Annotated in this window: 49 protein-coding genes; 35 read left to right on the top strand and 14 right to left on the bottom strand. The window is 53.9% G+C overall.

Translation table 11 applies throughout. The annotated features are described in order from the left end of the window. The 4 genes from ACOJWD_RS13795 to ACOJWD_RS13780 all read left to right on the top strand — a co-directional run. On the top strand, positions 1-1,087 hold a 1,087-nt coding region (locus tag ACOJWD_RS13795; protein WP_486993821.1), incomplete at its 5' end, for a metal-dependent hydrolase family protein. A gap of 352 nt (positions 1,088-1,439) precedes the next feature. Beyond that, positions 1,440-2,366 (top strand): phosphotransferase, encoded by a 927-nt coding sequence (locus tag ACOJWD_RS13790; RefSeq protein WP_486993820.1) that lies wholly within the window; start codon positions 1,440-1,442, stop codon positions 2,364-2,366. Positions 2,367-2,567: 201 nt separating this feature from the next. Then, positions 2,568-3,041 carry a GNAT family N-acetyltransferase gene (locus tag ACOJWD_RS13785; protein WP_486993819.1) on the top strand — a complete coding sequence of 158 codons (474 nt, stop codon included), beginning with the start codon at positions 2,568-2,570 and terminating at the stop codon, positions 3,039-3,041. Between the two features lie 82 nt (positions 3,042-3,123). Further along, positions 3,124-3,714: a hypothetical protein gene (locus tag ACOJWD_RS13780; protein ID WP_486993818.1), complete on the top strand. Its 591-nt coding sequence runs from the start codon at positions 3,124-3,126 to the stop codon at positions 3,712-3,714. On the opposite strand, the gene ACOJWD_RS13775 is transcribed toward ACOJWD_RS13780, so the two are convergent. From ACOJWD_RS13775 to ACOJWD_RS13745, 7 genes are all read right to left on the bottom strand, one after another. Beyond that, positions 3,711-4,046, bottom strand: a complete 336-nt coding sequence (locus ACOJWD_RS13775) for a hypothetical protein (RefSeq protein WP_486993817.1) — start codon at positions 4,044-4,046, stop codon at positions 3,711-3,713. The two genes, ACOJWD_RS13780 and ACOJWD_RS13775, sit on opposite strands and share 4 nt — an antisense overlap. A gap of 68 nt (positions 4,047-4,114) precedes the next feature. Further along, positions 4,115-4,987: a 1,4-dihydroxy-2-naphthoate octaprenyltransferase gene (gene menA, locus ACOJWD_RS13770; protein ID WP_486993816.1), complete on the bottom strand. Its 873-nt coding sequence runs from the start codon at positions 4,985-4,987 to the stop codon at positions 4,115-4,117. Beyond that, a complete protein-coding gene (menE, locus tag ACOJWD_RS13765; RefSeq protein WP_486993815.1) occupies positions 4,984-6,453 on the bottom strand; it encodes an o-succinylbenzoate--CoA ligase in 1,470 nt (489 codons plus the stop codon). Before menE ends, menA begins: the two co-directional genes overlap by 4 nt. A gap of 2 nt (positions 6,454-6,455) precedes the next feature. Continuing rightward, positions 6,456-7,274, bottom strand: coding sequence for a 1,4-dihydroxy-2-naphthoyl-CoA synthase (gene menB, locus ACOJWD_RS13760; protein WP_486993814.1), 819 nt, complete (start codon positions 7,272-7,274; stop codon positions 6,456-6,458). 68 nt (positions 7,275-7,342) lie between these two features. Continuing rightward, a complete protein-coding gene (menH, locus tag ACOJWD_RS13755) occupies positions 7,343-8,167 on the bottom strand; it encodes a 2-succinyl-6-hydroxy-2,4-cyclohexadiene-1-carboxylate synthase (protein WP_486993813.1) in 825 nt (274 codons plus the stop codon). A 1-nt stretch (position 8,168) separates the two neighbouring features. Continuing rightward, the gene (gene menD / locus ACOJWD_RS13750) at positions 8,169-9,830 is read right to left on the bottom strand and encodes a 2-succinyl-5-enolpyruvyl-6-hydroxy-3-cyclohexene-1-carboxylic-acid synthase (protein WP_486993812.1); all 1,662 of its coding nucleotides are present in this window, start codon (positions 9,828-9,830) and stop codon (positions 8,169-8,171) included. Next, a complete protein-coding gene (locus ACOJWD_RS13745; protein ID WP_486993811.1) occupies positions 9,827-11,203 on the bottom strand; it encodes an isochorismate synthase in 1,377 nt (458 codons plus the stop codon). Before ACOJWD_RS13745 ends, menD begins: the two co-directional genes overlap by 4 nt. Positions 11,204-11,228: 25 nt before the next feature. Here ACOJWD_RS13745 and ACOJWD_RS13740 point away from each other — a divergent pair, with 25 nt between their 5' ends. The 10 genes from ACOJWD_RS13740 (at position 11,229) to ACOJWD_RS13695 (ending at position 19,463) form a co-directional block, all read left to right on the top strand. After that, on the top strand, positions 11,229-12,071 hold the full coding sequence (locus ACOJWD_RS13740) for a phosphotransferase (RefSeq protein ID WP_486993810.1): 843 nt from the start codon (positions 11,229-11,231) through the stop codon (positions 12,069-12,071). Between the two features lie 3 nt (positions 12,072-12,074). Further along, positions 12,075-12,893 carry a prephenate dehydratase gene (locus tag ACOJWD_RS13735; RefSeq protein ID WP_486993809.1) on the top strand — a complete coding sequence of 273 codons (819 nt, stop codon included), beginning with the start codon at positions 12,075-12,077 and terminating at the stop codon, positions 12,891-12,893. A gap of 117 nt (positions 12,894-13,010) precedes the next feature. Then, a complete protein-coding gene (locus tag ACOJWD_RS13730) occupies positions 13,011-13,667 on the top strand; it encodes a hypothetical protein (RefSeq protein ID WP_486993808.1) in 657 nt (218 codons plus the stop codon). A gap of 82 nt (positions 13,668-13,749) precedes the next feature. After that, a complete protein-coding gene (locus tag ACOJWD_RS13725) occupies positions 13,750-14,172 on the top strand; it encodes a rubrerythrin family protein (protein ID WP_486993807.1) in 423 nt (140 codons plus the stop codon). Between the two features lie 53 nt (positions 14,173-14,225). Beyond that, complete coding sequence (locus ACOJWD_RS13720; RefSeq protein WP_486993806.1) at positions 14,226-15,494, top strand: heterodisulfide reductase-related iron-sulfur binding cluster; 1,269 nt, start codon at positions 14,226-14,228, stop codon at positions 15,492-15,494. Positions 15,495-15,497: 3 nt separating this feature from the next. Next, entirely contained in the window at positions 15,498-16,076 is a 579-nt protein-coding gene (locus ACOJWD_RS13715; protein ID WP_486993805.1) for a DUF3501 family protein, read from the top strand. Between the two features lie 21 nt (positions 16,077-16,097). Beyond that, a complete protein-coding gene (locus ACOJWD_RS13710; protein ID WP_486993804.1) occupies positions 16,098-16,526 on the top strand; it encodes a Fur family transcriptional regulator in 429 nt (142 codons plus the stop codon). Continuing rightward, positions 16,513-17,139, top strand: coding sequence for a uracil-DNA glycosylase (locus ACOJWD_RS13705; protein ID WP_486993803.1), 627 nt, complete (start codon positions 16,513-16,515; stop codon positions 17,137-17,139). Before ACOJWD_RS13710 ends, ACOJWD_RS13705 begins: the two co-directional genes overlap by 14 nt. Before the next feature lie 17 nt (positions 17,140-17,156). Then, complete coding sequence (locus tag ACOJWD_RS13700; protein ID WP_486993802.1) at positions 17,157-18,116, top strand: threonine ammonia-lyase; 960 nt, start codon at positions 17,157-17,159, stop codon at positions 18,114-18,116. Positions 18,117-18,497: 381 nt separating this feature from the next. Continuing rightward, a complete protein-coding gene (locus ACOJWD_RS13695) occupies positions 18,498-19,463 on the top strand; it encodes an RpnC/YadD family protein (protein WP_486993801.1) in 966 nt (321 codons plus the stop codon). Between the two features lie 241 nt (positions 19,464-19,704). Here ACOJWD_RS13695 and ACOJWD_RS13690 read toward each other — a convergent pair whose 3' ends face one another. After that, positions 19,705-20,454, bottom strand: a complete 750-nt coding sequence (locus ACOJWD_RS13690) for a class I SAM-dependent methyltransferase (RefSeq protein WP_486993800.1) — start codon at positions 20,452-20,454, stop codon at positions 19,705-19,707. A 106-nt stretch (positions 20,455-20,560) separates the two neighbouring features. Here ACOJWD_RS13690 and ACOJWD_RS13685 point away from each other — a divergent pair, with 106 nt between their 5' ends. Next, positions 20,561-21,460 carry a LysR family transcriptional regulator gene (locus ACOJWD_RS13685; RefSeq protein WP_486993799.1) on the top strand — a complete coding sequence of 300 codons (900 nt, stop codon included), beginning with the start codon at positions 20,561-20,563 and terminating at the stop codon, positions 21,458-21,460. Here ACOJWD_RS13685 and ACOJWD_RS13680 read toward each other — a convergent pair. Then, entirely contained in the window at positions 21,426-22,217 is a 792-nt protein-coding gene (locus ACOJWD_RS13680; protein WP_486993798.1) for an alpha/beta fold hydrolase, read from the bottom strand. The two genes, ACOJWD_RS13685 and ACOJWD_RS13680, sit on opposite strands and share 35 nt — an antisense overlap. Positions 22,218-22,253: 36 nt before the next feature. Further along, positions 22,254-22,460 carry a hypothetical protein gene (locus ACOJWD_RS13675; RefSeq protein ID WP_486993797.1) on the bottom strand — a complete coding sequence of 69 codons (207 nt, stop codon included), beginning with the start codon at positions 22,458-22,460 and terminating at the stop codon, positions 22,254-22,256. Between the two features lie 74 nt (positions 22,461-22,534). On the opposite strand from ACOJWD_RS13675, the gene thiL reads away from it, so the two are divergent. From thiL to rimI, 4 genes are read left to right on the top strand one after another with little or no spacing between them, the layout of a single operon-like run. Next, positions 22,535-23,536 (top strand): thiamine-phosphate kinase, encoded by a 1,002-nt coding sequence (gene thiL / locus ACOJWD_RS13670; RefSeq protein WP_486993796.1) that lies wholly within the window; start codon positions 22,535-22,537, stop codon positions 23,534-23,536. Beyond that, entirely contained in the window at positions 23,517-24,002 is a 486-nt protein-coding gene (gene tsaE / locus ACOJWD_RS13665) for a tRNA (adenosine(37)-N6)-threonylcarbamoyltransferase complex ATPase subunit type 1 TsaE (RefSeq protein ID WP_486993795.1), read from the top strand. Before thiL ends, tsaE begins: the two co-directional genes overlap by 20 nt. Next, a complete protein-coding gene (gene tsaB / locus ACOJWD_RS13660; protein ID WP_486993794.1) occupies positions 23,992-24,648 on the top strand; it encodes a tRNA (adenosine(37)-N6)-threonylcarbamoyltransferase complex dimerization subunit type 1 TsaB in 657 nt (218 codons plus the stop codon). The genes tsaE and tsaB overlap by 11 nt, the downstream gene beginning before the upstream one ends. A gap of 8 nt (positions 24,649-24,656) precedes the next feature. Further along, positions 24,657-25,130: a ribosomal protein S18-alanine N-acetyltransferase gene (gene rimI / locus ACOJWD_RS13655; protein WP_486993793.1), complete on the top strand. Its 474-nt coding sequence runs from the start codon at positions 24,657-24,659 to the stop codon at positions 25,128-25,130. Here rimI and ACOJWD_RS13650 read toward each other — a convergent pair. Continuing rightward, positions 25,127-25,606 (bottom strand): hypothetical protein, encoded by a 480-nt coding sequence (locus ACOJWD_RS13650; protein WP_486993792.1) that lies wholly within the window; start codon positions 25,604-25,606, stop codon positions 25,127-25,129. The two genes, rimI and ACOJWD_RS13650, sit on opposite strands and share 4 nt — an antisense overlap. Positions 25,607-25,653: 47 nt before the next feature. Between ACOJWD_RS13650 and tsaD the strand changes: the two genes are divergently transcribed. The 7 genes from tsaD to ACOJWD_RS13615 all read left to right on the top strand — a co-directional run bounded on the left by tsaD (position 25,654) and on the right by ACOJWD_RS13615 (position 33,524). Beyond that, on the top strand, positions 25,654-26,670 hold the full coding sequence (gene tsaD / locus ACOJWD_RS13645) for a tRNA (adenosine(37)-N6)-threonylcarbamoyltransferase complex transferase subunit TsaD (protein WP_486993791.1): 1,017 nt from the start codon (positions 25,654-25,656) through the stop codon (positions 26,668-26,670). Beyond that, positions 26,670-27,176, top strand: coding sequence for a gamma carbonic anhydrase family protein (locus tag ACOJWD_RS13640; RefSeq protein WP_486993822.1), 507 nt, complete (start codon positions 26,670-26,672; stop codon positions 27,174-27,176). Before tsaD ends, ACOJWD_RS13640 begins: the two co-directional genes overlap by 1 nt. Before the next feature lie 69 nt (positions 27,177-27,245). Further along, positions 27,246-28,604 carry a UDP-N-acetylmuramate--L-alanine ligase gene (gene murC / locus ACOJWD_RS13635; protein ID WP_486993790.1) on the top strand — a complete coding sequence of 453 codons (1,359 nt, stop codon included), beginning with the start codon at positions 27,246-27,248 and terminating at the stop codon, positions 28,602-28,604. A 109-nt stretch (positions 28,605-28,713) separates the two neighbouring features. Further along, positions 28,714-30,180, top strand: coding sequence for an IMP dehydrogenase (guaB, locus tag ACOJWD_RS13630; protein ID WP_486993789.1), 1,467 nt, complete (start codon positions 28,714-28,716; stop codon positions 30,178-30,180). 20 nt (positions 30,181-30,200) lie between these two features. Then, entirely contained in the window at positions 30,201-31,475 is a 1,275-nt protein-coding gene (gene murA, locus ACOJWD_RS13625) for a UDP-N-acetylglucosamine 1-carboxyvinyltransferase (RefSeq protein ID WP_486993788.1), read from the top strand. Positions 31,476-31,479: 4 nt separating this feature from the next. Beyond that, entirely contained in the window at positions 31,480-32,661 is a 1,182-nt protein-coding gene (locus tag ACOJWD_RS13620; RefSeq protein ID WP_486993787.1) for an acetyl-CoA C-acetyltransferase, read from the top strand. A 17-nt stretch (positions 32,662-32,678) separates the two neighbouring features. Then, positions 32,679-33,524, top strand: coding sequence for a 3-hydroxybutyryl-CoA dehydrogenase (locus ACOJWD_RS13615; RefSeq protein ID WP_486993786.1), 846 nt, complete (start codon positions 32,679-32,681; stop codon positions 33,522-33,524). 23 nt (positions 33,525-33,547) lie between these two features. Here ACOJWD_RS13615 and ACOJWD_RS13610 read toward each other — a convergent pair whose 3' ends face one another. Beyond that, positions 33,548-34,330 (bottom strand): polysaccharide deacetylase family protein, encoded by a 783-nt coding sequence (locus ACOJWD_RS13610; protein ID WP_486993785.1) that lies wholly within the window; start codon positions 34,328-34,330, stop codon positions 33,548-33,550. Positions 34,331-34,560: 230 nt separating this feature from the next. Here ACOJWD_RS13610 and moaC point away from each other — a divergent pair, with 230 nt between their 5' ends. The 8 genes from moaC (at position 34,561) to guaA (ending at position 40,923) form a co-directional block, all read left to right on the top strand. Then, the gene (gene moaC, locus ACOJWD_RS13605) at positions 34,561-35,055 is read left to right on the top strand and encodes a cyclic pyranopterin monophosphate synthase MoaC (protein ID WP_486993784.1); all 495 of its coding nucleotides are present in this window, start codon (positions 34,561-34,563) and stop codon (positions 35,053-35,055) included. Further along, on the top strand, positions 35,048-35,554 hold the full coding sequence (locus tag ACOJWD_RS13600; protein ID WP_486993783.1) for a MogA/MoaB family molybdenum cofactor biosynthesis protein: 507 nt from the start codon (positions 35,048-35,050) through the stop codon (positions 35,552-35,554). Before moaC ends, ACOJWD_RS13600 begins: the two co-directional genes overlap by 8 nt. A gap of 134 nt (positions 35,555-35,688) precedes the next feature. Next, positions 35,689-35,991 carry a co-chaperone GroES gene (locus tag ACOJWD_RS13595; protein ID WP_486993782.1) on the top strand — a complete coding sequence of 101 codons (303 nt, stop codon included), beginning with the start codon at positions 35,689-35,691 and terminating at the stop codon, positions 35,989-35,991. A 48-nt stretch (positions 35,992-36,039) separates the two neighbouring features. After that, complete coding sequence (gene groL, locus ACOJWD_RS13590) at positions 36,040-37,680, top strand: chaperonin GroEL (protein ID WP_486993781.1); 1,641 nt, start codon at positions 36,040-36,042, stop codon at positions 37,678-37,680. A gap of 139 nt (positions 37,681-37,819) precedes the next feature. Continuing rightward, entirely contained in the window at positions 37,820-38,308 is a 489-nt protein-coding gene (locus ACOJWD_RS13585; RefSeq protein WP_486993780.1) for a hypothetical protein, read from the top strand. 171 nt (positions 38,309-38,479) lie between these two features. Next, positions 38,480-38,866 (top strand): MerR family transcriptional regulator, encoded by a 387-nt coding sequence (locus ACOJWD_RS13580; protein WP_486993779.1) that lies wholly within the window; start codon positions 38,480-38,482, stop codon positions 38,864-38,866. Then, on the top strand, positions 38,867-39,403 hold the full coding sequence (gene hpt / locus ACOJWD_RS13575) for a hypoxanthine phosphoribosyltransferase (protein WP_486993778.1): 537 nt from the start codon (positions 38,867-38,869) through the stop codon (positions 39,401-39,403). Next, positions 39,403-40,923: a glutamine-hydrolyzing GMP synthase gene (guaA, locus tag ACOJWD_RS13570; RefSeq protein WP_486993777.1), complete on the top strand. Its 1,521-nt coding sequence runs from the start codon at positions 39,403-39,405 to the stop codon at positions 40,921-40,923. The genes hpt and guaA overlap by 1 nt, the downstream gene beginning before the upstream one ends. Before the next feature lie 283 nt (positions 40,924-41,206). Here guaA and ACOJWD_RS13565 read toward each other — a convergent pair whose 3' ends face one another. Beyond that, a complete protein-coding gene (locus ACOJWD_RS13565) occupies positions 41,207-41,896 on the bottom strand; it encodes a hypothetical protein (RefSeq protein WP_486993776.1) in 690 nt (229 codons plus the stop codon). A gap of 179 nt (positions 41,897-42,075) precedes the next feature. Between ACOJWD_RS13565 and ACOJWD_RS13560 the strand changes: the two genes are divergently transcribed. After that, positions 42,076-42,738, top strand: a complete 663-nt coding sequence (locus ACOJWD_RS13560) for a hypothetical protein (RefSeq protein ID WP_486993775.1) — start codon at positions 42,076-42,078, stop codon at positions 42,736-42,738. 72 nt (positions 42,739-42,810) lie between these two features. On the opposite strand, the gene ACOJWD_RS13555 is transcribed toward ACOJWD_RS13560, so the two are convergent. Next, positions 42,811-43,046: hypothetical protein (locus tag ACOJWD_RS13555; RefSeq protein ID WP_486993774.1), on the bottom strand; the 236-nt coding region annotated here is incomplete at its 5' end.

Below are 43,046 nucleotides of genomic sequence, written 5' to 3'. Positions count from 1 at the left end.
GTCTGGCACGGTTTCCTCTGCAATACCACTGAGAGATTTTGGTGACGAGACCACACTGCTACCCGGACTGATTGATCTCCACGTGCACCTGGTGTGGGATGGGTCAGCGCACCCGCGTGGCAAAGCCGAAACCGAATCTCCTCAACTCATGGCCATTCGTGCTGTCAATCACGCTCGACGCACCCTTCTAGACGGTGTGACTAGTGTTCGGGATGTTGGAGGCCCTTATGGGGTGCCTCAAGCATTGGCGCAGGCGCAAAGAATGGGTCTCATTCAATCGCCCTATATCGTTCCGGCAGGAAAGGCAATCATGATGACGGGAGGACATGGATGGAGTTTTGGCCGTGAAGCAGACGGTCTTGAGGGAATGCGACAGGCAGTGCGGCAAGCCATCAAGGACGGTGCCGAAGTGATAAAGGTGATGGCGACGGGAGGGGTCTATACGGAGGGCGAGAAACCCGGACAATCTCAATTGAGCATTGAGGAAATGGCGGTGGCTGTAGAGGAAGCCCATAAACGGGGCTTGCGGGTTGCAGCGCATGCGGAAGGCCAGGAGGGTATCCGGAATGCCGTAAAAGCAGGAGTGGACAGTATTGAACACGGATGTTTTCTTGATGAGGACACGGCTGCTCTCATGGCAGAACGCGGGACCTATTATGTGCCTACCGTATCGGTATTTACTAAAATGGCGCGCGCTGACAATCGCAGTGGGATTCCAACCTATGTCTTGGAAAAAAGTCGTGAGGTGGCTGACGCTACCTGGGAGGCCATTAGACGAGCCAAGAAATACGGAGTAAAAATTGCTGGTGGTACGGATGCCGGATCTCCGCTTCATCCCCATAGTCCGCTGTCAGAAGAGGTGCTCATGTTGGTCGAATGCGGGCTATCGCCCATAGAAGCGCTTACGGCGGCTACTGCAACGTCTGCTGAGGCGCTAAACGTTGAGGGCATCACTGGACGAATTGCCCCTGGAGCATACGCTGACATGATAGCTGTACAGGGCGATCCTCTAAACGATATCCGATCGTTAAAACAGGTGATAGCGGTAATTCAGCATGGGAACATCGTACACTCTGGAAGTGTTTGAGGTCATCCCCGGCATCCTCGAAAAACGTTCATGAAATGCTGAGCCCCTAGCGGTCATCGGAGAAGTATTGTCCCGATGACCGCTTAGTGCAGAGTGAGAACGGTACTATTGCATCAGTACGATTCCGTCTTGTCGTGGGCCGCGCGATCGGTGTGATATGATCACTTTGACAGAGCGAGGGTGCGAAGCGCACGGACGGGATGAGACGGTATGTCTCAGTGGTTTTTTCGCCTCCGATTGGAGAGAACCTTCGACGACATGTCTCAATCGTGGCGATTACGTTCTCATAGCTTCGGAGGTGTTTCCGGGGGCCGCAAGCGGTCTTGACATCAGTCACATGGAGGGATTGGGCGTGCATCCATGGCAAGCGGAGTGGGATTTAACTGAAGAGGGAGTACGGCGAGTCATATCGTCGCAATTTCCTCATCTCAGCATAGACCGAATCAGCCTCGTGGGTGAAGGATGGGATACCTGGGTCTACACTGTCGATGGTCTTTTCTTTCGCTTCCCTCGACGATCGATGGTCTGTCCTACGATGGTAGCTGAGGCGCGTATTCTCCCGCGCCTGGCTCCGCTTTTACCTTATCCGATTCCGGTACCCGAGTGGATAGGAGAACCCACTGCGGATTTTCCCCATCCCTTCTTTGGATATCGGACGATTGTTGGCCAGACGTTGCCTGACGCCGTCATCAATCCCATCGCGGTGGCCCGTGATCTCGCCGTGTTTCTTCGTGCATTGCACTCCATCGGATTGAGTGAGGGACAGCGGATGGGCATCGGTGGACCGGAGTTGCGGCGTTTTGATATTCCTCGATTGAAAGAACGGTTGCTGGAATGGATTGACCGTGCCCGTGCGGGCGGAATAGCGGTTGATACCCCGAACCTGCTCGAAGAATTCCACCTGATGGCGGACAAGTCGATAGTCTTAGACTCTCCGGTAGTCGTGCATGGGGACCTCAATTTTAAGAATCTCATTATGCGTCAGGGCCGTTTGGCTGGCATCATTGATTGGACGGATGTCCATTTGGGACATCCGGGTGAGGATTGGAGTATTGTGCACGGGCTCTTACCGTATGAAGCCCAAAGGGTGTTTTTTGAGCACTACGGGTCCGTCACCGAAGAGGCATGGAGCGCTTCTCGCTTTTTAGCGATCTATGTCAATCTCATCGTATTGGTATCCTCTCAGGAGAGCGGTCAGCCAGCGACGGCAACATACGCGCAACATCAGTTAAACCGTATTCTCAGCGCACCTCGGACACTGGTCGATGGGAATGGCTAGCATAAGGGCGCGAGACACTTTCGGCTTCGGCTTTCAGGCTATAATGACCGCACGTTTTCGCCTGTCGGGAAGATGTCGTTCACCGCTCCTGAAGAAAGGACCACTGTCGCCGTTTCAGCAACATCTCGGTGATTTGTTGTGACGAGCCATCTTCATATACCGCAATAGTGAGATGCAATTTTAGGATAGGGAGGTCAGTATGTGTCGGACTATATCATCGAACCTATGGACGAGAGCACGGCGCGGATCGTAGGTAATTGGCAGTATGAGCGCCCCTATGACTTCTATAATATGACCTGGTCCGACGAGACCTATCAGGAGTTAATGGGAGGAAGCTATTTTACGGTTCGCGACGAGCTTTTGGGCATCGTGGGTTTTTGTTGTTTTGGGGAGCCTGCGCGTGTTCCGTTCGAGGGCTATCGACAGGACGATCACACTCTCGACATTGGCTTAGGAATGCGGCCCGACCTGACGGGGAAGGGATTGGGAGGCCCATTTGTGTCAGCGATTATGGAGTTTGGACGGAAGGGCTGGGGCCCAAAGAGACTCCGCCTGACCGTGGCCACCTTTAACCGCCGGGCATTCGCTCTCTATGAGCGCCTTCGGTTTGAACCGGTGAGCCAGTTCTGCTTTAAATCGGTGGCCTTTACGGTCATGGAACGCGCCACCTCGTAGGCGTTACGCTGATTGGGACGGAAATTTATGTATACTGCATCCAGAACATAGTCACCCTAACGGATAAAAAGAGGGGTGACTCATGGCGCTTAAGCTCGGATGGGGTGGAAAAATCAGTCTGGTATCCCTGGGCCTCGTGACCGCGATGACCTTTTTCCCGATGATCACGTCGTTGGGTCAAGGAATTAGTGAAAATGTGGTAGAAGGATGGGAAGGACGCTACGACCAGTGGAGTCACCAGTATTATTGTCGTTTTGTGCTGGCGAATAATCATGTGGAGGATATCCGTATCGATGCATTCCCGTTGCGCTGGCTGACGCATCGCGGTCGTTCCGAATTTTGGGAGACGTCTCTCGACAAGCCGGCTATCCTTCTCGATGCCTATCGGCGTCATCCACTAATGGTGGAAGAGGATCTGGGAACTCGCAACAATGTTGTCCACCCACTATTCCCGTTTCCAGGGAGTCCTGTGTCCTATAGCCCGGGGTTTTTAAAGGACATGGCCCAGATGCACTTTAACCCCCAAGTGGTGAACGGACCCAATATTGTGCCGGGGTCCGTTCGCTTAGACCAACTCTCTGGGGGGATGCTGCAAATTGACACCAAGTCCAATGACAATACGCTCTTGCAGTTACAGCCAAAGCAAGTCCCGCGCCCGCTCCGCCCGCGCTAGGCGGTCGCACGGCGAGAACGAGCGACCCCCATTTCAGCCAGCCCAATGGCCACCAACATCACGAGTAAATGAAAGAGCCCGATTGCGAGCGTCATGGGGTGCAGCACGAGAGGGACCAGTCCACCTAAGAGAAGCAGGAGTGCTGCGAGCCCGACCACAGCACTTTTGACTTGCCAGGCCATCCACGCGACCGCAATCAGCACCATGAGACCCGCCACAATGTGAACATCTAATAGGACGGGGGTCATGGTATAAAAATGAAACAGATCTCCCAGTCCTATCAATAGCGCAATGACGACGGCCAAACGAAATACCATCAACGACCCTTTCATACCTCTGCACCATCCCTTCTTGATACTCATTGTGGAGCATTTTTTCGGCTTCCATACCTGATTGGACGTTAATGCAGCAAGATACCGATGGCGAGTAATACCCCCATGACAATGTGGAGTCGACCCATGAGCGGGACCGCCTTCTTGAGACCATCAGGGTGTTGGAATTGTTGCAAGGTTTTCATGGCGACCGGCAGTGCTAACAACACCAACAAGGCCGCCCATGGCAACTGGTGGGTTAGGGTGAAGACAACAATGGCGAGGAAAGCGGCGATAACCAAGCCGGCGAGGATCTTGAGGCCTTTTTGATGTCCGAAAACCACCGGAATGGTGCGCCGCCCATGCTCACCATCTTTCACACGGTCTCGTAAATTGTTGCCTAAAAGGATGCTCGCGACCAGGCAGCCGACGGGAATCGAAGCTAACCACGCCATCGGCGTAATGCGCGCGCCCGCAGCCAGTTCTGTCGCGGTAATCTCCAAGGGTCCCATAATCATAAAGACGAAGAATTCGCCAAATGGGGTAGCCGAAATGGGCGAGGGGCCGCCAGCATACAAGAACCCGGCACCAATCGCCAGAATTCCCATCAATAAGAGCCAGGGATCGCGGAAGATCACTAGGAGAAGTCCTAAAATGAGAGCTAAGACATAGAGCGCCACCGCCCAATACCATACCGTCTTGGCGGGAACCGCTCCCGACACAATAATGCCACCGATGCCGAGGCTGTCTTTAGTATCGAGACCTTTGACGTAATCAAAATATTCATTGAGCATGTTGGCCCCAATTTGCATCAGAAAGCCAATGCAAATGATATCGAGCCAGGCCCACCAATCCATGGTGTGTAACGTGCGCCATGCTAGGGCTCCGCCAACCAGCATCGGCACGATGGTGGCGGCTAGCGTGGGCGGTCGACTGACCTTTAAAAATGCCTTAAATGTCATTCCTCTATCCACTCCGATGCTGTTGCAGTGTGCTCTATGAGGCGGCCCCGCAAGGTCTTGCCACTCGCGTTGCGAGGTATCTCCGGCAGTGCAAAGTATATCGAAGGCATTTTATACGAGGCCAGTCTCTTAGACAAGAACTTCTCTACAGCGTCTCGTTGGATGGGATGGCCGGGATCGAATACCAGGGCGGCGGCGACCCGCTCACCCCAGTCCGGATCGGGGCGTCCAAATACCGCTGCATCAAGAATTCCGGGGAAGGCGAGCAGATGGGATTCAACCTCGGTAGGATAGACGTTTTCACCTCCAGAAATGATGAGGTCCTTGAGGCGGTCCACTACATGGAGGTACCCCTCATCATCAAGATAGCCGACATCCCCGGTATGTAGCCAGTCTTCAACAAAGGTCTTTTGGGTGGCTTCTGGGTTTCGATAATAGCCTTTGGCGACGGTGGGGCCTTTCACCAGAATTTCTCCACGGGTAAAAGCGGGCTCTACCCGATCGGAACGGCCGATGCGAATCATTGTCGGAAGGTTCGGGTGCCCCGATGCCCCCGTTTTTTTGTCTGCCAGGTCATTCTGTAATGTCACAATTTGAGATGAGGTCTCTGTCATTCCATAAGTGGGGACCACACGATAGCCGCGCTCGCGAGCACGATGCAAAAGATCGGACGAGGCCGGGGCACCTCCTAAAAGAATCAGTCGCAGATGTTGCGGCGGGGCATAGTCCAATTCCAGCATTCGGTGGAGCATCGTCGGAACCCACGAAATGAGCGTGATGTGCCAGTCATCGATAAGGTGAGCCACCGTCGTGGGATCAAATCGTGGGGACAATACCACTGTGGATCCGTGAATGAGGCTGCGAAAGAGGATGGTGAGACCGCCGACGTGAAATAGCGGCATCACATGTAACCAGCAATCATGGGGTGTCATTCCTGCATTGAGCGCGAAACTCACGGCGCTCCACCATTGATTGCCGATCGTAAGTTCCACCCCTTTGGGCACTCCGGTGGTGCCTGAGGTATAGACCAAGGCGTGGACCTCGTCAAAATCGAGGATGGTGTCCCAAACCGGCTCGGGACTGACATGGTCCAAGAGGCTCTTTATGGCGAGATGGGGAATGGAGGAGTACCACTCTGCCGTTGGCATATCGTCAATAATGAGTGCGGGTGCCGCGTTTTCAATGATAGGGGTCAATTCGTCTTGGGTCAGGCGGGTATTAAGAGGTACTAACACCAAGTGCATCCGAGTCAGGGCGTGAACGAGCAACACCTGATCCGGACCAGGTGGCAATCGATAGGCGACGCGGCTGCCGGAGGGCAGTCCCATCGTCGCCAAGACACCGGCGAGACGAGCGACGTCGGCATCAAGGTCACGAAAGGTCCACCGTTCGTCGAGAAAAACCAGCGCCAGTTGGTCGGGATTGATTTGTGCTTGGTAATGCAACCAATCGGGACTGGTGTGCATAATTATGGCAACCGGGGGAATTTATTAAAGTCGGGCTTACGGTGTTCGAGATAGGCATTTTTCCCCTCTTGCGCTTCCTCGGTCATGTAATAGAGCATGGTGGCATCGCCGGCTAATTGCTGCAAGCCGGCTAAACCATCGGTATCAGCATTAAAGGCGGCCTTTAAAAACCTCAGTGCGATGGGGCTCTTTTCTAGCATTTCGTGGCACCATTGCACCGTTTCCGCTTCTAACTGTTCCAGGGGTACCACGGTGTTGACCAGTCCCATGTCGAGCGCCTCTTGGGCATTATACTGCCGACAGAGATACCAAATTTCCCGGGCCTTTTTATGACCCACCACACGCGCTAAGAGGGCTGACCCATAGCCTGCATCAAAGCTTCCGACCTTAGGACCGGTTTGCCCGAATCGGGCGTTCTCAGCCGCAATAGTGAGGTCGCAGACCAGGTGCAGGACATGTCCGCCACCAATAGCATAGCCGGCGACCATCGCCACCACAGGTTTGGGAAGATAGCGAATTTGATTTTGGAGATCTAAGACATTGAGGCGCGGCACGCCGTCAGAGCCAACATATCCGCCGACGGACCGGACCCGCTGGTCCCCACCCGAGCAGAAGGCCTGGTCGCCTTGCCCAGTTAAAATCGCCACTCCGATACTGGGGTCGTCCCGTACGATGTTAAAGGCATCTTGCAACTGAAATAGGGTGTCCGGTCGAAAGGCATTACGGACTTCGGGACGATTAATGGTAATTTTGGCGATGCCCCCGAGTTGATGAAAGAGCACGTCGGAGTATTCTTTTTTAAGTTGCCAGTCGAAAGACATGTGTTTTACCTCCTCTGAGATCGCAGTGAGTTGGCGCCTACGGCGGCCGCGTCTAATAGGTACGGTATTTAGTCTGCCTTGTGTCCGTTCCACTGCGTCAAAAACTGATCGACAATCTGCGCGTAATGGTCAAGGGCCTCGCCGTGAACAGTATGTCCGGCTTCGGGAACCACCACGCACTGGGCCCGAGGCATATGTTCGGCCATGATACCTGCTACTGTGCTAAATTTATCGTCCCGCTGGCCAGTAATCAAGAGTGTCGGAACATCGATTGCCGAGAGGGAGTCCCAGAGAGACTCTTGGGCTCCTGTACCAGCGCCGCGAAGACTTTGGGCCAAGCCTGAGATGGACTGCGCGCGGCGGATGCGGTTCTCTTCTTCTTGGAGATCCGCTGTTTGCGTCTTAAAGAGTGCCAGCGAATTCCAATAAGGGATGAACCAATCCAGTCCTCGTGCCTCAATCATGGCGGCTAATTGCTCATCGTTCGCACGGCGATGGCTCCGTTCTTGCGCTGTCTTAAGACCCGGCGAGGCACTCTCCAAAATGAGGCCCCGGAGCTGCCGATAGCGGAGCGCCACGTGAAGTGCCAACCGCCCTCCCATGGAATAGCCTATCACAGCCGCGTTCGGGACGGAGAGAAGGGCTAATAATAGGATGATTCGGTCAGCCGTGACGTCCATGGCCAGATCCGCTGGATTCTTTGGCGTGTCGCTACCACCGTGACCGGGAAGGTCAGGGGCAATACAAAAATACTTGTCTTCCAGCCGGGACGCTAAGCCTGACCAACTTTCGCTCGAACCCGTGAAGCCGTGCAAAAGAAGTACCGCTGGGTGGTGGGGCTGTCCCCATGTGTGATAGTGCCACTGCTGTTGGGAAAGGACGATACGAGGCATCCTACTGTCCTTCGCCTGCATAGAAGGACTGATGGAGCGCCACCGTGTCTTCTCGTGAACTTACCTGCCATTCCAGCACCCGAAGACCGTCTAGGGATAACAGTGTGGAAAATTGTTCGCGTAAGGCGGTGAAATCGTAAACGCGTCGAAAGGTACCGCCATATAACGTGTGGACCCCGGAAAAGTCGATGGCATGGGGGGTACCAAAAAGTGTCTCAAAGGTTTCATGAGGCAGCGTCCGCTGAGAAAGGTGGGAAAAAATGGCTCCCCCCGCGTTGTTCACAATCACGAACAGGGCGTTGAGACGATGAGCGGCGGCCAGAGCCAAGCCATTCATGTCATGAAAGAATGCCAAATCACCAAGGATGGCTAAGACATCGCCGTGGTGCTGCGCAATGCCGAGTGCTGTCGAGACCAATCCGTCTATGCCATTCGCTCCGCGATTGGCATAGAAACGCAGCGGTCCGTGCCGATAGAATGAGTCGAGATCACGAATCGGCATCGAACTCGCCACCAACACTGGAAGCGCCTTTTCACCTAATAGCTGATTTAAGTGAGCGTACAGGCGACCTTCGAAATTGGCTGGACTGTCACTGAGCCGCGCTGCGGTATGGGCCCAAGTTGTCTCTTCGACCTGGGCTAAGTGTTCGATCCAACGGGGATCGAACCGCGGACAATCTTCAGCCAGCGCCCGCAGTGAGAGGGCCGGATCGCCATCCACAATAAGGCTCTTTTGCGCATAGGGCTCGCGAAATCCGAGTGACCAATCCAAGAGAATGAGGGAACTCTCCTGGCACCATTGGTTGAGTACCTTAGAGGTAGGGGGAGCGCCTACGCGTACCACTAGATCGGGCCGAGGCAATGCGGGGTGGGAGCGCAAGAAGGTATCATAGCCCGTCAGGGCGTGATAGCGTCGACCATCGCAGGCGATCGGATCGACCAATATGGGAACCCCTCGGGAAGCAAACTGTTGCACGGTGGCTTCGCCGATAAACGGTGCCTCAGGACCAATAATGATGAGCGGTCGCTCAGCCTCCTCTAGCCAGTGCAATGCGCTACGCATGCCCTCTGGAGCGGGGTATTGCAGCGCGGGGAAGTAGGGCCCCATGATGGGAGAAGCCGGGCTTCCGGTTCCCGGAAGCAGGGGTTCGCGAAACGGGAAATTGAGATGCACCGGCCCCTGAGGCATGGTGAGGGCAGTATGTACAGCCCGGGCGGCCACTTGGGCCGCGTGCGCCTTGAGGTCGACGCCGCCCGGGGTGGGAAGGTCTTGAAACCACTTGACGTGATGCCCATAGAGATGCACTTGATCTATAGTTTGCGGCGCACCGACATCCCGCAACTCTCGCGGTCGGTCCGCTGTCAACACAATCAACGGCAGTCGACTGAGCGAGGCTTCAACCACCGCAGGAAAAAAGTTGGCTGCGGCCGTTCCCGACGTACAAAGAAGAACAATGGGCTCTCGGGAGCTTTTGGCGAGTCCCAAGGCGAAAAACCCTGCCGAGCGTTCATCTAGCGCCATGTGCACTTGGATGCCCGGCAAGTCGTGCAACAAAATCGCGATGGGGGTCGACCGTGATCCCGGGGCTACCACGGCTTTTTTGACACCGGCGGCCGTCAACTGGGATAGAAAGTCATCGATGTAGCTTCGTAGGGTGGTCATGGCTCCGGTTCTCCTTCCAATTCCAGTGCACTGAGCATGGTATTGAACTTCCAATCCGATTCTTTGAGCTCCAGCTCGGGATTCGAATCTGCCATGATTCCACAGCCTGCATATAGTCTGACCTGGTGAGACTCAAAAAGGCCGGATCGCAGTGCGACCAACCATTGACCATCTCCCGCAAGATTCGCCCACCCTAAAGATCCGGCATACCATCCTCGCTTAAATGGTTCGTGTGTACCAATGTAACTGACCGCATCGCCTACCGGGTATCCAGCCACCGCAGGAGTGGGGTGCATGGCCGCAATCACCGACCAAATGGTGGCCTGGTCGCGCAGTTGGCCTCTAAATTGGGTCAGCAAGTGCTGCACACTGGGAAGCCTCTTCAAATCAGGGGTAATTGGCATCGACACATTTTCACAGACCGTTTCTAGCGCATGTTGGACGTGGTCGCGTACCAAGGCATGTTCGTGAATCATTTTGGTATCGCTTTTCATGGCATCGGCGAGCGCACGATCCTCTTCGGGAGTGAGCCCTCGGGGGGTTGATCCGGCTAGCGACATGGTTTCCACGTGATCTCGCTGCACCGTCGCCAAGATTTCTGGCGTCGCTCCGAGAAAGGTGGAACCGTGGTGACGGATGGCAAACACCGTAGCTTCGGGATTTTGGAATTGTAAGTTTTCTATGACCCGCGCCAAGGAAACAGGACGATGATAGCGCAGATCAAGTTCTCGCGCGAGGACGACCTTGTGCAGTGCGCCGTTCTTCAGATCATCTGCCGCTTTACCGACTAACCGCTGCCAGTTGTGTCGCGAAGGGTGTGAGGAGATGTCGTAGGGAGTATCGAGCTCAGTCATTTCTTGGGGATGGGCGGCAAAAAGTGCTCGCCAAATGGGCTGTAATTGGCTTTGATAGGTCTCTTCAGACACATCGCGGCTCATCGGAAGGACGACTCGAAGGGTCGACGTTTCCGAATTCTGGAATACTTGTACTATGGGTAATGCCGTATACACGGTCGGCCAGAAGTCCCAGCGTGAACCGCTGTCGAAGGCTTGTCCGCCCACAATCTGGACGTCCTCGGGGAGCCCGTCGGCGCGAAGGCGACGCATTTGAGTTTCCATGTGCAAGACTTCTTCCGAGTGGCCCCATTGCCAGTCTCGAGCCACGCCCAGGCTGAGTTGCTGCTCACCCGAAGGAGTAACAAACAGCCAACCGAACCCGGAATACGAGGACCAGGCCTTCACTACGGCGATGGCAGGAATTGTTAAGGATTTAGCGAACCACTTAATAGGGTCGCCAGTTTTGACACGATCTAATGTTTCGCGAAGGTTCTCGTCAAACCAATTTCGCGTAAAGTTAAGGGCACTGATATCCATAATGCTACTATAGGAGTCTCAATGCATGAAATCAATAAGGGGAGGAAGCGTGAGTGTGCGCCGGACGAGGACGTCGGATTTTCATGAGGTCGAAGCGCGTATTCGCCTGACTTGGCCTCAATTACAATGGCATGAGGTTGAGTGGATCACGCGGGGATGGGATTTTGACATTGCGGTATTGGACCGGGCAGTGACGGTGCGCATACCCAAGGTTGCGGGTCAACGCCGTCGTCTAAAACGGGAGATCGCGTGGCTTGATGCCCTCAAGAACCTCCATCTTCCGGCGCCAGATTATACCTGGAGAAGCCCTACGATGGCAGCATATCCCTATATTGTCGGGTCGGCACTGAATGTTGGCAGCGCGACGCCTACCATTATTGAGGAGATAACGGCATATCTTCAGCAACTCCATGACGTGGACCTCACTCATCCCGAAATGGTGCGTAACCGATGGCAAAAACGGCACAGGGCATTCTATATAGCGGTGTCCACCACGGTGTTGCCGCTTTTCTCGTTGCGCGAAGCCCGTCGATTACAGAACCGATTTGACGAAATGCAAAGGTGCCTGGCCGAGGACGCCTGGCGCGTGGGGCTGATTCACGGCGACTTGCGCCCAGAACATATATTAATCGAGAAAGGACATGTCGCGGGCATTATTGACTGGGGTGACATGCGCTATGGCGACGTAGCCTTGGACTATGCAGGGATCCCAAATTTGCTATTGCCCGACCCGCTCGATACCTCACTTAAGTATCGGCGTGATTTTTATGCGTGGGCGGCGTCCATTCGGGAGTGCCTTCACGCGATCGACTGCGGCGACGTGGAACGAAGCGAACAGTCAATACGAGTCATTCGGAGGGAATTGTAGATTATGTACTATCAAGGGGAACCGGGGGCTTTTAGTGAGGCGGCCATTCGGCATTACTTTCCGGAGGCCACACCAGCAGGTCTACCATCTTTTGCGGCCGTCTATGGAAGACTGCGTCAGGAGCCGGAGCAAGTGGCATTGTTGCCGATAGAAAATGCCTATCGAGGGCCGGTGACAGAAGTCTGGGATCGCCTGATTGAAGACGAGGACTTGAAGATCTGGGCCGAAGTGGTGGAACCGGTGCATCTTGCCTTAATTGCCCATCCGTCCGAGACATTGGAGACCATTAAGCGGGTCCGCTCCCATCCACAGGCCCTCATGCAAAGCCGAGGATTCTGGGAAGTGAAAGGCTATGAAGCAGAGCCGGCACTGGACACCGCGGGGAGTGTGCGTGAACTGGCGGATTTCGCCTGGCCTGGAGTGGGGGCTATTGCTAGTCCTTTGGCGGCTGACCGCTATGGCCTCCAAATCCTCGCCACGCCCATTGAAGACTATCCAGACAATCGCACCCGGTTCTGGCTGATGTCGCGTGGGCCCGTCGCGGTTCCGAAAAGTGACATCGGGGGATATAAGGCGACGATGGCGTTTGACATTCCTCATCGCCCTGGAAGTCTAGCAGAGGTGCTGATGGTATTTCGCGAGAGACAGCTAGACCTGTCGAAAATTGAGTCGCGTCCGCGACCAGGATTTCCCTTTGAGTTTCGGTTTTGGATTGATATCACGCTCTCAGAGGAACAGCGTGAGGGGTTTTTAACCGCGGTGCAAGAAGTGAGGGGACTCGTGATTTTTCTGCGGCTTCTGGGACCCTATCCGCTATTGTGACAACCTCGCAAAAATATCCAAGATGGACTCTGCCTGACTATGTCAGCGGGTGTTCCAAAGAGACGGCGATCAAGGCAGGACGATCCTGCTGAATGCACACCGGGGAGGAGAGGGTTTATGCCGCGCCTTTTATGGATCGACGAATCACCGCAGGGAGATTTACGGTTACGTGTGCAGGGTATAGGTCGAGATCTCGCGCTAGCCGATTTTCGCCGCCCCCACATTGAGATGGTTGCGGCAGCAACAGCTCTAGAGGGGTTGGTGGAGGAGCAAGATATCGATGTGGTCTGTCTTACGCGCATCATCGGGGAGCGTCACTTGCACCGTGTTGGTGCTTTGGTGGCGTCCAGCAATCGCCCTCTGGTAGTGGTGGGAAGTTTCCTCGAGGAATTTACCGATGAGCAGGGAACTGCGTTGCGCGAAGAAATTTTGCCACGCACGGAGGTGTTGATCGGTCGCGCCGAAGATGCGGCTCGGCTGGTGGGCCATCCGCTGGTTGATGACGTAGACATGCGGCGAGTAGCGCGTACTATCGCGCACCAGGGGGTCTCCTCACTGTTGCTTTTATCTTCACCGGGATATGGTGGAAGGTCTCTCGGGTGGTGTGACATGGAGTCCCGATGGTTTGAGCCGTCTGATCGCCTGATGGTGCCATCCACTTTAGCCCAAGCAGTCGCGACCTTGATGGTCCAAGGGCAAGATTGCGAACAACGCCTGCGAACGGCCTACCAGTGGGCATTAACGGTGTCGGACGACGAATTCGTAAATCCATGATTAAAGGATTGAAACCCCGGTTTTACTATATTAGAATGATTCTTAGATAATATTTATCCTTATCTAGAGAGGGGTAGTATCCTTGGCGAAGTTGTTAAATTCAAAGACCCACGAAAATCTCAAAGAGGCTTTCGCAGGTGAATCACAGGCCAATCGGCGCTATTTATATTTTGCACAAAAGGCTGATATTGAAGGTCGTCCGGACGTAGCCGGATTGTTTCGCGATGTAGCTGAAGGCGAAACTGGGCACGCATTTGGTCACTTCGAGTTTCTTGAAGAAGTCGGAGACCCCGTGACCGGTGTCGAGGTTGGCGACACCGAGAAGAATCTCAAGAGCGCCATTGAAGGCGAAACATACGAGTATACACAAATGTATCCGGGATTTGCCAAGACCGCCCGCGATGAGGGATTTGAAGAGATTTCTGAGTGGTTTGAAACCTTAGCGCGCGCGGAAAAGAGCCATGCAGGGCGGTTTACCAAGGGCTTAGAGACTTTAGAAGACTAGCCGACTTGTCGAAGGGGGCGAGAGCCCCCTTTCTTGTCATATGGAGGGAAACCATGGAGTACAATCCACATCGTGACGAATATTGGGACGAGGTCGCCTTCGAAAAAGATATGAAACAAGCGTTTGATATTTGTAATGGATGTCGATTGTGCTACAACCTGTGTCCATCATTTCCCGAGCTCTTTCAGATTGTGGAAAGTTACGATCACAATGCGGAGCAAACGACTCGGCCCGAAATGGACCACGTCGCGGATTTGTGTTTTCAGTGCAAATTGTGCTATATGAAATGTCCATACATTCCACCGCATCGTTTTGACTTGGATTTTCCACGACTCATGCTTCGATCAAAGGCCATTCGCGCCAAAAAGCATGGCATTGGAAGAACTGATCGGTTTTTAGGGAATCCTGAAAAGGTGGGTCAGATGGGGCAAATGATGCCCAGTCTAGCCAATTGGTCGGTGAAGAAAAAGGGTCTGCGACAGGTCATGGAAAGGATTTATGGGATTGACCATCGTCGCCACCTGCCAAAATTCGCTGCTGTCAAATTTAGTGATTGGGTGAAGCGGCACGCCCCGTCCCATGCTGTTCCCATGGATGAAGTGGATGTGGTGATTTTTTCGACGTGTACGGTGGAATACCACGAAACTGGTATCGGCGAAGCAGCCTTGAAGGTATTGCGGCACAATAACATCCGTGGAATAGTACCGGAGGGCCAAGTGTGTTGCGGCATGCCGGCACTGGACGGAGGAGATATCGAGGGGGCCGTCACTCGTGCGAAGAAAAACGTGGCCCTATTGGAACCCTACGCACGGGCGGGAAAAACAATTCTGGCGCTACAGCCCACCTGCGCCTTGCTACTCAAGCAAGACTATCCCACTCTCGTGGAGAGCGAAGCGGCCAAATTAGTGGCCGCGCAGACGAAAGATATGACAGAGTACTTGGCAGCGGCAATGAAACGGGGTAAGCTTCACCGCGAATTTGCGTCCAGCCCTGGTGCGGTAACCTATCATCTTTCCTGTCACACTAAGGCGCAAGGCTTGAAACGGGCCGCCAAGGACTTATTGGAAGCGATTGATGGCTGTGAGGTGGAAGTAGTCGATCGCTGTGCCGGTATCGACGGAACCTGGGGACTGAAGGCGGAATACTATGATGAGGCGATTAAAGTGTCGTCCAAGCTTACTCAACGTTTTCAGGATCGCCACGATACCCGGGCATGTTCCGATTGCGCCCTGGCGGGACTGCAAATAGAGGTTGCATCGGACGCACCACCGCAGCATCCAGTGGAAATATTAGCGAGAGCATACGGACTTTTAGGAGGATAAACCATGAAACCATTAGTGGTCGATGACATTCAGTCGATCCCGGACTATGAAAGTCAACGCGATGAATTTCGCCGCCGGGTGATTGCGCTGAAAAAGATTCGCCGTGCCCATTTAGGTCCACGCGTTGCCATCGTATTTGAAAACCGACTTACCATGCTGTTTCAAGTACAAGAAATGTGCCGTATTGAACACATCATCGAACCTCGGTTAATCCAGCAAGAAATTGATGTTTATAATGATTTACTGCCGGAGGGAATGGCGATTGGGGCGACGCTCTTGATTGAACTGGTACAAAGTGATGATATGCCAAAAATCTTAAAAGACTTAAGTGGCCTTGAAGAGACAGTATGGTTGCGATTTGGGGATGTGGCGGTGCATGGAGAAGCGGAGTTGGGCCGTTCTACTGACGAGAAGACCAGTTCAGTACACTATTTGACGTTTCGCTTTACGCCTGAGGCTCGCACCGGGCTCATGGAGGCAGAGCGGGTGGTTCTCAGTACCGAGCATCCTAACTATTCCTATTCTGTCGATCTTCCCCGGGAGACCATCGCCTCCTTGATCACTGATCTGCTGGAAATTTAGCCCAGAAAGGCGCCACTGTTGATGTCACTGAGACCGGTCGAAGAGGTGTTGAGGGAATCGGGCCTTCGCGCCACACCACAACGGTTAGCGGTATATGAGGCGTTGCGGGTGCTGTCGCATCCTGACGCGGAAACCATTTACGGACATGTCCAAAATCACCATGCCAGTTTAAGTCTGGCCACCGTATATCATGTGCTTGACCGCTTTAATGACGCTGGATTAATTGGGATATTGGATGTGAACGGGCGGCGCCACTATGATATTTTGCCCGAGAACCATGATCACCTGTGGTGTCGAGGGTGTGGGGAAATCCGTGATGTCTTGCCGTCTTCGGATGTAGGAATGGCAGCACCGACGGAAGAAGGATGGATTGTTGAGGGAATGGCGCTAGTATGGTTGGGCCTCTGTGCTGACTGTCAGTCGGCGAGGGAATCTCATGATGGACTCTAGCGGGACGGTGGAAGATGATTTGCAAAGGTCCTGCACGCGTTGTGCCCTTGCAAACACACGAACTCAGGTTGTGCTTGGGCGTGGCAACCCTCGAGCACAAGTATTCTTTTTGGGCGAAGCTCCGGGACGGGAAGAGGACATACAGGGGGAGGGGTTTCGCGGGGCCGCTGGCAAGCAATTTGATGCCATCCTAGACTTCATAGGCATATCGCGTGACGACATATGGCTAGCAAACACGGTACGGTGCCGACCCAGCATCGACGGCCGACGGAATCGCCCTCCCGACAAAGAAGAGATACAGGCGTGCTCCCATTGGCTACAGTATGACCTTATTCAGGTGCGACCAACGATTATTGTCACCTTGGGACGGATGGCCTTTGAGGCCGTCAGTGGCCTTCCTTGGACCACCAATCGTCATGGGCAATCGATGGACGTGCCGCAGTGGAATGCGATGCTATACGCGCTCTATCATCCGGCGTATCTTATCTATCGTCGAAACCTGCGCCGAGACTATTACCACGACTTAGTCGCCCTGCGACAGCTATTAACGACCCGCCACATTCCCTTAGCGGACCCTGAGGGTCCCTGGGTTGAAGAACATGACGAGAACTGATAGGGAGATAGGTAGCGATGCAAATAGCTATGACCGATATATTAAGCGCACAAAAGCGACTCGCAGGTCGCGTACTGCGCACACCGCTGGTGGCATCAATACCGCTCAGTGAACGTCTAGGTGCCAATGTATGGCTGAAGCCAGAACACTGGCAATTAACCGGTTCATTTAAAGTGCGGGGCGCATTCAATAAGATGCTGCAACTGACCGAAGAAGAAAAACAGCACGGAGTAATAACTGCGTCCGCTGGCAATCATGGTCAAGCGGTTGCTCTGGTGGCTCAACTGTTAGGAGTGTCGGCACTAGTGGTCGTGCCCAAGACGACACCACAAGCCAAGCTGGACGGAATCGCTCAATATCGTGCGGAGACGTGCCAATACGGCGATAATTATGATGACGCTGAGATTTATGCTATGCAATTAGCTCGGGATAGCGAGAGAGTGTTCATTCATGCCTTCGAAGATACTGCCACAGTAGCCGGACAAGGGACGGTTGGCCTCGAAATGCTACAAGACGCTCCTGACATTGATACGATTCTTGTCCCCGCCGGCGGCGGTGGTTTGATGGTGGGGATCGGCATTGCCGCCAAGACGCTCAACCCAGCGATTAACATCATTGGGGTGCAAAGTGAGGCATCACCCGTATGGTATGCCTCATGGAAAGCTGGGCATGTTGTGGACGTGGAATATCAAGAGACGTGGGCGGAAGGGCTCCTCGGAGAAATTGGGATGGAGAATTTCCGTATCTCTCAATCCTTGATTAAGGAGATCGGCTTGGTGAGTGAGGAGCAAATTCGAGAGGCGATGAGATATGCTCTGAAACACCATCGATTTGTACTCGAAGGTTCGGGGGCAGCAGCCTTGGCCTATGCGCTGTTTGGGGATAGAGCGCCACTTGCGGGAAGAAATGTGGCCATTGTATTGACCGGAGGGAATCTTGACTATTCGAGGCTGAAAGAGTTGGTAGAGTTCTCGTGATGCCCGATTGGTCGGCGCGATCAAAAGACGGCACCTTCCCTGTCTCTCATAGGAGTCTCCTTGGTCGGGTCTTCTTCTCGATTCCAATGATGAATTCCCAATGATGAATCCCCAATGATGAATCCCCAATGATGAATCCCCAATGATGAATCCCCAATGACGAATCCTTACATCACACTGACGGCACGCGACCGATCCCAGATGTTGTCGGTGTGATGGCTATTATCGCGGTGGCGTCATGATAAATGGTATCGGAATGGAAACACGAACGTCGATGAAAAGACAGAATCGTTCGACATAACTAATGAAAAGTATGGACTTGACCCTCCATGGGGAACTAGAATATTGGCGAACAATAGTTCTTTTAATAGAGGTGCTGCGATGAATGACGAAATTTCTCGGAATGCTAAGGATGTTGTGCAAAAGTTGATGGTTGATATTCACATCAACGCCATCACGACGTGGTACGGTCTTTCGGATGTGAACATTGTGTCTACGCTACCGTCTAGTGTACCTGCTGTCACGGTGCATGAACATGTTTTGGACCGAGTATTTCTTACGGACACAGGGATGCTGCTCCATTTGGAGTTTCAGTCCACGGTGGAACTGGATTTGCGCCGATTTTTGACCTATGCGGTAGCACTGGTAAATCAGCATAATCGTGCGGTTCGTACGGTGGTAGTCTATCTGTATCCAGTAAGTCACGTTCCTTCCGAGTTGGACCGAGGTTCCGTGCAATATCAGGTGGATAACGTCATGGTCGCTGACAAGTCAGAATCGACAGTATGGCAACACTTGAGTCAGTTAGCGGCGGACGACTGGACAGATACCGATGTTCTTGACCTGACATTTTTTCCATTTATGGGGGATGTTAAATATCGGGATCAACGAGCTTTAAAGGCTGCCAAGTTGGCCACGGTGTTGCCTAAGAAATTGCAGAGGCGGGTCGGGGCGATGATTTTAGGATTAACCAGTGCGTTTCTTGATGAAGAGGTGCTAAAATCGATCAAAGAGGTGTTGAAAATGTACGATTTGGTACGTGAGCTAGAGGAGGAAGCCATTGAACGGGGATGGAAGATTGGCTTGGAGCGGGGCCGAGCGGAAGGCCGTGAAAAGGGCCGTGAAGAGGGCCGTGAAGAGGGCCGTGAAGAAGGACTTGAAAATGGCCGTCGCGTAGGCACGATCGCATCGTTTCAGGCACTCGTGGTGGGGCGGTTTGATGAAATGCCGGAGGCTATCGTGGCTAAGGTTGCAGAGTGCTCGGAAGAGAAGTTACTGCGCCTAATACCCCGCGTATCATCGGTGCAGACCTTAGACGAGTTGCAGAAGTTATTGGATGACCAATAGCTTTCACTTAATGTCTGATCTCGAACAGGCAACCGTGTGAAATCACAATTGAGGCCATGGGAGACAGATCTCGCCGTCCCCCATGGGCCTTGTTTCAATGCCGGTGGATATACATCGGATGAGAGCCCCGTGGCACGATATTAGCAGAGCGCGGGGAATTTCGAAGGCTCTCGTGCCCAATACGCAGTTGAGGGTATGGTTCGTTGATTGACATAAAGCCATACGGCCTTGCCGACTCGTGTTATTCGGTGCGCATCGGTTTTTCTGCCCACAATATCAGACGACGTTTAACGAAGTGGTCTCCGATGCGAAATTCCACCGGAGCATCTCCGGAGCGAATCATGTGAAGCGCTTTTTGACCATTCTCCGTCTGTGAAGAGACCGGCGAAAGCCATTCTTCAGGGCTCATGAGATCATCGGAGAGATGTATCACAATATTATCCCACCCCAATTGGCGCAAGGCATCATACCACTCATCAATAGATAGGGTGTGGTAGTGGGACGGATCTCGTACGATTTCGAGCTGGTTTAACCAGCCCAGGTTTGCGCTGCTGGATGTCATGTCGGAAATACCGATTCGTCCCCCGGGGCGAAGGACCCGAAGCGACTCCTGAAGAAACTGAGGCACGCTCTGAAAGTGATGAGCAGCCCGACGGCAAGTGACGATATGAAATGTACTATCGGAGAACGGAAGGTGTTCGGCCACTCCTTCGACGGAAGACAATTGCACACCTTGCGTGGTGGCAAAGTCAGTCGCTGCTTTGAGCATGGCCGGCGTCATATCGAGAACGGTCACGTCAAGCGCTTTTTTAGCCAAGGCGATAGCCGTGTGTCCTCCTCCTGTAGCTATGTCCAGAGCGCTTTCTCCTGGTTCAGGATAAAGTCCATCTATGAGAAGGGTCAGGTCGGCTCCGTGAGCATGTCGTGCACTGGTGACATACGCGGCATGGTGGGTCGTAAAAAAGTTTCGTGGATCGTGAGGATTCGTCATGGAATTGCTCCTTTCAATGGGACTGTGGATGCTGTCTCCATCATACATAAACGCAATGTCACAATAGTTGAGCAGGATTTCATCAGTACTTGCAGAATTTCTCCCTATGGAACAGTCGAGCTTTACCATAAAGGATATTGAACTGTTAATTGCCTTGCACCACGAAGGCTCACTGCAAGATGCAGCAAGGCAGTTGGGATGTACGCCTTCGGCGCTATCGCATCGTGTGCACGACGCGGAAACCCGACTAGGAATCGCGTTAGTCGAGCGGCGTGGGCATCTAAGGCTGACGGAACAGGCCCAACAATTGATGCCGCGTGCGGAACATATTCTTAAAGAAGTGGCGCTCTTGCGGCGGGATGTGCAAGCCGATGCCGTGGTTCGTAAGGTGGGGGTGTCGACGCTCGTGCTCCAGGGGGCCATTGAGAGTGCGCTGGCCGATCTGTTTCACCGGGACCATCATTATCGTTATGAAATTCGCACCGGACACTCAGGAGAAATTACAGATTGGGTTGAGCAAGGTCTCATTGATGCGGGGATTGTTCGCTTGGAGAGAATGCGCCCAGGTCTGCAATACGAATTGCTCTCCGATGATCGATTGCTTGCTGTGAGTTCGTCTAGATTTCAATCAGAATCGTACCATAGTCTGGTTGACTGGCCTTGGGTGCTATTTTCTTCGAACATGGGACACGGACAGGCGGTGGCACGCGCCATTGCGGAATCCGGAATGGTCATTCGTTCACGAATCACGGTGGACTCCTTGGCCATGGCCAGTGCACTCATTCACCGTAGCTACGTCTCGGTACTGCCGTGGTCGATGATTCGTCAGCAAATACAACGAGGCGACTTGCAGGAGGTCTCTGTGCCGGAAATTTTGTGGCCCTCCCGTAGGACCGTGGTATTGACCCAAAAAAGTCCTCCCGCCTGGATCTCCACATTAATTCGCTTTTTGCAGAAGACCATTTTGGATGTTAACGAAGTCCCTGACGATCAAGAAAGTCCATGATGGCGTGATTCACGACATCGGCTTCCTCAATGTGGGGCAAATGACCGCACTGGTCGATGACCAAGAGTTCACTGTGCCGAAGATCGCGGTCTAGCGCTTTTCCATAGGCAAGCGGAACAATGTGGTCCTCGCGACCCCAAATGAGGAGGGATGGCATGGTGAGGCGCGCCAGGTCTAATTCGGGATCGGGCTGTATCTGATCACCCTCGAGATACTGGGCAAACGATTTGCGACCGCGATTTAATTCGCGTGCGTCATCCAAGGTCCGATATGGAGTGCGTTCTTTATAGCGGTTCTTGTCAAATACTAACCCTTCGGTATAGTGCGCCGGTGGGATGGTGAGCGGATTGATAATGGGCACATCAGGTAGAGCTTTTCCGACCGAATCTAAGATAATGAGACCGGCAACTCGCTCGGGACTGTGCGATGCCATCGACATGGCTACCCGTCCTCCCATCGAGTTGCCTCCTAATACCAGTCGATCGATGCCCAAATGGTCCAACCAGGGGAATAGGACCGCGCGAATGTCTTGCATTTGCTGAACCGAGGGGAACCAATCAGATTGGCCGAAACCTGGCATGTCAGGAGCCATCACAAAGAGGCCGCGGCTTGAGAGATACTCGAGTTGATGAAGAAACGCGCGCCCCGTCCCTCCGCCGCCGTGCAATAATACGGTCGGTATGGTCTTCGTATCGCCAGCTTGGTACCAATGAAGAGTGTGTTCATCTAAAGTAAGCGTATGATCGGTAATATGCATTCAAGAGTCCCCTTTCGGGGACTATTGTAGCAGAATCTATATCGGGGGCATCCACGACGGATCATCCATCTCGTCCGACAAGAGGAGTTGACGATGGAGAGCTTGAGCACACTCCTGAATTTCTTGGCGCGATGCGATACCTTTTTCCACCAAGATATCGAAGAGCACGGCGAGTGATATGCCGTATCGGTAAAGGGTGCGTTCCAAGTCGCGAAGGTCGGATGAGGGATTTTGGCTTGACATCTGGCATCTCCCTGTTTCATGGTTTATTCAAGTATGCCAATTTTGTAGCAGCATTAAACAGGTGGAGGGTATGTATGGAAGTCAAAGGTCTTGGAGAGCGTGGCATTATTTCGATGATTCACCGGATGCAACCTACGCCACCCTTGGGATTTATGGGTATTGGGGATGATGCCGCCGTTCTCCCCGCAGGCCCTCACGCATGGCTGGTGAGCCAAGACATGTTGGTGGAAGACATACACTTTCGATGGGATTGGTCCACACCGGAGCAATTAGGATATAAGGCGGCACAGGTCAATTTGAGTGACATCGCTGCGATGGGGGGAACTCCGCGGGCGGCGTTGACCAGTTTAGCCGTGCCTGGGCGATTCTCGTCTGAGGGGATTGAATCACTCTATCGGGGGCTTACGCGGGCTTTTGATCCTTATGGGGTGGTGATTGTGGGGGGAGATACCGTGGGATCGGTGGATCGTTTGGTGCTTGACGTGACTATCATCGGGCAACCCGCTGCAGCGGGGCCCATTCGGCGCACGGGTGCGCGCCCGGGGGATCGAATTTTGGTGTCTGGCCGATTGGGACGGAGCTATGCCGGATATATGCTATTAAGTCACGGAGATCATTGGCCCGGAAACGATGTCAATGAGAGGAGCGTACTCACCGCACATCTGGAACCGATGGCGAGAGTGGCCTTGGGAACAGCCGTGGCACCATGGGTGCATGCGCTCACGGATGTGAGTGATGGTCTGCGATCAGAACTGGAGGAATTGACGCGATTTGGATCGATTGGAGCGGAAGTTTGGCTAGACAAGATCCCGGTGGATGCGGCCACCCAGGCCATCGCGGCACGATTTAAGAGCAATTCGCAAGACTTCGCCCTCTTAGGAGGAGAGGATTACGAATTGTTGATGACCGTACCCCCCTCCCATGTAAGCGATGTCATGAATGCCGCCAAAGCGGTCGGGTCCTTGCTAACGGAAATTGGGGTCATCTCCGATCGTACCGGAACGCACTGGATGATGGACGGTGCAGAGGTCGACATCAGCAGAAAGGAGCCCCTGTTTGACCACTTTGCGCACTAAATTGGAGATCCCGTCGCGGGACGCGTTGCTGGGTTTCGCTCGCGCCTCGCGAACGCTAATTGCCGCTGGGGGGATCATACTGTTGAACGGCCCTTTGGGGGCTGGAAAGACCACGTTAGTGCAGGCTTGGGCGCATGAGTTGGGTGTGACGGACGAAGTAACCTCCCCCACGTTCGACCTATTGCACACCTATCAGTCGGGGGATCCTATCATCTATCATGTTGACGGCTATCGCTTAGACACGGCGAAGGACTGGGAGGTATTAGACTTGCCCGACGCTGGGCAAGCACATACGCTCATTATCGTTGAATGGGGACTGGCCATTGCCGCACAACATCCGAATCGGCTGGAGATTGACATTGCCCGCGAGAGTGGTGAGGAGCGGGTGCTCGTGATGGAAGCATTCGGGACCGCATGGCTGCAAAGATTAGAGATTTGGATGAAGGAGCAGGGACGTGGGTTATAAGGTACTGGGATTTGATTCGTCGGGTCCGATGCTGAGCGTGGCGATGATCGAAGATGGAGTGCTTTTAGCACGGCGCGAGCTAAATATTCCGCGATTGGCGGGCACGCATCTGGTGGCTTTTGTTGAGGAACAAGTGGCGCATTGTGGGCGACCTGACGGTATTGCTGTGGGTGTGGGCCCGGGATCGTTTACTGGCGTGCGCATTGCGGTCACGGCGGCCAAAGCCTTCGCTTTGTCTTGGAAGATTCCGGTCAAAGGCGTCTCGTCGTTGGCGGCTTGGGCGAAAGCCGAGGTGCCTGGATCGCGTGTGGTGGTGACCAGCGAGCGCCGGGGGCCGGCATTTTATTTGGGCTATTATTATGTCGGCGACGACAAGGTTGAAGCGATTATTCCTGACATGGCCATTTCCGGGACGTTACCGCCGATTTTTCCGCTCTCGGATGCCATCAAAGTATTAGGCCCGCTTAACCAAAATTTGCACGATTTGGCCCGGATTGGTATGCACTCTCAAAAGAGTGAGGCCGTTCTTTCGGGGCTTTCTATAGCACAATTGGGGTGGTCCGCGTTACAATGGGGTCACACAGATGATCCGGTCACGCTCGCGCCAGCCTATTTGAGGCCGCCCGCGATTAGTGTCCCAAAATGAGGTGAACCATGGCGGTTCTGAATAGCCCGGATGAGTCGGAGGTTGTGGTCAGAGATATGTACCTATCCGACCTAGACGCGGTGATGTTAATTGAAGGGGCGTCGTTTCCGACGCCATGGTCACGGAATGCGTTTCAAACCGAACTGTTGGAGAACAATTTCGCGGCCTACCTGGTGCTGGATTTTCATAGTCGGATTGCGTCGTACGGTGGAATGTGGATTATTCTTGATGAAGCCCATGTGACGAACGTGGCAGTGCATCCTGATTTTCGTGGATGTCATCTGGGCGAGCGCATGATGCTGGGGTTGATTCGCCGCGCGCAGGAATTAGGCGCGAAGCGGATGACGTTAGAAGTGCGGCGCTCCAATCTGGTAGCACAAAATCTCTATCAGAAGCTGGGGTTCATTCAGCTTGGGGTAAGGCGGGGATATTATACCGATCCGCACGAGGACGCCTTCATCATGTGGAAAGACCCACTCTAACTGGCTCGCTCAGGTTGCTTGGACGGAGAATCTTCGGGTTGGCGGTGGGTTGCGTCACGACCGCCCCACCAGGTGGCAATCGCGCCGAACAGGCCAAATAGGATGCTAAAAATACTGGCTGAGAGGATGGCACTGGTTAGGGCGTGCAGGTGGAGCATCGTGATCGCCGCTGCACGCGGGACACCGGGAATCTGGGAAAAAAGCGCGTTTTCGGCCATGGGTAAGTGCCGGAGATATTGGCTAAAAGCGGTGCCGACCATAGCCACGAGTCCGCCCACAATGAGTCCTGGGAAGAAGCGCGGGCGATGGCGCTTTTTTAGGCTGCGGCCCATCAAGACGAACAGGATGACGCTGCAGAGAAATGTGATAAAGCGGGCCGCGGTGGTGAGATTGTAGGTGGTACTCCACAAGGTGAGTACGGTTGGACCGGAGTAAACGATGAAGAGAAACACACTATATAGCCAAGTGATTGCCATGGTCGATCCTCCTTATAGCATTAGGGTGGGTCAAAGGGAGCGGAAGTATGCGGGTTTTGGGAATTGAGTCGTCTTGCGATGATACCGCCTGTGCCATTGTGGTTGACGGGGCGCATCTGATCGCGTCTCAGCGGCTTTCGTCTGATCTGGTCCAACGTCGATACGGAGGGGTCGTACCGGAGGTGGCAGCCCGGGAGCATACCATGGCGATGGTGCCGGTGGTCGAGGCGACACTGGAGGCGTCCGGGATCACTTTGGCCGATATTGAAGCCATCGCAGTGACGCGGGGGCCAGGTCTCTTAGGGGCGTTATTGGTCGGAGTCACCTTTGCGAAGGCCCTAGGGGTGACGCTGCAGGTCCCGGTGGTGGGGGTGCACCATCTCGAGGCGCATCTATACGCCAATGCCTTGATTGAGCCATTGCATTTTCCTTCCCTTGCTTTGATTGTGTCCGGGGGGCATACCAGTTTGTGCTATTGGCGTGGTCATGGCGAGCTCGAGGTGCTGGGAGCGACCCGCGATGATGCTGCTGGAGAGGCGCTTGACAAGGGAGCGCGCCTTCTGGGGTTGCCCTATCCGGGAGGGCCCGAAATAGAGCAGTTGGCAGATAGCGTAAAGGATAGCGGGGGATTGCGTTTGCCAGTGGCTCGGGTGGACGATGCCCCGTTGGATTTTAGCTTTAGCGGTGTGAAAACCGCCACCGACGACTTGGTCAGACGTTTTCCGGACAAGCGAGCAGAAATTGCGCGTGCCCTGCAGGACGCAGTGGTGGAGGCATTAGTGAAACGGTTGCAGCTGGCCTATGACCTCTATCCGGTCAACGATATCTATCTTGCGGGAGGCGTGTCCGCCAATGGGGCTCTATCTATGGCACTGCACGATTTTGCCCGACAACGGCGCATCGCAATGCACGTCCCTCCACGAGAACTGTGCACCGATAATGCCGCCATGGTGGCGGCGCTGGGATACTATCGGCTAGCCGAAGGACAGCGTCTGGAGGCATTTGATGGGCCTAAAACACCATGGCCGCTCAGCAGTTTAGCTAAGGGGGGATTGCCTTGTTAATGGATTTTGGCGCGTTTTCACCACAGGTGAACTCTCCTGTGTTTGTCGCCCCAGGGAGCTACGTCATTGGTCAGGCAGAATTGGGCCACCAAGCATCAGTGTGGTTTAATGCGGTGATTCGTGCCGATAGCGAGAAGATTTGTCTCGGAGCCAGGAGTAATCTTCAGGATACCGGAGTGCTTCATGCCGACTTGGGATTTCCGTGCCTGGTGGGCGACGATGTGACGATTGGGCACGGCACTATTATTCACGGTGCTACTATCGATGATCGGGTACTGGTCGGTATGGGAAGCCTCATCATGAATGGCGCTCATGTCGCCTCAAACGTCATCATTGGCGCGGGCACGCTCATTACTGAAGGCATGGAGATCCCTCCTGGGTCCTTGGTGCACGGACGTCCAGGTAAGGTGATAAGGACCTTACGGGCTGATGAAATAGAGAAGATCCTGTGGTCCTCCCACTATTACGTTGATCTGTGGTTAAAGCAAGGGTGGCACTTTCAATAAGGTGGATGAAAGCCAGTGGGGAAGCGTAGTCTACATATAAAGAGGCAGTGACAAAGGTGGTCGTCTGAGGTGACAAGGATCCATTTTATTGGAATTGGCGGATATAGTATGAGTGGCTTGGCGTTGTGGATGCATCATCAGGGATTTGAGGTTACGGGCTCGGATATGAATCCTTCCAGTCGTACGGAGCGACTGATACAAGCAGGCATTCCGGTGACATTTGGCCATCAGGCGAGTAATCTTGGCCAGGCGCAAGAAGTGGTCTATAACACCGATGTACAACCCGATAACGTGGAACGGCAGGCAGCCGAGGCGCGGGGACTGATGGTGAAACATCGCTCAGAGCTTTTAGCGGAAGTGATTAATCGAAAGCAAGCCATTACCGTCAGTGGCACACATGGAAAAACCACCACGACCAGCATGATTGGCACGCTACTTGCCCGTACCGGATGGGATCCGACCGTACTGGTGGGCGGAGAAGTGGAAGACTTTGGGGGTAATGTCCGGCTGGGTGCATCGGATTGGGCGGTCGCCGAAGCGGACGAAAGTGACGGAACTTTTTTGCGGTATTCTTGTCAGGTGGCGGTGGCCACCAACGTGGAACCTGAACATCTGGAGCACTATCAGCAGAACTTTTCTATGCTAAAGCAGGCGTTTACCGACTACCTATCCCAGGTGCCGGGAAATGGCTGTGCCATTTTGGGCGTCGATAACCCGGTGCTCAACGAAATTCAGAAGGTCCTTCAGGTTCCCCATATCACCTATGGATTTTCCTCCGATGCGATGCTGCGCGGAGAAATTTTGTCCCAAACGAAGACGGGCACCCATTGTCAAGTTTGGTATGACGGCCAGCCTTTTGGCAAGCTTAAGCTGCGCGTTCCGGGGCAGCACAATGTACAAAATGCGCTGGCGGCACTGGCTGTGGCGATTCATCTGAAGATCGACAAAACGCAGGCGCTGGATGCTCTCGCTCACTTTCGCAATGCCCAACGCCGTTTTCAGGTGCTGTTGGACGCGCCGGTTATGGTGGTGGATGATTACGCGCATCACCCCACAGAAATTCGCGCCACGCTGGAGGCCGCGCGCCAAGTGACAGCGGGACGCGTGATCGTGTTATTTCAGCCGCAGCGTTACGTTCGTACCCATAACCTATGGGATGAATTTGTACGCGCCTTTGACGGCACCGACACGCTCATTCTGACGGAAATTTATTCGCCGCCCGGGGAGGACCCAATCGCTGGAGTCACGGGCAAAGCGTTGGCCGACGCGATTCAGCAGCATCAAAACCAGGAGGTCTATTTTGTGTCGGACATGTTTGATGCGGTGGAGATCATTCGGAACGTCGTTCAACCGGGAGATACCATACTGACCATGGGAGCGGGCCCGGTATATAAGGTAGGACAGGATCTTGCGCAGCAACTTTGTTGATGGAGGAAAATGATTGTCGGAGGTTCGCGGTCTGTGGTAGACTTGTTCAAACTTTGAAGCCTGATGGTGGCTCGCATTGTGTATATAGACAGAAAAGGAGGATTTAGTTGTGAATACTGCCGAAAAGTTTGGACCTGAGGCGCTCACCTTCGACGACGTCTTGCTGGTACCGGGATATTCGACCGTTTTGCCTCGGGACGTGGATGTGAAAACCAGGCTAACGAGAAATATCCAGCTCAATGTCCCGCTCTTATCGTCGGGCATGGACACCGTCACTGAGGCCCGAATGGCCATTGCTATGGCTAGAGAAGGTGGAATTGGGGTTATACATAAGAATATGTCTGCAGAACGGCAAGCGAGTGAGGTTGATAAGGTCAAACGCAGTGAACACGGCGTTATTATCGACCCCATTTTTTTATCCCCCGATCATTTTGTGAAAGACGCTTTGGAGATGATGAGTCGGTATCGCATATCTGGTGTTCCGATTGTGCGTGATGGCGGTTATTTGGTGGGAATTTTAACCAATCGTGACCTGCGGTTTGAAGAACACTTCGATCGTCCAATTAAAGATGTGATGACCCGTGAAAATCTGGTGACGGCGCCCGAAGGAACCACGCTGGATCAGGCCAAAGAGATTTTGGCGCATCATCGCATTGAGAAACTGCCTTTGGTGGACGAGCATGGCCGGTTGCGCGGACTCATTACCATCAAAGATATTGAGAAGGCCCGTAAGTTTCCCATTGCCGCCAAGGATAGCAATGGCCGCCTGTTGGTCGCAGCGGCTGTGTCTGTCGGAGATGGCACCATGGAAAGGGTAGAAGCATTGGTCCAGTCGCGGGTCGATGTAGTGGTTGTCGATACCGCGCACGGACACTCTGAAGGGGTGCTGTCGACGATTCGCCGCATTCACCAGGCATTTCCTCACATTGAAATCATCGGCGGTAATGTCGCCACACGCGAAGGAGCCGAAGCGCTGATTGAAGCTGGCGTTGATGCCGTCAAGGTCGGCGTAGGGCCGGGATCGATTTGCACCACCCGTATTGTGGCCGGCATCGGCGTTCCGCAAATCAGTGCCGTATGGGCGGCGTTTCAGGTCGGGCGTGACCGTGATGTGCCGATTATCGCCGATGGTGGCGTTCGCTGGTCAGGTGATATTGTCAAAGCCTTGGCAGCGGGCGCCTCATCCGTGATGCTAGGTTCGCTGTTCGCGGGGACAGAAGAGAGTCCGGGTGAAATGGAAATCTTTAAAGGCCGATCATTTAAGGTATACCGCGGCATGGGATCGTTGGCGGCGATGAAGCAGGGATCTAGCGATCGATACTTTCAAGATGATTTGGATGTCGAGAAGCTGGTGCCTGAAGGCATCGAAGGACGGGTTCCTTACCGAGGGTCGGTGGCGGACACGGTGTATCAACTGATTGGCGGCATTCGATCAGGCATGGGTTACTGTGGCGCGGCCAATCTTTCGGCCCTGCGGTCTGAGGCGCGATTCGTTCGTATTACGGGAGCGGGACTCACTGAAAGCCATCCCCACGATGTACAAATAACCAAGGAAGCGCCAAACTATAGTTTATAAAGACGGAAAGGACGAGATTTGTGGCGCATTTGGTGATTGAAGGCGGGCACCCGTTAGCGGGTGAGGTAGAAGTTGCAGGAGCCAAAAACAGCGCCCTGCCCATTATTGCGGCGGCCGCCCTGGCATCGGATGGCGTTACCATTCTCGAAAATGTGCCGCGCTATACCGATATTCTGGACCTCTGCGAGATTCTACGAGAACTGGGCACCTCGGTGGAATGGATTAGTGAATCCAAAGTGGCGATTGACTCAAGCGGATTAAACGCCTATCATGCACGCTATGATCTCGCGAAGAAACTCCGAGGCTCCACCTATTTGGTGGGCCTTCTTCTGGCGCGGTTAGGAAAGGCTGATGTCGCGTTTCCAGGCGGCTGTCAAATTGGGTCAAGGCCGGTGAACTTTCACATTCAGGGGTTTCAAGCCTTGGGAGCTACGATGTGGCTTGAGCACGGATCGATTCAAGGTACGGTAGACGGGCGATTGCGAGGAGCGCGGGTCTATATTGAACGGGCCTCGTTTGGCACCACTGTGAATCTCATGATTGCGGGGAGTTTAGCGCAAGGCACGACCATTCTTGAAAATGCGGCCATGGAACCGGAAATTGTGGACGTGGCAAATTTTTTGAATGGCATGGGAGCGCGGGTCCGTGGGGCCGGCACCAACCTCATTCGCATTGAAGGCGTCAAGGCGCTTACCGGGACACGCCATGAAATTATCCCTGACCGATTGGAAGCGGGAACCTATCTCATTGCGGGGGCCATCACCGGAGGGGTGGTGACCGTGGCCAACGTGATTCCTGAGCATCTGCGTACCGTCCTTTTGAAATTGAATCAGGCGGGCGCGCAAATCGAAGAAGACATGGATTGGATTCGGCTGATTAGTCCAAAACGGCTTACCGCAGTGGATATTGAGACGCTTCCTCATCCAGGATTTCCCACCGACCTTCATCCTCAAATGGTGGCCCTATTATCTTTGGCTGAAGGGGTAGCGGTGGTGCAAGAGACCGTTTTTGAAAATCGGTTTGGTTATGCCCACGACTTAGTGCGGCTGGGAGCTGACATTAAGGTGGATCGTGAGACCGCCATCATCCGCGGAGTGGATCGGTTGACGGGAGCCCCAGTGGAAGCGCAGGATATTCGAGGAGGCGCGGCTTTGGTGTTGGCGGCGCTGAAGGCAGAAGGGATTACCCGGGTGGATGGCTTACGATACATTGATCGCGGGTACCATGCCATCGAAGAAAAACTGGCGTCACTTGGTGCCTCAATTGAGCGACGCACGGAGCCAATGGGAGGTTAAAGACATGTCCGAAACGGTTATCATCGCGTTTGCCCGAACTCCGTTTGCGACATTTGGTGGCGTCTTGAAAGATGTTCCCGCAACAGAATTGGGGGCAATCGCCATCCAGGGCGCAATGGAGCGGAGTGGGATTTCGGGTGAGGAAATCGATTACGTGTATATGGGCCAGGTGGTGCAGGCAGGAGCGGGCCAAATTCCCTCTCGGCAAGCGACCATGAAGGCGGGGCTGCCAGAGACGGTGCCATCCGATACCATCAATAAAGTGTGTGCATCCAGCCTAAGGGCCGTCAATCTGGCCGACATGGCCATTCGTTTAGGTGAAATGCAAATTGGCGTGGCGGGCGGCATGGAGTCGATGAGTCAGGCCCCATATTTGGTTCAAGGGGCGCGCTATGGATTGAGGATGGGCGATGTACCCTTGGTGGACTCGGTGGTGCATGATGGACTCTGGTGTAGTTTTGGCCAGTGTCACATGGGGGTGTACGGCAGTGAAGTCGCCAAAGAGTATCAGATTTCTCGCGAGGCGCAAGACGAGTGGGCCTTGCGCAGTCATGAGTATGCCCTACGGGCGATGCAAGACGGCATTTTTGCAGAAGAAATCGTCCCGGTCAACATCACTGGGCGAAAGGGCGAAGTGACCGTAGTGGGCGAAGATGTCGGACCTCGAAAAGACACATCGCGCGAGAAACTAGCCAAGTTGCGTCCCGTATTTCAGAGCGATGGGACAGTGACCGCAGGAAATGCCCCCGGTCTCACCGATGGCGGAACGGCCCTAGTGGTGATGGAAAAGGCCGAGGCATTGCGTCGCGGGTTCACGCCTTGGGCAACCATTGTCAGTTCCGGATCGGCATCGAGAGAACCCCGCTATTTACATACGGTGCCGGCCTACGCTGCGGAAGTGGCTTTGCATAAGGCGGGTCTCACCGCAGCAGATCTGGCTTTAGCCGAAATCAATGAAGCGTTTGCTGCCGTCACCTTAACATCGATGCAGCTATTAGGTCTTCCGGCTGAGAAGGTCAATGTCAATGGCGGAGCGGTGGCTCTGGGTCATCCGATTGGAGCGTCAGGTGCGCGTATCCTGATGACCCTAGTCCGGGAATTGCGTCGCCGGGGAGGCGGATACGGATTAGCCACCATTTGTAGTGGCGGAGGTCAGGGTGAAGCGACAATCGTGCGGGTGGATTAATACGATGGAGGATGATGATGCCAATACTCTTAGTGGTGGGAGCCGGACAAATGGGATCGGGGATCGCCGAAACCGCCGCTCGCTCGGGATTTGACGTGTATTTGACAGATGCTCTGGCTGACGGGCTCGAGCAGGGCATGGCAGGAATCGCGAGTCGCCTGCAGCGAGCGGTGGACAAGCAAAAGTTAACGGCGGATGAGATGCAAGACACGTTGGCCCGATTACATACCGTGGCGAGTGCCACGGAACTGGAACAGGCAGACTTAGTGGTGGAAGCGATTAGTGAAGATGAAGCGCCGAAGCGCCTGTTGTTTCAAGAATTGGATCGGCATTTTGGCAGAGAGACCATTTTTGCGAGCAATACCTCGTCTATCAGTATTACGCGGCTGGCACGGGTGACCTCGCGGCCCGAGCAATTTATTGGCATGCACTTTATGAATCCGGTGCCGGTCATGACGCTGGTTGAAGTGATTCGTGGAGCCTTAACCAGCCAAGAAACCGTCGACCAGGTGATGGCGTGGGCGCACCTGATGGGCAAGACGCCGGTGGAGGCCCGCGACTTTCCGGGATTCGTGGCTAATCGGATTTTGATGCCGATGATTAACGAGGCCATTTTTGCATATGGAGAAGGAGTCGCAGAAAAAGAGGCCATCGATACGGTGATGAAGTTGGGCATGAATCATCCGATGGGGCCCCTTACCTTGGCCGATTTTATTGGACTGGACACCTGTCTCGCGATTTTGGAGGTGCTCTACGAAGGGTTTGGAGATCCCAAATATCGTCCAGCCCCGCTGTTACGGCAAATGGTGGATGCCGGACTCTACGGCCGAAAGAGCGGGCGCGGCTTTTATCAATATCGTTAATAGTGAAACCAACAGCAGTGGGCTCATAGCCAAGGGCCCGCTGCTGTTGTTGATTTTTCAGAGTCTTTGGGAGTAGTCGTGGGAAGCGGCAATTGGGCGGGATGTTGCAGATGAAAATCTTCGACATATTGTGGAAGCGTGACAAAGCGATACCCTTCAGATTCCAGAAACGGTAAAATGGCAGCCAGTGCTTGCACCGTTTCTTGACGGCGGCCACCGCTGTCATGCATAAGTACAATCGCCCCAGGTTCGGCATCGGTGAGAATCTTTTGGGTGATGTGCGAGGTGCCGGGTTCTGACCAATCGCGCGTATCAATGTTCCAGAGTGTCACGGTATATCCTTTCGCGGAGAGAAACTTCACCAAACGGGCGTTAGAATTGCCATAAGGCGGGCGATAGAAAGGGACCATGGGAATGTGCTCCTTTTTTAGTAATGCCGCACTGCGCTGGGCGTCTTGATACACCCCGTCTGTGCCAACGCGAAAGTAATTGACATGCCTATAGCCATGATTCGCAATGACCGATCCTTGTTTAATGATGTCTCGGGCAATATTTGGCCACTGGGCCACTTCACTGCCTAAGACAAAAAAAGTGGCGTGCGCTTGATAGCGGGTCAAGAGGGCTAAGATTTCCGGGGTGTAGACCGGAGACGGCCCATCATCAAAGGTGAGGGCTATCACCCGCGGGGTATTCATGGACGCCGCGGGTGTCAGAGAATTAGCGTGTAGCGGGGAATCAAGCCTCACGAGGAAGAATCCTACCATAAGGACCACCACTATCACTTCCCACCATCGATGCGTTGTCATCATATCCCACCTTTGGACAAGAGCTATGACTAATGAGTATGTCCATTGGTTACACGATATGAGAGGATATTGGTAAGCGAGATACTGCGATGGTAGCCTGATTCGGCACGCGATAGCGCTATTAGCAGGGCATACGTTGGTTGTTGATTTTGGGCGTGCCGTGCATGAATATGAGGTCGCGGTAGTGACCAAAGGTCAAAAGTAAAATCTAGGGAAAGAGGGATCTTAGGGTGAGTGCCGATCAAAAGTTTCCTCACTTAAATGTGCGTGGCGAAGTCCATATGGTGTCAGTCGGAGGGAAAGATGAGAGCGATCGGCGAGCGCGCGCGATGGGACGACTCGAGACCACTCCTGAGGTGGTGGAGAGCATCCGGGCAGGAACTACCGCCAAAGGAGATGTGCTGGCGGTGGCCCGGGTCGCGGCCATCTTAGGGGTTAAACGGACCAGTGAATGGATTCCACTCGCCCATCCGATTCCGGTGACGGGGGTGTCCGTCGACATTGTCATCGAAGAGAAAGCACTAGTCGTGTCAGTCGAGGTCAGTACCGTGGGCAGGACGGGGGTAGAAATGGAGGCCCTAACGGGCGTCAGTGCGGCACTTCTGACCCTATATGACATGCTCAAGGCACAAGATCGAGCGATGGTCATGACCGAGGTAAAACTAATGGCGAAGTCTGGCGGGCGCTCAGGCGTGTTCCAAAGGGAGGATGACGTGCATGGATGAGGACATACGAGCAGCGGTATTAACCAGTAGTGATGGGGCGTATCATGGCGAGCGGGAAGATGTGTCGGGTGAGAAACTGAAAACCCTTTTAGGGTCTCTTGGAGTCATCGACGATTATCGAATTCTTCCAGATGACGCGGTTGCTTTAGAAAAGCAATTGTGGGTTTGGGTGCGTCAAGGGATTCACGTTATTGCCAGTACTGGTGGTACAGGACTGGGCCCACGGGATGTGATGCCGGAAGTCACCGGACGGATAATCACCCGCGACATTCCGGGGATGGCGGAAGCGATGCGGGCAGAGTCTCTTCGCTATACGCCATTTGGCATGATTTCACGAGGACGCGTCGGGGTGGCAGAACATACCCTAATCATCAACTTTCCTGGCTCCCCCCAAGCGATAGAGCAAATTTGGCCCGTAGTGGCACCGGTTATTCCACACTTAGTGAGGCTGATTCACGGTGACACCCAGCACTCAAGTGGAGATTCGCAACAACATTAAAACAATTATGGAGATCGCCTCCTTTTACGGAAAGTATTTGACGTATGCCCAGAGATTCGCTATTATCGCTTATGGAATCTGTTGGCACTCGACACGATTGAGTGCTAACAACGAACAATGAGGGAGGGATACCCGTGGAAATTCGTCCGTTAAGCGACCATATCGTGGTGAAAGTCATCGCTGAAGAAAAAACCGTGGCTGGAATTGTCCTGCCTGACACGGCTCATGACAAGTGGCAGCGCGCCGAGGTCGTAGCCGTCGGCAGTGGCCGACTGTTAGAGAACGGTGCACGTGCCGCCATGGAAGTGGCGGTCGGTGATGCCGTCTTGTATTCCGCAGATGCCGGTCTTAAGGTGCGGATTGATGATGCGGATTACCTGTTGTTGCGTGAAGCTGACGTCTTAGCGGTTTTTGCCACTGCCTCAGTGGTGCACTAACATAGCGCTTAAGAGAAACGAAGATGCTCAAGAGGAGGAACAAATTCGATGGCCAAGCAGATTATTTATGACGAAGAAGCCCGTCGCGCCCTAGAGCGTGGAGTGGACAAATTAGCCAATGCAGTCAAGGTGACCTTGGGACCGAAGGGTCGCAATGTGGTTCTTGAAAAGAAGTTTGGCGCGCCGTTAATTACCAATGACGGTGTCACGATTGCCCGCGAAATTGAGCTTGAAGATCCATTCGAGTCGATGGGTGCCCAGCTGGTGAAGGAAGTAGCCACGAAGACTCAGGATGTGGCCGGAGACGGAACAACCACCGCCACAGTACTCGCGCAGGCCATGATTCATGAAGGATTGAAGAATGTCACAGCCGGTGCGAATCCGATGGGGATTCGGCGCGGGATTGAAATTGCGGTCAACACTGCCGTTGAAGAAGTACGCAAGATTGCTAAACCCATCGAGGGCAAAGAAGCCATTACGCAAGTGGCGTCGATTTCCGCCAACGACGGTGAAATTGGCCGATTGATTGCGGAGGCCATGGAGAAGGTTGGCGCTGATGGCGTCATCACGGTGGAAGAGTCCAAAACCACTGGTACCACATTAGAAACAGTGGAAGGTATGCTGTTTGACCGTGGTTACATTTCGCCATACATGGTGACCGACACCGAAAAGATGGAAGCGGTGTTGAGTGACCCCTATATCCTCATTACGGACCGTAAAATCTCGGCCATTCAGGACCTGTTGCCAGTACTAGAGAAGATCGTACAGCGCGGGAAACCCTTAGTCATCATTGCCGAAGATGTCGACGGAGAAGCCTTGGCGACGTTGGTCGTGAACAAGCTGCGTGGCACCTTGACCGCGGTAGCGGTAAAAGCTCCGGGATTTGGTGACCGACGCAAGGCCATGCTTGAAGACATTGCCATTTTGACCGGCGGACAGGTGATCTCTGAGGACCTCGGCTTGAAGCTTGAAAACGTGACCCCGGATATGCTTGGGCAAGCACGTCAAGTGAAGATTGCTAAAGAGGAAACCACCATTGTCGATGGCCATGGTGCGGACGACGACATCAAAAAGCGCATTCAGGTCATTAAGAAGCAAATTGAGGACACCACCTCAGATTATGACAAAGAGAAGCTGCAAGAGCGGCTCGCGAAACTCTCCGGTGGTGTGGCTGTCATCCAAGTGGGTGCAGCGACCGAAGTGGAACTGAAAGAGAAGAAGCTGCGCATCGAAGACGCACTCTCCGCAACCCGCGCAGCGGTCGAAGAGGGCATTGTTCCTGGCGGTGGAACTGCGCTATTGCGCGCTATTCCCACTCTCGCTGAACTCAAACTTGAGGGCGACGAGAAAATCGGTGCGGCGATTGTGCGACGGGCTCTGGAAGAGCCAGTGCGTCAAATTGCCCACAATGCCGGTCTTGAAGGTTCAGTCATCGTAGAGATGATTAAGAAAGAGAAAGCAGCGCACGGTTACGACGCGGCCAACAACAAAGTGGTCGACATGGTGCAAAGCGGTATTGTGGATCCTGCCAAGGTTACGCGTTCGACCTTGCAAAATGCAGCCTCGATTGCGGCGATGTTGCTGACCACGGAAGCATTGGTGGCCGACAAGCCCGAGAAGAAGGACCCGATGCCGGCTGGTGCTGGTGGCATGGGTGGAATGGGCGGCATGGGCGACATGATGATGTAGTGGTCTTGCCGACCAAGAGAGGAGCTTTCGGGCTCCTCTTTTTTTATGGATTTCGTTGTTTCTAATAGACTGAATGGAATTGTCAAATGATGGGGATAATGGATGAGGAACGATGATTGTCTGATAGGAGGAACGGTAGATGGAAGTGATGTTAGCTCAATTAATACAATTAGCTCCTGAATTGGCAACCACCATGCGAGAGGACGTGCGATCGGGACGGCTCGCGGCAGCGCGCAAAAGGGGCGTGGCGGGTCGTCCATATGTCATTCGAACAGAGGATTTGGAATCGTGTGGGCGCCCGGAGTACCGGGAATTGGCCGACTTGGCATCACGCACTCCCATGAGTGTCCCTCATCGTCAGAAACGGCTGATGGAATCTCCTGGCATGCTTCCGGTGCGGAATGCGGGGACAGAAATTTTTGACATTATGGAGTCACAACACGTGATGTTAAAAGATCTCGTCCAAGTGTTGACTCAAGAAATGCGCGGACGCTATGAACGGATGGATCGGCAGCAATTGCAAATGCAAGAATTGTCCTATAAGCTTGGCCAAGCGCATCAAGAGATTGCCCGCTTAGAACGCATGGTGGCTGAACGTGCGTTTGGAAGGGTTGATGAGGCGAAATAGGGGGGCGTTTGTGGCACGGACAAAGCCCAGCCTACGCCCGTGTGGAAGGTAGAGGAGAAGTCGGAGGAGCCTTTTGGGGGCTTCTTCTCTATTTTGCGAGAAGAGTTGTGGCGGGTAATCAAAATCCGGTAATATGAGAGAACAAGAAGACGCATAAGGGAGCCGTCGAGAATGCGAGAGGGCGATGTTGGATTATATCCTATTGGCGATGTTAAGAGTCGTACCGGACTCACCGAACGTCGCATTCGCTACTATGAGAGTCTGCAATTTATCTCTCCACGCCGCAGCGAAGGGAATCAGCGGTTATATTCATTGCGAGATATTGAGCGGTTGATTGAAATTAAGCGCTTATTAGAATCGGGACTCTCATTGAAGGCAGTGCGAACTCGACTATCTGAGCCAATAGAAGATGTGGAACGCGATGCTGATAGTTATTTTGAAGGGAAACGCATTGCCTATGGGGAGCGTCCGCGGCACGGCTCCTTGTATCCATTGAAGGATCGTGCGGCGATTATGCGGCGGCTGACCCGCGATGACGATGGAGAGGAGAATGAATGAGTGCAGAGTGCACCCGGTGAACGCCTAGAAGTCCTGATTTCGGCAAACGATATTCAATCCCGAGTCGAGATGATCGGAAAGCGGATTACGCAAGATTACGTAAATAAAGAGGTCGTTCTCGTTGGGATCTTAAAAGGGTCCTTTGTTTTTGTGGCCGATCTTGCACGACATATTGATTTACCTGTGGCGGTGGACTTTATGGCGGTCTCGTCCTACGGCATGTCCACCAAGTCGTCAGGAGTGGTCCGCATCGTGAAGGATTTGGACTACAGCTTAGATGGGAAACATGTCATTGTGGTGGAAGATATCGTGGATACTGGGCTGACCCTCAACTATATCTATGGCCATGTGAAGTCGCGAGGAGCGATGTCGGTGAAGATTTGTTCATTATTGGACAAGGTGGGTCGGCGCCAAGTAGCGGTACCGGTCCACTATAAAGGGTTTGAGATCCCCGATGAATTTGTGGTGGGATACGGACTGGACGTCGAAGAGCGGTACCGCAATCTTCCGGACGTGTGTCGGGTGATACGAAGCTAATGGCGAATACTGTCATCGTGCTGGACTTCGGAGCACAATATAACCAATTGATTGCCCGCCGGGTCCGCGAAGCTGAAGTCTTCTGCGAAGTATTGCCGGGGGACACGCCGTGTAGTCGGATTATGGAGAGACATCCTCAAGCGATTATTCTTTCGGGCGGACCGGCGAGTGTGTTTTCCTCCGACGCACCGTCAATGGATCCCGAGGTTTTTCACTTAAATATCCCGATTTTAGGAATTTGTTATGGGATGCAGTTGATGACCCGCCTCTTAGGAGGGGACGTGGTTCCGGCTGAGGGCCGCGAATATGGCCGGACCACTATGCAACAACGTCAATCCTCGTTGCTCTTGGCAGATGTGCCCGAATCCTCGACGGTGTGGATGAGCCATGGCGACTTAGTGATGGCGCCTCCAGCAGGATTTGAGGTGCTGGCGGGGACCTCAAAGACGCCAATTGCCGCTATGGGTGATGCCAAGCGAAATTTGTGGGCGGTGCAGTATCATCCCGAAGTGAATCATACCGAAGAGGGATTTCGTGTGCTGACCAACTTCCTTTATCGCATTGCCGGCATCACTCCGGACTGGAAGCCGGATAACTTCGTGCACACTGCGGTAGCGGACATAGAGCGCCAGGTCGGGGAAGGGAAGGCGTTGGTGGCTCTCTCGGGCGGGGTGGATTCAGCGGTGGCCGGGGCTCTTGCTAAAGAGGCTATTGGGGATCGCCTCACGGCCATTCTGATCGATCACGGACTGATGCGCGAAGGAGAGGTCGATGAGGTTAAGGCAGCCTTTTCTGACATCGATCTGCGGGTCATTGATGCGAGCGACACCTTTTTCCTAGCACTTGAAGGCATTACCGATCCGGAGCAGAAGCGCAAGATTATTGGCCGCGAGTTCATTCGCGCCTTTGAGCGCGCGCAAGAGATTATTGGACAACGTGAGGTATTAATTCAGGGCACAGTCTATCCCGACGTGATTGAGTCGGGGGGGAAAGGCGCGGCGACCATTAAATCGCATCATAATGTGGGCGGGTTGCCCGACGAGGTGAACTTTCGGGTCGTTGAACCTTTGCGATGGCTATTCAAAGATGAGGTGCGACGCGTTGGTGCGGCACTGGGATTGCCCGACGCCTTGGTGTGGCGCCAACCATTTCCGGGTCCTGGGCTGGCGGTGCGCATTGTCGGCGCGGTTACTCGAGATAAGGCCGCCATTGTGCGCAAGGCGGATGCCATCGTGCGTGCCGAGATTCGTGAGGCAGGCCTCGAACGGAGTATCTGGCAGGCCTTTGCGGTACTATTGGATATTCGCTCGGTCGGGGTGATGGGAGATGGACGGACCTATGGCTATCCCATTGTGATTCGTGCGGTAGAGAGCCAAGACGGGATGACGGCCGATTGGGTGCGTCTTCCCGATGACTTGCTGGACCGCATGGCGAATCGCATTGTCGGCGAAGTGGCTGGCGTCAACCGGGTGGTCTACGACATCACCTCGAAGCCTCCGGGCACTATTGAATGGGAATGAGGGGATGACCGACGCCCCTTAGGTTTGGTGGCGTGGGTGGACATCGTCTGAGTGCAGTCCTTTTGGGGTGGGCGGTGTTTCACCCCGAAAGGACTTTCTGATCGGTGTTCTTTGGGAGACTCTCACAAGTTTTGGTGAAATAGACGGAGAATTGGGACGCCCGCCATACAGATGGCGCGTTGGGTGCTAAAGGAAGAAAGGCACAATGCCCGGTGTGAGGTCCAGTGCGCGGTGACCATGGCGCTAGGGATCCCGTCGGGGCCCATGAGGAGGCCGTAGTTTACTATCGTGATGGAGACTTCCGTCCGACACGGAGCCGATGGACGTGACCTTTTGTCCATGTGAGAATCGCGATGGCGCACCAAGCGGCGGTGGCTGTACCCAGTGATACACCAATGGTGAGGCGGTATGTCCCACCGGCAAACACCAAGCCGTGGTGATTCCCGATGGCGTAATTAAACAACGATGTTCCGTAAGAAAACGTGAGAAGAAAAAGCTTTTCGAGTGGTGCAAGGCATGCGCCCAGGACCATGATGGCGAAAAGATAGAGCCCGCCGACCGCGAGTAATCGGACCGCCAGTGCACGGCCGTGCGTGAGGTATCGCGTCAACGACGCGACGGAAACCCAGGCCAGCAAGAGTGACAAGAGTTCGAAGACAGCGAGCCAGCGATAGTGATTGCTCCTGCTCAATGCGAGGCCAGGAGACAGGCCCCCATGGAATGCGGCAGCGAGTCCCAGAGAGACTATCAAGACCACCAGGGATGCTGCAAATACGTAGACTGCCCGGCCATGTGGGAACACCACGCTGCCAATGGGAATGACCACCAGCAATACTAGCAAACTCGCCCAAACCATCCGCTGGGGCAGGGACACCAATAAGCTGTGCGTGCCATGCGGCCATAGCGCCGCAATCAGGATCATCGCAATCGCGGCGACGGGGGACAGTAACCATAGATGCGGGCGACTTTGCATGGCACTCAACCTCCTCAGAAAACCATACAGGATTGCATTTTAATAGTCACTTTATTACAGTGGCTGTAAGGATATCAATTGTTGCGTCACGATCCATACATTCGGGGATAAGTCATTCGCTTTGGAAGACGTCTGACCGTATTTCTTTACGGGCCTAGCTATCGTAGAAGGGGTGGGGTGTGATGCGTGGTCTGTGGTATCTGCGCTTCTTTTGGCCAGCCCTATTGTGGGGATGCGTGGTGTTAGCTGCATATTGGCCTCGCATTGGAACTGGCATCGCGGCGCCGGCAAGTCTTCCTCAGCGTATGGTTTGGGTTAGCTTCTTCGTGGTACTGGCGGCGATCCCAGTTCTCAGTGTGGTGTTTTCCCTCGGTACGCCCGGCTATGTGTTCTTGGTGTCGATGGTGGTGTTAGCGCTTTCTCTGGGACTGGCGGTGCGATTAAATGGGGGACTGCCTCACCTTCCTTGGGACAGTGTTCACTATCGGTGGATGGGGGTGTGGGCTCTGATGGCGCCCACGCTGGCATGGGTATCGATCGCCGCTGTCGGTCGCTCTCTCACCCGAAAACGGCCGCTGGCTACCCGATTACTCGCGGTCGGCGCGCTCTATCTTTTGGCAATCATGGTTATCTCCGCATACCTATCACCACTGAGAGAACTCTATTTTCTGATCTTGTCATATGGGACCCTTTTGTTTACCTACTTCCCCGGACGCACTGGCGGGCTTTTTTTTCCGCAAGAAACCTATCATTTGACGATCTTGGTGTCCCTCGGCATGGCGGTAGTCGCCTGGTGTGTCGTGGGGTTCCGAATGTGGACTGCGCGTACTGGCACGCGGTGATGCAGAGGCTATAGGAGTCGGCTGTCGGTGATCCCTGGACATGTGAAACGCTGGACCCAGCCTGGGTTTTGGTCAGTCGCCCGCAGTGCTTTGAATCGCTCGTCTTTTTTCATGATGAGCCGCCCATAATAACGACAAGGCATGAGGGACGACCAGGCCATCGCCGCCGCGTTTCATTTTTGGCGCTTCTATCGCCCGCGAGTTCGGAATTCGGGATGCCAGTATCGCATTTGTGAGAGCCTTGAACAGGCATCGTTTTCGGTGTCCGATATCGCGATAAGGGTTGTTTGGTGTCGAACGTTTGAGAT

Source organism: Sulfobacillus sp. TH-112, assembly GCF_057473405.1.
Note: the sequence above shows the minus strand (reverse complement) of the source record. Positions and strands in the feature narration are given on the sequence as shown.

Bases quoted from the DNA above. Each gene is read 5' to 3' on its own strand.
- menE (WP_486993815.1), bottom strand. From the start codon at position 6,453: ATGCACACCAGTCCCGATTGGTTGCATTACCAAGCACAAATCAATCCC.
- tsaD (WP_486993791.1), top strand. From the start codon at position 25,654: ATGCGGGTTTTGGGAATTGAGTCGTCTTGCGATGATACCGCCTGTGCC.
- menA (WP_486993816.1), bottom strand. From the start codon at position 4,987: ATGACATTTAAGGCATTTTTAAAGGTCAGTCGACCGCCCACGCTAGCC.
- ACOJWD_RS13780 (WP_486993818.1), top strand. From the start codon at position 3,124: ATGGCGCTTAAGCTCGGATGGGGTGGAAAAATCAGTCTGGTATCCCTG.
- rimI (WP_486993793.1), top strand. From the start codon at position 24,657: ATGGCGGTTCTGAATAGCCCGGATGAGTCGGAGGTTGTGGTCAGAGAT.
- ACOJWD_RS13650 (WP_486993792.1), bottom strand. From the start codon at position 25,606: ATGGCAATCACTTGGCTATATAGTGTGTTTCTCTTCATCGTTTACTCC.
- ACOJWD_RS13620 (WP_486993787.1), top strand. From the start codon at position 31,480: ATGTCCGAAACGGTTATCATCGCGTTTGCCCGAACTCCGTTTGCGACA.
- ACOJWD_RS13695 (WP_486993801.1), top strand. From the start codon at position 18,498: ATGAATGACGAAATTTCTCGGAATGCTAAGGATGTTGTGCAAAAGTTG.
- ACOJWD_RS13680 (WP_486993798.1), bottom strand. From the start codon at position 22,217: ATGCATATTACCGATCATACGCTTACTTTAGATGAACACACTCTTCAT.
- ACOJWD_RS13735 (WP_486993809.1), top strand. From the start codon at position 12,075: ATGTACTATCAAGGGGAACCGGGGGCTTTTAGTGAGGCGGCCATTCGG.
- ACOJWD_RS13690 (WP_486993800.1), bottom strand. From the start codon at position 20,454: ATGACGAATCCTCACGATCCACGAAACTTTTTTACGACCCACCATGCC.
- thiL (WP_486993796.1), top strand. From the start codon at position 22,535: ATGGAAGTCAAAGGTCTTGGAGAGCGTGGCATTATTTCGATGATTCAC.
- guaA (WP_486993777.1), top strand. From the start codon at position 39,403: ATGGCGAATACTGTCATCGTGCTGGACTTCGGAGCACAATATAACCAA.
- ACOJWD_RS13685 (WP_486993799.1), top strand. From the start codon at position 20,561: ATGGAACAGTCGAGCTTTACCATAAAGGATATTGAACTGTTAATTGCC.
- ACOJWD_RS13615 (WP_486993786.1), top strand. From the start codon at position 32,679: ATGCCAATACTCTTAGTGGTGGGAGCCGGACAAATGGGATCGGGGATC.
- ACOJWD_RS13720 (WP_486993806.1), top strand. From the start codon at position 14,226: ATGGAGTACAATCCACATCGTGACGAATATTGGGACGAGGTCGCCTTC.
- ACOJWD_RS13675 (WP_486993797.1), bottom strand. From the start codon at position 22,460: ATGTCAAGCCAAAATCCCTCATCCGACCTTCGCGACTTGGAACGCACC.
- ACOJWD_RS13740 (WP_486993810.1), top strand. From the start codon at position 11,229: ATGAAATCAATAAGGGGAGGAAGCGTGAGTGTGCGCCGGACGAGGACG.
- ACOJWD_RS13705 (WP_486993803.1), top strand. From the start codon at position 16,513: ATGATGGACTCTAGCGGGACGGTGGAAGATGATTTGCAAAGGTCCTGC.
- ACOJWD_RS13565 (WP_486993776.1), bottom strand. From the start codon at position 41,896: ATGCAAAGTCGCCCGCATCTATGGTTACTGTCCCCCGTCGCCGCGATT.
- ACOJWD_RS13775 (WP_486993817.1), bottom strand. From the start codon at position 4,046: ATGAAAGGGTCGTTGATGGTATTTCGTTTGGCCGTCGTCATTGCGCTA.
- ACOJWD_RS13715 (WP_486993805.1), top strand. From the start codon at position 15,498: ATGAAACCATTAGTGGTCGATGACATTCAGTCGATCCCGGACTATGAA.
- ACOJWD_RS13745 (WP_486993811.1), bottom strand. From the start codon at position 11,203: ATGGATATCAGTGCCCTTAACTTTACGCGAAATTGGTTTGACGAGAAC.
- menD (WP_486993812.1), bottom strand. From the start codon at position 9,830: ATGACCACCCTACGAAGCTACATCGATGACTTTCTATCCCAGTTGACG.
- ACOJWD_RS13710 (WP_486993804.1), top strand. From the start codon at position 16,098: ATGTCACTGAGACCGGTCGAAGAGGTGTTGAGGGAATCGGGCCTTCGC.
- groL (WP_486993781.1), top strand. From the start codon at position 36,040: ATGGCCAAGCAGATTATTTATGACGAAGAAGCCCGTCGCGCCCTAGAG.
- ACOJWD_RS13585 (WP_486993780.1), top strand. From the start codon at position 37,820: ATGGAAGTGATGTTAGCTCAATTAATACAATTAGCTCCTGAATTGGCA.
- ACOJWD_RS13640 (WP_486993822.1), top strand. From the start codon at position 26,670: ATGGATTTTGGCGCGTTTTCACCACAGGTGAACTCTCCTGTGTTTGTC.
- ACOJWD_RS13600 (WP_486993783.1), top strand. From the start codon at position 35,048: ATGGATGAGGACATACGAGCAGCGGTATTAACCAGTAGTGATGGGGCG.
- ACOJWD_RS13730 (WP_486993808.1), top strand. From the start codon at position 13,011: ATGCCGCGCCTTTTATGGATCGACGAATCACCGCAGGGAGATTTACGG.
- menH (WP_486993813.1), bottom strand. From the start codon at position 8,167: ATGCCTCGTATCGTCCTTTCCCAACAGCAGTGGCACTATCACACATGG.
- ACOJWD_RS13610 (WP_486993785.1), bottom strand. From the start codon at position 34,330: ATGACAACGCATCGATGGTGGGAAGTGATAGTGGTGGTCCTTATGGTA.
- ACOJWD_RS13700 (WP_486993802.1), top strand. From the start codon at position 17,157: ATGCAAATAGCTATGACCGATATATTAAGCGCACAAAAGCGACTCGCA.
- menB (WP_486993814.1), bottom strand. From the start codon at position 7,274: ATGTCTTTCGACTGGCAACTTAAAAAAGAATACTCCGACGTGCTCTTT.
- ACOJWD_RS13580 (WP_486993779.1), top strand. From the start codon at position 38,480: ATGCGAGAGGGCGATGTTGGATTATATCCTATTGGCGATGTTAAGAGT.